At 70.6% G+C, this 56,052-nt stretch carries 53 protein-coding genes and 1 pseudogene (2 of these 54 only partly in view); 25 read left to right on the top strand and 29 right to left on the bottom strand.

The window, feature by feature from the left end; translation table 11 throughout:
- On the bottom strand, positions 1-472 hold the beginning of the coding sequence (locus ACOWU6_RS13145) for a M20/M25/M40 family metallo-hydrolase (RefSeq protein WP_421075966.1). It extends 881 nt beyond the left edge of the window; only the first 472 of its 1,353 coding nucleotides appear in the window; it begins with the start codon at positions 470-472; its stop codon lies beyond the left edge, outside the window.
- Between the two features lie 229 nt (positions 473-701).
- On the opposite strand from ACOWU6_RS13145, the gene ACOWU6_RS13140 reads away from it, so the two are divergent.
- Genes ACOWU6_RS13140 through ACOWU6_RS13125 form a run of 4 tightly spaced genes read left to right on the top strand, consistent with a single transcriptional unit; the run spans position 702 to position 4,637 of the window.
- Positions 702-1,985: an adenylosuccinate synthase gene (locus tag ACOWU6_RS13140; protein ID WP_421075965.1), complete on the top strand. Its 1,284-nt coding sequence runs from the start codon at positions 702-704 to the stop codon at positions 1,983-1,985.
- Between the two features lie 4 nt (positions 1,986-1,989).
- The gene (locus ACOWU6_RS13135) at positions 1,990-2,829 is read left to right on the top strand and encodes an SMP-30/gluconolactonase/LRE family protein (RefSeq protein WP_421075964.1); all 840 of its coding nucleotides are present in this window, start codon (positions 1,990-1,992) and stop codon (positions 2,827-2,829) included.
- A gap of 54 nt (positions 2,830-2,883) precedes the next feature.
- Positions 2,884-4,308, top strand: a complete 1,425-nt coding sequence (locus ACOWU6_RS13130; protein WP_421075963.1) for a lactonase family protein — start codon at positions 2,884-2,886, stop codon at positions 4,306-4,308.
- A 20-nt stretch (positions 4,309-4,328) separates the two neighbouring features.
- Positions 4,329-4,637: a chorismate mutase gene (locus ACOWU6_RS13125; RefSeq protein WP_282980542.1), complete on the top strand. Its 309-nt coding sequence runs from the start codon at positions 4,329-4,331 to the stop codon at positions 4,635-4,637.
- Here the strand turns inward: ACOWU6_RS13125 and ACOWU6_RS13120 are convergent.
- The 6 genes from ACOWU6_RS13120 to ACOWU6_RS13095 form a co-directional block, all read right to left on the bottom strand.
- Entirely contained in the window at positions 4,634-5,515 is an 882-nt protein-coding gene (locus ACOWU6_RS13120) for an RNA polymerase sigma-70 factor (RefSeq protein WP_421075962.1), read from the bottom strand. The genes ACOWU6_RS13125 and ACOWU6_RS13120 overlap by 4 nt on opposite strands.
- Positions 5,512-6,738: an NAD(P)/FAD-dependent oxidoreductase gene (locus tag ACOWU6_RS13115; RefSeq protein WP_421075961.1), complete on the bottom strand. Its 1,227-nt coding sequence runs from the start codon at positions 6,736-6,738 to the stop codon at positions 5,512-5,514. The genes ACOWU6_RS13120 and ACOWU6_RS13115 overlap by 4 nt, the downstream gene beginning before the upstream one ends.
- Positions 6,739-6,846: 108 nt before the next feature.
- Positions 6,847-7,578: a hypothetical protein gene (locus ACOWU6_RS13110; protein WP_271174190.1), complete on the bottom strand. Its 732-nt coding sequence runs from the start codon at positions 7,576-7,578 to the stop codon at positions 6,847-6,849.
- A complete protein-coding gene (locus tag ACOWU6_RS13105) occupies positions 7,575-8,486 on the bottom strand; it encodes an ABC transporter ATP-binding protein (protein WP_282979952.1) in 912 nt (303 codons plus the stop codon). Before ACOWU6_RS13105 ends, ACOWU6_RS13110 begins: the two co-directional genes overlap by 4 nt.
- A 14-nt stretch (positions 8,487-8,500) precedes the next feature.
- The gene (locus ACOWU6_RS13100) at positions 8,501-8,872 is read right to left on the bottom strand and encodes a GntR family transcriptional regulator (RefSeq protein WP_271174188.1); all 372 of its coding nucleotides are present in this window, start codon (positions 8,870-8,872) and stop codon (positions 8,501-8,503) included.
- A 97-nt stretch (positions 8,873-8,969) separates the two neighbouring features.
- Positions 8,970-9,986, bottom strand: a complete 1,017-nt coding sequence (locus tag ACOWU6_RS13095) for a LacI family DNA-binding transcriptional regulator (protein WP_271174187.1) — start codon at positions 9,984-9,986, stop codon at positions 8,970-8,972.
- 160 nt (positions 9,987-10,146) lie between these two features.
- Between ACOWU6_RS13095 and ACOWU6_RS13090 the strand changes: the two genes are divergently transcribed.
- The 5 genes from ACOWU6_RS13090 to ACOWU6_RS13070 all read left to right on the top strand — a co-directional run bounded on the left by ACOWU6_RS13090 (position 10,147) and on the right by ACOWU6_RS13070 (position 15,115).
- Complete coding sequence (locus ACOWU6_RS13090) at positions 10,147-11,370, top strand: sugar ABC transporter substrate-binding protein (RefSeq protein ID WP_421075960.1); 1,224 nt, start codon at positions 10,147-10,149, stop codon at positions 11,368-11,370.
- A gap of 62 nt (positions 11,371-11,432) precedes the next feature.
- The gene (locus ACOWU6_RS13085; protein ID WP_271174185.1) at positions 11,433-12,350 is read left to right on the top strand and encodes a carbohydrate ABC transporter permease; all 918 of its coding nucleotides are present in this window, start codon (positions 11,433-11,435) and stop codon (positions 12,348-12,350) included.
- Between the two features lie 10 nt (positions 12,351-12,360).
- Positions 12,361-13,215 (top strand): carbohydrate ABC transporter permease, encoded by an 855-nt coding sequence (locus ACOWU6_RS13080; RefSeq protein WP_421075959.1) that lies wholly within the window; start codon positions 12,361-12,363, stop codon positions 13,213-13,215.
- A 29-nt stretch (positions 13,216-13,244) separates the two neighbouring features.
- Entirely contained in the window at positions 13,245-14,018 is a 774-nt protein-coding gene (locus ACOWU6_RS13075; RefSeq protein ID WP_271174183.1) for a ThuA domain-containing protein, read from the top strand.
- Complete coding sequence (locus tag ACOWU6_RS13070; RefSeq protein WP_282979949.1) at positions 14,015-15,115, top strand: Gfo/Idh/MocA family protein; 1,101 nt, start codon at positions 14,015-14,017, stop codon at positions 15,113-15,115. Before ACOWU6_RS13075 ends, ACOWU6_RS13070 begins: the two co-directional genes overlap by 4 nt.
- 114 nt (positions 15,116-15,229) lie before the next feature.
- Here ACOWU6_RS13070 and ACOWU6_RS13065 read toward each other — a convergent pair whose 3' ends face one another.
- Both ACOWU6_RS13065 and ACOWU6_RS13060 read right to left on the bottom strand, forming a co-directional pair.
- Complete coding sequence (locus tag ACOWU6_RS13065) at positions 15,230-16,000, bottom strand: hypothetical protein (RefSeq protein WP_421075958.1); 771 nt, start codon at positions 15,998-16,000, stop codon at positions 15,230-15,232.
- A gap of 107 nt (positions 16,001-16,107) precedes the next feature.
- Complete coding sequence (locus ACOWU6_RS13060) at positions 16,108-16,797, bottom strand: fasciclin domain-containing protein (protein WP_421075957.1); 690 nt, start codon at positions 16,795-16,797, stop codon at positions 16,108-16,110.
- A 147-nt stretch (positions 16,798-16,944) separates the two neighbouring features.
- Between ACOWU6_RS13060 and sigK the strand changes: the two genes are divergently transcribed.
- Together sigK and ACOWU6_RS13050 are read left to right on the top strand one after the other, a co-directional pair.
- Entirely contained in the window at positions 16,945-17,547 is a 603-nt protein-coding gene (gene sigK, locus ACOWU6_RS13055) for an ECF RNA polymerase sigma factor SigK (protein ID WP_271174179.1), read from the top strand.
- The gene (locus tag ACOWU6_RS13050) at positions 17,544-18,332 is read left to right on the top strand and encodes an anti-sigma factor (protein ID WP_421075956.1); all 789 of its coding nucleotides are present in this window, start codon (positions 17,544-17,546) and stop codon (positions 18,330-18,332) included. Before sigK ends, ACOWU6_RS13050 begins: the two co-directional genes overlap by 4 nt.
- 58 nt (positions 18,333-18,390) lie before the next feature.
- Here the strand turns inward: ACOWU6_RS13050 and ACOWU6_RS13045 are convergent, their stop codons facing one another.
- From ACOWU6_RS13045 to ACOWU6_RS13025, 5 genes are all read right to left on the bottom strand, one after another.
- The gene (locus ACOWU6_RS13045) at positions 18,391-20,100 is read right to left on the bottom strand and encodes a cytochrome c biogenesis protein DipZ (protein ID WP_421075955.1); all 1,710 of its coding nucleotides are present in this window, start codon (positions 20,098-20,100) and stop codon (positions 18,391-18,393) included.
- A 237-nt stretch (positions 20,101-20,337) separates the two neighbouring features.
- The gene (locus tag ACOWU6_RS13040; protein WP_421075954.1) at positions 20,338-21,126 is read right to left on the bottom strand and encodes an ABC transporter permease subunit; all 789 of its coding nucleotides are present in this window, start codon (positions 21,124-21,126) and stop codon (positions 20,338-20,340) included.
- Positions 21,123-22,274, bottom strand: a complete 1,152-nt coding sequence (locus ACOWU6_RS13035; protein WP_421075953.1) for an ABC transporter ATP-binding protein — start codon at positions 22,272-22,274, stop codon at positions 21,123-21,125. The genes ACOWU6_RS13040 and ACOWU6_RS13035 overlap by 4 nt, the downstream gene beginning before the upstream one ends.
- Before the next feature lie 135 nt (positions 22,275-22,409).
- On the bottom strand, positions 22,410-23,270 hold the full coding sequence (locus tag ACOWU6_RS13030; protein ID WP_421075952.1) for a hypothetical protein: 861 nt from the start codon (positions 23,268-23,270) through the stop codon (positions 22,410-22,412).
- An 85-nt stretch (positions 23,271-23,355) separates the two neighbouring features.
- The gene (locus tag ACOWU6_RS13025) at positions 23,356-24,543 is read right to left on the bottom strand and encodes an MFS transporter (protein ID WP_421075951.1); all 1,188 of its coding nucleotides are present in this window, start codon (positions 24,541-24,543) and stop codon (positions 23,356-23,358) included.
- A 95-nt stretch (positions 24,544-24,638) separates the two neighbouring features.
- On the opposite strand from ACOWU6_RS13025, the gene ACOWU6_RS13020 reads away from it, so the two are divergent.
- Positions 24,639-25,217: a TetR family transcriptional regulator gene (locus tag ACOWU6_RS13020; RefSeq protein WP_421075950.1), complete on the top strand. Its 579-nt coding sequence runs from the start codon at positions 24,639-24,641 to the stop codon at positions 25,215-25,217.
- A gap of 19 nt (positions 25,218-25,236) precedes the next feature.
- On the opposite strand, the gene ACOWU6_RS13015 is transcribed toward ACOWU6_RS13020, so the two are convergent.
- From ACOWU6_RS13015 to ACOWU6_RS13000, 4 genes are all read right to left on the bottom strand, one after another.
- Positions 25,237-26,106 (bottom strand): serine hydrolase domain-containing protein, encoded by an 870-nt coding sequence (locus ACOWU6_RS13015; protein ID WP_421075949.1) that lies wholly within the window; start codon positions 26,104-26,106, stop codon positions 25,237-25,239.
- Positions 26,107-26,369: 263 nt separating this feature from the next.
- Positions 26,370-27,245: a serine hydrolase domain-containing protein gene (locus tag ACOWU6_RS13010; RefSeq protein ID WP_421075948.1), complete on the bottom strand. Its 876-nt coding sequence runs from the start codon at positions 27,243-27,245 to the stop codon at positions 26,370-26,372.
- Between the two features lie 182 nt (positions 27,246-27,427).
- On the bottom strand, positions 27,428-28,291 hold the full coding sequence (locus ACOWU6_RS13005) for a serine hydrolase domain-containing protein (protein WP_421075947.1): 864 nt from the start codon (positions 28,289-28,291) through the stop codon (positions 27,428-27,430).
- Between the two features lie 182 nt (positions 28,292-28,473).
- Entirely contained in the window at positions 28,474-29,316 is an 843-nt protein-coding gene (locus ACOWU6_RS13000; RefSeq protein WP_282979927.1) for a helix-turn-helix transcriptional regulator, read from the bottom strand.
- Between the two features lie 143 nt (positions 29,317-29,459).
- Between ACOWU6_RS13000 and ACOWU6_RS12995 the strand changes: the two genes are divergently transcribed.
- Positions 29,460-30,401 carry an SDR family oxidoreductase gene (locus ACOWU6_RS12995; protein ID WP_421075946.1) on the top strand — a complete coding sequence of 314 codons (942 nt, stop codon included), beginning with the start codon at positions 29,460-29,462 and terminating at the stop codon, positions 30,399-30,401.
- A gap of 77 nt (positions 30,402-30,478) precedes the next feature.
- On the opposite strand, the gene ACOWU6_RS12990 is transcribed toward ACOWU6_RS12995, so the two are convergent.
- The 3 genes from ACOWU6_RS12990 to purL form a co-directional block, all read right to left on the bottom strand.
- Positions 30,479-31,327 (bottom strand): cation-transporting ATPase, encoded by an 849-nt coding sequence (locus ACOWU6_RS12990; RefSeq protein ID WP_421075945.1) that lies wholly within the window; start codon positions 31,325-31,327, stop codon positions 30,479-30,481.
- A gap of 358 nt (positions 31,328-31,685) precedes the next feature.
- On the bottom strand, positions 31,686-31,829 hold the full coding sequence (locus ACOWU6_RS12985) for a hypothetical protein (protein ID WP_282979923.1): 144 nt from the start codon (positions 31,827-31,829) through the stop codon (positions 31,686-31,688).
- Positions 31,829-34,162: a phosphoribosylformylglycinamidine synthase subunit PurL gene (gene purL / locus ACOWU6_RS12980; protein ID WP_421075944.1), complete on the bottom strand. Its 2,334-nt coding sequence runs from the start codon at positions 34,160-34,162 to the stop codon at positions 31,829-31,831. The genes ACOWU6_RS12985 and purL overlap by 1 nt, the downstream gene beginning before the upstream one ends.
- Before the next feature lie 402 nt (positions 34,163-34,564).
- On the opposite strand from purL, the gene ACOWU6_RS12975 reads away from it, so the two are divergent.
- Positions 34,565-34,885 carry a nucleotide pyrophosphohydrolase gene (locus tag ACOWU6_RS12975; protein ID WP_421075943.1) on the top strand — a complete coding sequence of 107 codons (321 nt, stop codon included), beginning with the start codon at positions 34,565-34,567 and terminating at the stop codon, positions 34,883-34,885.
- Between the two features lie 157 nt (positions 34,886-35,042).
- A complete protein-coding gene (locus ACOWU6_RS12970) occupies positions 35,043-36,650 on the top strand; it encodes a DNA/RNA helicase domain-containing protein (protein ID WP_421075942.1) in 1,608 nt (535 codons plus the stop codon).
- On the opposite strand, the gene ACOWU6_RS12965 is transcribed toward ACOWU6_RS12970, so the two are convergent.
- From ACOWU6_RS12965 to ACOWU6_RS12950, 4 genes and pseudogenes are all read right to left on the bottom strand, one after another.
- Positions 36,629-37,420: a G5 domain-containing protein gene (locus ACOWU6_RS12965; RefSeq protein ID WP_421075967.1), complete on the bottom strand. Its 792-nt coding sequence runs from the start codon at positions 37,418-37,420 to the stop codon at positions 36,629-36,631. The two genes, ACOWU6_RS12970 and ACOWU6_RS12965, sit on opposite strands and share 22 nt — an antisense overlap.
- Before the next feature lie 69 nt (positions 37,421-37,489).
- Positions 37,490-37,579: pseudogene (locus ACOWU6_RS12960) on the bottom strand (DUF2510 domain-containing protein); the annotation flags it as partial.
- A gap of 145 nt (positions 37,580-37,724) precedes the next feature.
- Positions 37,725-39,149: a rifampin monooxygenase gene (gene rox, locus ACOWU6_RS12955; RefSeq protein ID WP_421075941.1), complete on the bottom strand. Its 1,425-nt coding sequence runs from the start codon at positions 39,147-39,149 to the stop codon at positions 37,725-37,727.
- Between the two features lie 138 nt (positions 39,150-39,287).
- The gene (locus tag ACOWU6_RS12950) at positions 39,288-40,094 is read right to left on the bottom strand and encodes a DeoR/GlpR family DNA-binding transcription regulator (RefSeq protein WP_421075940.1); all 807 of its coding nucleotides are present in this window, start codon (positions 40,092-40,094) and stop codon (positions 39,288-39,290) included.
- A 228-nt stretch (positions 40,095-40,322) separates the two neighbouring features.
- Between ACOWU6_RS12950 and ACOWU6_RS12945 the strand changes: the two genes are divergently transcribed.
- From ACOWU6_RS12945 to ACOWU6_RS12915, 7 genes are all read left to right on the top strand, one after another.
- Complete coding sequence (locus ACOWU6_RS12945; RefSeq protein WP_271174149.1) at positions 40,323-41,615, top strand: ABC transporter substrate-binding protein; 1,293 nt, start codon at positions 40,323-40,325, stop codon at positions 41,613-41,615.
- Between the two features lie 70 nt (positions 41,616-41,685).
- Entirely contained in the window at positions 41,686-42,615 is a 930-nt protein-coding gene (locus ACOWU6_RS12940; protein ID WP_421075939.1) for a carbohydrate ABC transporter permease, read from the top strand.
- Position 42,616: 1 nt separating this feature from the next.
- Positions 42,617-43,462, top strand: a complete 846-nt coding sequence (locus tag ACOWU6_RS12935) for a carbohydrate ABC transporter permease (protein ID WP_271174147.1) — start codon at positions 42,617-42,619, stop codon at positions 43,460-43,462.
- A gap of 34 nt (positions 43,463-43,496) precedes the next feature.
- Complete coding sequence (locus ACOWU6_RS12930) at positions 43,497-44,360, top strand: ketose-bisphosphate aldolase (protein ID WP_421075938.1); 864 nt, start codon at positions 43,497-43,499, stop codon at positions 44,358-44,360.
- A 27-nt stretch (positions 44,361-44,387) separates the two neighbouring features.
- Positions 44,388-45,587, top strand: coding sequence for an ADP-dependent glucokinase/phosphofructokinase (locus tag ACOWU6_RS12925; RefSeq protein WP_421075937.1), 1,200 nt, complete (start codon positions 44,388-44,390; stop codon positions 45,585-45,587).
- Positions 45,584-46,558: a class I mannose-6-phosphate isomerase gene (locus tag ACOWU6_RS12920; RefSeq protein WP_421075936.1), complete on the top strand. Its 975-nt coding sequence runs from the start codon at positions 45,584-45,586 to the stop codon at positions 46,556-46,558. The genes ACOWU6_RS12925 and ACOWU6_RS12920 overlap by 4 nt, the downstream gene beginning before the upstream one ends.
- 103 nt (positions 46,559-46,661) lie before the next feature.
- Positions 46,662-47,231 (top strand): hypothetical protein, encoded by a 570-nt coding sequence (locus tag ACOWU6_RS12915; RefSeq protein WP_421075935.1) that lies wholly within the window; start codon positions 46,662-46,664, stop codon positions 47,229-47,231.
- A gap of 31 nt (positions 47,232-47,262) precedes the next feature.
- Here the strand turns inward: ACOWU6_RS12915 and ACOWU6_RS12910 are convergent, their stop codons facing one another.
- From ACOWU6_RS12910 to ACOWU6_RS12900, 3 genes are read right to left on the bottom strand one after another with little or no spacing between them, the layout of a single operon-like run.
- Positions 47,263-47,658 carry a type II toxin-antitoxin system VapC family toxin gene (locus ACOWU6_RS12910; RefSeq protein WP_421075934.1) on the bottom strand — a complete coding sequence of 132 codons (396 nt, stop codon included), beginning with the start codon at positions 47,656-47,658 and terminating at the stop codon, positions 47,263-47,265.
- Positions 47,655-47,918, bottom strand: a complete 264-nt coding sequence (locus ACOWU6_RS12905) for a hypothetical protein (RefSeq protein ID WP_271174141.1) — start codon at positions 47,916-47,918, stop codon at positions 47,655-47,657. The genes ACOWU6_RS12910 and ACOWU6_RS12905 overlap by 4 nt, the downstream gene beginning before the upstream one ends.
- Before the next feature lie 51 nt (positions 47,919-47,969).
- The gene (locus ACOWU6_RS12900; RefSeq protein ID WP_421075933.1) at positions 47,970-48,503 is read right to left on the bottom strand and encodes a DUF6630 family protein; all 534 of its coding nucleotides are present in this window, start codon (positions 48,501-48,503) and stop codon (positions 47,970-47,972) included.
- A gap of 212 nt (positions 48,504-48,715) precedes the next feature.
- On the opposite strand from ACOWU6_RS12900, the gene ACOWU6_RS12895 reads away from it, so the two are divergent.
- Positions 48,716-50,524 (top strand): phosphatase PAP2 family protein, encoded by a 1,809-nt coding sequence (locus ACOWU6_RS12895; protein WP_421075932.1) that lies wholly within the window; start codon positions 48,716-48,718, stop codon positions 50,522-50,524.
- 81 nt (positions 50,525-50,605) lie between these two features.
- On the opposite strand, the gene ACOWU6_RS12890 is transcribed toward ACOWU6_RS12895, so the two are convergent.
- Positions 50,606-53,287, bottom strand: coding sequence for a carbohydrate-binding protein (locus ACOWU6_RS12890; RefSeq protein WP_421075931.1), 2,682 nt, complete (start codon positions 53,285-53,287; stop codon positions 50,606-50,608).
- 184 nt (positions 53,288-53,471) lie between these two features.
- Here ACOWU6_RS12890 and ACOWU6_RS12885 point away from each other — a divergent pair, with 184 nt between their 5' ends.
- Positions 53,472-55,568, top strand: a complete 2,097-nt coding sequence (locus ACOWU6_RS12885) for a glycoside hydrolase family 36 protein (protein ID WP_421075930.1) — start codon at positions 53,472-53,474, stop codon at positions 55,566-55,568.
- 53 nt (positions 55,569-55,621) lie between these two features.
- On the top strand, positions 55,622-56,052 hold the 5' portion of the coding sequence (locus ACOWU6_RS12880; protein WP_324013490.1) for an ABC transporter substrate-binding protein. Its footprint extends 886 nt past the window's final position; only the first 431 of its 1,317 coding nucleotides appear in the window; the start codon lies at positions 55,622-55,624; its stop codon lies beyond the right edge, outside the window.

Genomic DNA, 56,052 nt, shown 5'->3' with positions numbered 1-56,052 from the left:
GCCAGCCGGCGCCGTAGTGGCCGCCGTTCTCCTCATCGGCGACGGCGGCGAAGACGAGGTCGCCGCGCGGGCGGAACCGCTGCCGTGCGATCTCCCGCGTGACGACGGCGTAGGCCGCCGTGAGGTTGAGCATGTCGATCGCGCCGCGGCCCCACAGCACGCCGTCGACGATCTCGCCGCCGAACGGATCGCGCTCCCATCCGGCCTCCTCGACGGGCACGACGTCGGTGTGCCCGAGGAGGGCGAGGGACGGCGCGTGCGGGTCGGTGCCCGGGATGCGGATGATGAGGCTCCCGCGGCCCGGGTGCGGCTCGACGACGACGCCGTCGAGCCCGGATCCCTCGAAGAAGCTCTGCAGGGTGCGCACCTGGCGGATCTCGTGGCCGGAGTCCGGACGGCCGTCGTTCACCGCCGCGTTGCGGATCATCTCCTGCAGAAGCTGAGCCGTCTGCAGCCCGAGGCGCGCGCTCATCGCGCCGCCGCCATCCGCGCCGGCTGGAGAGGGAGGTTCCACATGCGCATCCCCTCGACGGTATCGGAGAACGCTGGCAATCCCGAGGCCGATGACGCCCCGTGGCAGCTCAGCGGGCGCCGCGGACCGCCCCCGATAGGATGGCCAGGGAGAGCGCCGCGGCACACGCACGCCTCCGCCGGGAGCCGTTCCGGGCATCCGGGCACAACGACCCATCAGGGGGTATTCCATGCCGGGCATCGTGATCGTGGGCGTCCAGTGGGGCGACGAGGGCAAGGGCAAGGCGACCGATCTGCTCGGCGAGCGGACCGACTGGGTCGTCAAGTTCAATGGCGGCAACAACGCCGGGCACACCGTCGTCATCGGCGACGAGAAGTACGCTCTGCACCTCCTGCCCTCCGGCATCCTGAGCCCCGGCGTGAACCCCGTCATCGGCAACGGCGTCGTCATCGACCTCGAGGTGCTCTTCGCCGAGCTCGACGCCCTCTCGGCGCGCGGCATCGACGTCTCGAAGCTCCGCGTGAGCGCGAACGCGCACATCATCACGCAGTACCACCGCACGCTCGACAAGGTCACCGAGCGCTTCCTCGGCAAGCGCCAGATCGGCACGACCGGGCGCGGGATCGGCCCCGCCTACGCCGACAAGATCAACCGCGTCGGCATCCGCGTGCAGGACCTGTTCGACGAGAGCATCCTCCGCCAGAAGGTCGAGGGCGCGCTCGAGCAGAAGAACCACCTGCTCGTGAAGGTCTTCAATCGGCGCGGCATCACGTGCGACGAGATCGTCGAGGACCTCCTGTCGTACGCCGAGCGCCTCCGCCCGATGGTGTGCGACACCGGCCTCCTCCTCAACCAGGCGCTCGACGCCGGCGAGGTCGTGGTGTTCGAGGGCGGCCAGGCCACCATGCTCGACATCGACCACGGCACCTACCCGTTCGTGACGTCGTCGTCGGCGACCGCGGGCGGCGCCGCGACCGGATCAGGTGTCGGCCCCGGCCGCCTCGACCGCATCGTCGGCATCGTCAAGGCCTACACGACGCGCGTCGGGTCGGGCCCGTTCCCGACCGAGCTCTTCGACGAGCAGGGCGACTGGCTGCGTGCGGCCGGCTTCGAGTTCGGCACGACGACCGGGCGTCCGCGCCGGGTCGGCTGGTACGACGCCCCCATCACGCGCTACGCGACCCGCATCAACGGCATCACCGACCTCGTCCTCACGAAGCTCGACATCCTCACCGGACTCGAGAAGATCCCCGTGTGCGTCGCATACGACGTGAACGGCGAGCGCTTCGACGAGGTGCCGGTCAACCAGAGCGACTTCCACCACGCGACGCCGATCCTCGAGCACTACGCGGGCTGGAGCGAGGACATCTCGTCGGCGCGCACGTTCGAGGACCTGCCGCAGACCGCGCAGGACTACGTGCTCGCGCTCGAGGAGATGAGCGGCACGCGCATCTCGGTCATCGGCGTCGGCCCCGGCCGCGACCAGGTGATCGTGCGCCAGGACCTCATCTGAGCGCGTGATCGCCGCGGGCGCCGCGCTCGAGCGGCTCTGGACGGGCGGAACCTGGTGCGAGGGGCCGCTGTGGATCCCCGCCGAGGGCTGCGTGCGCTGGAGCGACATCCCGGGCGACCGCATCCTCCGGTGGGATGCGGCGACCGGCGACGCGACCGAGCACCGCACGGGCGTCGAGTTCACGAACGGGCGCGCGCTCGATCGGGACGGCAGCGTCGTGCAGTGCTCGCACGGCCGTCGGCGGCTCGAGCGAGAGCGAGCGGATGGCACGGTGTCGGCTCTCGCGGACGGGTACGACGGCGTGCGGCTCAACTCCCCGAACGACGTCGCCATCGCCGCGGACGGCGCGTACTGGTTCACGGACCCCGACTACGGCATCACGCAGCCGCTCGAGGGTCACCCGGGCGAGCGCGAGTACGGGGCGTGCTGGGTGTTCCGGCTCGGTCCCGACGGCACGCTCGCGCCCGTCGTCCGCGACCTCGACCGCCCCAACGGCATCGCGTTCTCGCCCGACGGCACGATCCTCTACGTGACCGACACGGGGGCCGCTCCCGCGATCCATGCCTACGACGTGCAGGGCGTCGCGGTGGGGAGCGGCCGTCGCTTCGCGGCACCGGCCGTGGGCCACTCCGACGGCATCGCGATCGACGTCGACGGCCGCGTGTGGTCGTCGGCCGGCGACGGCGTGCACGTGTACGAGCGCGACGGCCGCGAGGCGGCCTTCATCGCCGTGCCTGAGGTCGTGTCGAATGTCTGCTTCGGCGGCGCCGACGGCGACGAGCTCTTCATCACGGCGACGACGAGCCTCTACCGCATCCGCACGGCGACCCGCGGGGCGGCGTAGCCCGCGTCACCCGTCCGGCAGCGGGGAGGCGCCCCGGCGCGAGAGGATGGCCACATGAAGTTCTGGATCGGCGGCTGGGGCCCTGCGCAGGGCGGGGAGTCCGAGGGCATCTCGCTCATCACGGCGGGGGAGGCGGAGTCGCCGCTCGCCGGAGGCATGCTCGCCGACCGCGGCCTGGCCGCGCGCGCCGAATCGGCGTCGTGGCTCGCCGCCCACCCGACCCGCGAGGTCTTCTACGCCGCACTCGAGGCGGACGGCCGGATCGCCGCGTTCGCGCGGACGGGGGAGGTCTCGCTCGCACCGCACGGCGACGCCGTCGAGGCGGGCGCAGCCGTGTGCCATCTCGCGGTCGCGGCCAACGGCTCGCACCTCATCGCGTCGTGCTGGGGCGATGGACGGGTCGTGCACGTCCCGCTGCGTCCGGATGGGACGCTCGCTGCGCCGGCGCTCGGCGCAGCGGCCGCCGACCCGTATGCCGCGGCACCCGAGCCCGACCTCGGCGCCGCGCTCGAGGGCGAGGGCACGGTGGACGTGAAGGATCTCCTGGCGCAGGGCGCCGAGCCGACCGACATCGCCGCCCTCCTCGCGGGCGAGCAGAGCGCGCAGCCGTCATGGGAGGGCGCGATGGACCTGCGCGCCCTCGTCGAGGGCGACGCCGACCCGAGCCGGATCGCCTCGATGCTCGCGGGGAACACGGAGGACGACGGTCTGGCAGGCCTCCTCGCCGCGCTCGGCCAGGGCGCGTCCGACCCGTTCGACGATCCCGCCGTGCGCGACCTCCTCGCGAAGCGCGACGACGACGGCGACCTCGAGACGCTTCTCCGAGACGCGCGCGCCGCAGATCGCGACGTGCAGGCGGGCGGCCGCGCGCCATCCGAGCCCCGGCCGTCCCGCGCGCATTCGGCGCTCTTCCTGCCCGGCGGGCTCGTCGCGACGACCGACCTCGGCTACGACCTCGTGCGCTTCTGGCGGCACTCGGGGCGCGGGCTCGCGCCGCACCACGAGGTCGTGCTCCCGTTCGGCACCGGGCCGCGGCACATGGTGCTGCACCCGAGCGGATACCTCTACGTGCTCACCGAGTTCTCGGGCGAGGTCTTCGTGCTCGGGCGCGATCGGGATGGCCGCTGGGCGCTGCGCGGCGGATCGCCGGCGTCGGGCGCATCGCTCGCCGGCGACACCGGCGCCGAGCTGGCGCGCTCGCGCGACGGCGAGTTCCTCTACGCGGGTCTGCGCGGCAGCGACACGATCGCCGTGCTGAGGGTGCGAGGCGACGGCGGCTCGCTCGATCAGGTCGCGCTCGTCGAGGCGGGCGTCGCGACGCCGCGACACCACTTCGTCGGGCGCGACGCGCTGCTCGTCGCGGGCCAGGGGTCGAGCGAGATCGTCTCGCTCCCGCTCGACACGCGCACGGGCGTGCCCTCCCGACCGCGGCACCGCCTGCCGCTGGCGACCCCGACGCACCTCCTGCCCACGCGCTGAGGGCCGGTACCCTCGATGGCATGAGCCTGAACGACGAGGAAGCCCGCGCCGAGCTGCTGCGCCTGCGCGCCAGCATCGACAACATCGACGCCGCGCTCGTCTACATGCTCGCCGAGCGCTTCCGCTGCACGCAGCAGGTCGGCCGCCTCAAGGCCGAGCACGCCCTCCCGGCGTCCGACCCGAAGCGCGAGGAGCAGCAGGTCGCGCGGCTGCGCGCACTCGCCGAGGCCGCGCACCTCGACCCCGAGTTCGCCGAGAAGTGGTTCAACTTCGTCGTCGCCGAGGTCATCCGCCACCACGAGGCCGCGGCCGAGGAGCGCCAGAGCTAGCGCGAGAGCGCCGTCTCGGTCGCGATGCGCGAGAGCTTCTCGGGGTTCCGCACGTAGTAGAGCCCCGTGACGAGCCCGTCCTCGACGCGCAGCGCCAGGGCTCCGTCGACCTCCCCGTCGACCGACAGCAGCAGCGCCGGCGTGCCGTTGAGGTCGGCGGGCGCCGAGGTCAGCACCCCGCCGTGCTTCGCCATGCCGCCCGTGAGCAGGCGGACGACGCGGTCGGCGCCCACGATCGGGCGCACCGCGGCCCGCTTCCGGCCGCCGCCGTCGGCGATCATGACGACGTCGGGCGCGAGCACGTCGAGCAGCGCCTGGAAGTCGCCGGCCTCGATCGCCCGCTGCATCGCCGCGACGGCGACGCGCGCCTCGCGCGTCGACACGGTCTGCCGGGGGCGACGGGCCTCCACGTGCGCCCGCGCGCGATGCGCGATCTGGCGGATGGCCGCGGGCGACTTGTCGAGCGACTCCGCGATCTCGGCGTAGTCGAACCCGAACGCCTCCCTCAGCACGAACACGGCCCGCTCGGTGGGTGCGAGCGTCTCGAGCACGACCATGAGCGCCATCGACACGCTCTCGGCGAGCTCGACGTCCTCGGCGACGTCGGGGGTCGTCCGCAGCGGCTCGGGCAGCCACTCGCCGACGTAGGTCTCCTTGCGGCGGCTCAGCGTCCGGATCTGATCGAGAGACAGGCGCGTGACGATCCGAACGAGGTACGCGCGCTCGTCGCGGACCTCGTCCCGGTCCACACCCGACCAGCGCAGCCAGGCCTCCTGCAGCACGTCCTCGGCGTCGGCGGCCGAGCCGAGCATCTCGTACGCGACGGTGAAGAGCAGGTTGCGGTGGCGGACTAACGCCTCGGTCGCGGCGGTGCTCATGCCGCGCTCGCCGCCGGGCGCTCGCCGCTCTCGCGGAGCCGGCCCCTGCCATCCGCCGCCGCGCGCACGCGCTCGGCGCGCCGGCCGTCCTTGACCGGCCAGCGATGCGTGCCGGGTCGGCGCGCCTCGGCCCTGATCTGCGAGATCGGGCTCTTGCACGCCTCCTCCTTGAGGAGCGCGCCGAGTCGGCCGGGCACGTGCAGCCGGATGGCGGTGTCGTCGAAGCGCGCGAACTGGAACACGCCGAAGCGGCGCCCGAGGCTCACGCACATCGCCGCGATGCCGCGGTCGAAGCCGGCGGGTGCGCCTCCCGCGATCCGCTGCAGCACCGTGTCGGCGGCGTGCGACCCGAGCGGCAGCGCGGCCTGGCAGCTCATCCGCAGCGGCACGCCCTGCGGCGACGCCGCGTCGCCGGTCGCGACGATGCGGTCGTCGTCGATGCTCGTGAGCGTCTCGTCGGCGAGCAGTCGGCCGTCCGCGTCGGTCGAGAGGCCGCTGCGGCGCGCGAGATCCGCGGCCGCGAAGCCCGCGGTCCAGATCGTGACCGCGCTCGGCGTCGAGCGCCCGTCGGCGAGCTCGACGGATGCGCGCGTGACGCGCACGGCGGTCGTCCCCTCGAGCAGCCGCACCCCGAGGCTCTCGAGACGGCGGCGGATGGTCCGGCGCGCGCTCTCGTGGCTGTGCGGGCTGAGAACGCGCCCGCACACGAGCGTCACGCGGCGGCCGAGCTCGGCGAGCTCCGCGGCGGTCTCGATGCCGAGCGGACCCGAGCCCACGACGACGAGGGGCGCGTCGACGGGAGCGCTCCCGAGTGCCGCGCGCACCCGCTCGGCCTCCTCGAGCGTCGCGAGCGGGAGCGCGTGCTCCGCGGCGCCGGGCACCTCGAGCGGCCCGCTCGTGCTGCCCACGGCGTAGACGAGGTAGTCGTACGCGAGCGGCTCGCCCTTCTCGAGCACGAACCGCCGGCGGGGCGCGTCGATCTCGGTCACGGTGTCGACGACGAGGCGGACGCGCTTCGCGAGCAGGTCGCCGAAGTCGACGACGGCGTCATCCGATCCGCCCACGAGCTGGTGGAGGCGCACCCGCTCGACGAAGCGATCGCGCGCGTTCACGAGCGTCACCGCCACGTCGTCGCGGCGCGTGAGGCGGTTCGCCGCCAGCACTCCCGCGTAGCCGCCGCCGATGACGACGACCTCGGTCCTGCGTCCCGTCACGTTCCCCATGATGCCTCCTCTGTCGAGCCTTCGACATGGAGACGCCGGCCGAGGCGGATGTGTGACAGGACGCGGCGATGGCCGCCTCCCTCGGGAAGCGGCCATCGCCATCCGCGGTCAGGCGGGCATCCGCCGCAGCGTCGCGTACGACCCGGCCGCGAGCACCGCGCCGAGCAGCAGGCCCCACAGCGACAGCCCGACGGCGCCGCTCTGGATGACCCAGGCCCCGACCTCGGGCCAGGCCTGCTGCCACGTGATGAGCGCGGCGACACCCACGAGCAGGAGCACCGAGGCGAGGATCGCGACCGTCAGCATGGCGGGCCCGAACCGCTTGTAGATCGTCGCGAACCAGAAGCCGACCGTGAAGAACAGCATGGTGAGCACGAAGAACGTGAAGCCGGCGCCGAGGGCGCCCGCCTCCCACACCCAGTCGAGGTACGCGAAGTAGCCGTTGATCCCGTATCCGCCGGTCGCCTGCTCGAAGAGGCCGATGGCGACGAACACCGCCGAGAGGCCGAGCGCGCTCACGGCCGCGGCGATCATCGAGCCGAGGAAGAACTCGCGCCGCGTGAGGCTCATCGCCTGCGAGAACGGGAAGGTGAGCGTCATGGCATACGCGCCCACCACCGCGAAGTACCACATCGGGGCCTGCGATCCGCCGCCGTACTTGGGGCCGTCGACGCCGGCGCCCTCGAGGATCAGGTACACGAGCAGGGTCACGAGCCACGCACCGCCGAGCACGATCAGCGGCACCCAGATGAAGGTCTGCGTGTTGATGAACTGCAGGCGCACGACCTTGAGCGTGCGGCCGTGCGGCGTGACGTGCTCGGGGGTCGAGAGGGCGGTCATCGGAGTGCTCCTTCCTGGGTGCCGGCGCCGGTGTGCGCGGAGGTGCGCTGCGTGCGCCGGACGATGAGCTGCTGCAGGGAGACGGGGGCGAGGTCGAGGCCCGCCGCCGCGAGTTCGGCCCGCTCGGCGTCGTCGATCGGGCCGAGGAAGGTGACCGAGGTCACGCGGCCGAGGCTCTCGCGGTGGATGACCTCCCGGCCGCGGATGGCCGCCTCCACGGCGGCGGCGTCGCCGACCACGTTGGTGGCCTGCGCGCGCGCGTCGTCGGTCGACTCGTCCATGATGATGCGGCCGTCGTCGATCACGAGCACGCGCTCGATGAGGTTCGCGACCTCGTCGATGAGGTGGCTCGAGAGGAGGATCGTCCGCGGGTGCTCGGCGTAGTCGGCGATCAGCCGGTCGTAGAAGATCTGCCGCGCGACCGCGTCGAGCCCGAGATAGGGCTCGTCGAAGAACGTGATCTCGGCGCGCGAGGCGAGCCCGATGATCACGCCCACGGCCGAGAGCTGACCGCGGGAGAGCTTCTTGATCGTGCGCTTGAGGGGCAGCTGGAAGTCGTCGACGAGGGCGTCGGCGAAGTCCTGATCCCAGTGCGGGAAGAACAGCCGCGCGGCGGCCAGCGCGTGACGCGGGGTCGCGTCGTCGGGGTACTTCTGGCTCTCCCGCACGAAGCACATGCGGCTGAGCACGTGCGCGTTCTCGTAGGGGCGCTCGCCGAAGACGCGCACCTCGCCGCTCGTGGCGAAGTTCTGGGCCGTGAGGATCGACATGGCGGTCGTCTTGCCGGCGCCGTTGCGGCCGAGGAAGCCGTAGATCGTGTCCTTCTCGATGTCGAAGCTGACATCGTCGAGGGCGAGCTTGTCCTTGTAGCGCTTGGTGAGGTTCCGGACCTCGATGACGGGGTTCATGGTGTCCTTCTCGATCACGAAGAGGCGGTCTGGGCGGCGTGCTCGCGCACGAGGTCGGCGACGTCGTCGGGCCCGAGCCCGAGCTTGCGGGCTTCGACGAGCAGGGGCTGCACGTAGCGGTCGGCGAACGCGCTGCGCCGCTCGCCGAGCAGCAGCTCGCGCGCCCCCGGGGAGACGAACATGCCGATGCCGCGGCGCTTGTAGAGAACTCCCTTGTCGACGAGCATGTTCACTCCCTTCGCGGCGGTCGCCGGGTTGATCCGGTAGAAGGCGGCGAGCTCGTTCGTGGACGGCGCCTGCGCCTCTTCGGCGAGGCTCCCGTCGACGATCGAGTCCTCGACCTGCTCGGCGATCTGCACGAACAGGGGCTTGCCTTCTTCGATCACGGCGACCTCCGGTTGGTCGGTTAGTTACTCGACTAATGAACCATGGAAGCGGGTGCGCGTCAACCCCCTCTTCGAGAGGGATCTCGGATGGCTGCGGTCAGCGTCGGGGAGCGCGCGCGACGGAGGCGCCCTCGCCGGGCGTGCAGGGGATGAGCGTCTGCGGCAGCGGGCGGTCGGGCTCGTTGATGCGCTCGATGATCGCGTCGACACCGAGTCGGCCCAGCTCGGCGGCGGGGGAGTCCATGTGGGTGAGGACGGGCTCGGCCATCGACGCCATGTGCGCCGATGTGCCGATCGAGATGATCGACAGGTCGTCGGGCACCCGCACGCCGTGCTGCGCGAGCCCGATGGCGAGCCCCGGCGCGGCATGCTCGTTCATGAGGATGATCGCGGTCGCATCGGGGTGGTGCTCCACGAGCTCGGCGGCGAGGAGGCGACCGGCCGCCGAGTTCTCCCCGCAGGTCAGCGTCGTCGCGGTGAGCCCCGACTGCGCCATGGTCTGGAGATACGACTCGCGGGCGCGGGCGACGCCTCCGTGCGCCACGAAGCGCTTCTCGGTCGCGCCGGAGATGTAGAGGATCGACGTGTGGCCGAGCGCGACGAGCTCCTCGATCGCGGTCTCGACCGAGGAGGCGAAGTCGACGTCGACCCAGGCCATCCCCTCCGGATCCTGCGTGCGCCCGATGAGGGCGAACGGCGTGCGTCCCTCCTTGAGGCGGTCGACTCGCCCGTCCTCGAGCTGGACCTCCATGAGGAGGACGCCGTCGACGAGGCCGCTCGCGGTGAGCTCGGTGATCTCCGCGGCCTCGTTGTGCGCGGGCCAGAGCACGAGCGTGTACCCGCGCTCGCGCGCGCGGTCAGCCGCGCTCGTGAAGAACGTCATGGCGGTTCCGCTGAGGTTCCGCTCGAAGGCCGGGTAGAGGAGCGCGATGATGTCGGTCCGCCCGCGGGCGAGGGCGCTGCCGGCGTGGTTCCGCGAGTAGCCGAGCTCGCGCATGGCCGCCTCGACGCGCTCGCGGGTGTGGGGGAGCACCTTCTTCGAGCCGTTCACGACGAAGGAGACCGTCGCGATCGACACGCCCGCGCGCTCCGCGACCTGCTGCATCGTGGCCATCCGATCATCCTCCTCTCCCGAGATCGAGCCGTGACAAACCGTGGGGTTGACAACTTACCGCTCCCGAACCCATACTCTTTCACACAGCATCTAAGCGCTTAACCGCCCGAAGGGGAAGCGCTGGATCCGCACCCGCCACCGCGTACGAAGGAGTATCGCCATGCGCACCAGGACCCGCGCTCTCACCGCCACCGCGGCCCTCGCCGCCGTCCCCCTCGCTCTTGCCGCGTGCAGCGGCGGAGGCGGCGGCGGCCAGGGCTCCGGCGACGCCGGCACGCTCACCGTGCTCGACTACTACAACAACGAGCCCGACAAGACCCTCGTGCAGGAGGCCCTCGACACGTGCGCCGCCGAGGTCGGCGTCGAGCTGGACCGCGAGACCGTCCCCGGCGCCGACCTCATCCAGACCGTGCTCCAGCGCTCGTCGTCGCGCACGCTGCCCGATGTGCTCATGCTCGACAACCCCGACGTGCAGGAGATCGCCGCGACCGGCGGACTCGCGCCGCTCAGCGACTTCGACGTCGACACCTCGGGCTTCGCGCAGGGGATCCTCGACGCCGCGACGTACGAGGGCGAGGTCTACGGCATCGGGCCTGCCGTCAACACGCTCGGCCTGTTCTACAACGTGACCGCGCTCGAGGAGGCCGGCATCGAGCCGCCGAAGACGTGGGACGAGCTCAAGGACGCCGCCGCCAAGCTCACGCAGGGCGACCAGTACGGCATCGCGTTCTCGGCCATCGCGAACTACGAGGGCAGCTGGCAGTTCCTGCCGTTCATGTGGACGAACGGCGGCGACGAGACCGACCTCACGAGCCCCGAGGTCGCCGAGGCGCTCCAGCTGTGGGTCGACCTCGTCGAGTCGGGATCCGCCTCGCCGAGCGTCGTCAACTGGAAGCAGGGCGACGTCAAGGACCAGTTCGTCGCGGGCAAGGCGGCGATGATGATCAACGGCCCGTGGCAGATCCCCGCGCTCGCCGAGACCGACGTCGAGTGGGACTCGGTGCAGGTGCCCGTGAACGAGGAGGGCCAGACGCCCGTGGCCCCGCTCGGCGGCGAGGTGTGGACCGTCCCGCAGACCGGCGACGAGGCGAAGCAGGCCAAGGCGGCCGAGTTCGTCGAGTGCATGTCGAGCCCCGACATCTCGATGTCGCTCGCCGAGAGCCGCTACCTCGTGCCGACGCGCACCGACCTCATCGACGCGTACGTCGAGCAGGTGCCCGAGATGGCGGCCTTCGCGGAGCAGATCAAGGACGCCCGCGCCCGCACGGGCAAGCTCGGCGAGGACTGGCCGGAGGCCGCCACCGTGATCTACGACGCGATCCAGCTCGCGATCACCGGCAAGGCGACGCCGGCCGAGGCCTTCGAGCAGGCCTCGCAGGGCTGATCCACCATCCGTCGTCCGGCCGGGCGCGCGAGCGCCCGGCCGGCCCGAGGAAGAGGACGCTGATGACCTCGATCCCGTCCACCGCGCGACGTCCGCGCCGACGGCTGCAGCGCGACGACTTCGTCAAGGCGCTCTTCGTGATCCCCGCGGGGGTCTACATCCTGCTGTACTTCGGCTATCCCATCGTCAAGAACCTCATGATGAGCTTCCAGGAGTACACGACCAAGACCTTCTTCACGGGCGAGGCGCCCTGGGTCGGCCTCCAGAACTACGTCACGGCGGTCACGAGCAACCTCTTCTGGCCGGCCATCGTCAACACCCTGCTGTTCACGCTCGGATCGCTCGCGGGCCAGTTCGTCATCGGCCTCGCGCTCGCCGTGTTCTTCCAGAAGCGCTTCCCGCTGAGCGGCTTCATGCGCGCGATGCTCCTGCTGCCCTGGCTGCTCCCGCTCATCGTCGCGAGCGCGACGTGGCGCTCGATCCTCGATCAGGACAGCGGCATCCTCAACCAGTTCCTCACGGCGATCGGGCTGAACGCCGTGCCGTGGCTCACGAGCCCCGACGTCGCGCTCATCGCGGTCATCCTCGTGAACATCTGGGTCGGCATCCCGTTCAACGTGACGCTGCTCTACGGAGGGCTGCAGGACATCCCGGGCGAGCTCTACGAGGCCGCGTCGCTCGACGGCGCCACGGGGTGGAAGGCGTTCTGGCACATCACGCTGCCGAACCTGCGCGCCGTCATCGGCGTCGTGCTCGTGCTCGGCGTCGTCTACACGCTCAAGGTGCTCGACGTGATCCTCGGCCTCACGGGCGGCGGGCCTGCGAACGCGACGCAGACGATCGCCATCCGCTCGTACCAGACCTCGTTCATCGACTTCGAGTTCGGCGTGGGCGCGGCCTTCAGCAACATCCTCATCCTCATCTCGCTCGTGTTCGCGTTCGTGTACCTGCGCGGCACCCGCAAGGCCGTGGACGAGTAAGGAGACGACCATGACCACCGCACTCATCACGGTCGACCCCCGTGCCGCTCGGCGGGCCGGCGGCCGGCGTCCGCTCGTCTACACCGCGCTCGGGCTGCTGTTCCTCGGCATCATGCTGTTCCCCGTCTACTGGATGGTGAACGCGTCGCTGCAGCCGTCCGGCAACACGCTTAACGCCGCGCTCATCCCGCTCGAGCCGAGCTTCGCCGGGTACGAGCGCGCGATCTCCGACCAGGGCCGCAACCTCCTCACGAGCCTCATCGTGTCGGTCGGCGCGGTCGTCGTGAGTCTCGGCATCGCGGCACCGGCGGCGTACGCGCTCGCGCAGTTCCGGTACCGCTGGATCAACATCGCGCTGCTCGTCATCCTCATCGCGCAGATGATCCCCGGCATCGTCATCGCCAACGCGCTCTACGCGGCGTACAACGACCTCGGGCTGCTCAACACCGTCGCGGGGCTCATCCTCGCCGACGCCTCGCACGCGATCCCGTTCGCGATCCTCGTGCTGCGCGCGTTCATGATGAACGTGCACCCCTCGATCATCGAGGCCGCGCGCGTGGATGGCGCCGGCCAGTTCCGCGCGTTCTGGTCGATCGTGCTGCCGGTCTCGAAGAACGCGCTCATCACGGCGGGCCTGTTCGCGTTCCTCTTCGCGTGGAGCGACTTCCTCTTCGCCCTGACGCTCACGACGACGCCCGACATCCGCCCGGTCACCCTCGGCATCTACCAGTACCTCGGCACGCAGGTGTCGAACTGGAGCGCCGTGATGGCGACGGCGGTGCTGTCGTCGCTGCCCGCGATCCTCCTCCTGCTGCTCGCGCAGCGCTACATCGCCGCCGGGGCGATGGGCGGCGCGGTCAAGTAAGCCTCCGGAACCTCTGAAAGGACACATCGATGACGAACAACCCGATCCGCGTGATCGTCTGGGGCGAGAACCGCCACGAGCAGGTGCAGCAGAACGTGCGCGACATCTACCCCGACGGCATGCACACGACGATCAAGGAGGGCATCGAGGAGAACCTCGGCGACCGCGTGTCGGTGCGCACCGTGACCCTCGACGACCCCGAGCACGGCCTCACCGAGGAGGTGCTCGCCGAGACCGACGTGCTCGTGTGGTGGGGGCACGCGGCCCACGGCGAGGTGGCGGACGAGGTCGTCGAGCGCGTGCATCAGCACGTCCTGGCGGGGATGGGCCTGCTCGTGCTTCACTCGGGGCACTGGTCGAAGATCTTCGGGAAGCTCATGGGCACGACGTGCACGCTGCGGTGGCGGTCGAAGGACGACCGCGAGATCGTGTGGACGGTCGACCCGACGCACCCGATCGCGCAGGGCGTGCCGCATCCGTTCATCATCCCCGCGCAGGAGATGTACGGGGAGTTCTTCGACGTGCCGGCCCCCGACGAGCTCGTGTTCCTCTCGACGTTCTCGGGCGGCGAGGTGTTCCGCAGCGGCATGACGTACCGCCGCGGCTACGGCAAGATCTTCTACTTCAGCCCGGGCGACCAGGACTACCCCGTGTACCACCAGGCCGAGGTGCGCAAGGTCATCGCGAACGGCGTCGCGTGGGCGCAGACTCTTCGTCCGGAGCGCTCGGTGCCGACGCTGCTGCGGTACGAGACCGAGGACTTCTACAACGGACGCGGCTACGAAGGGGCGATGCACAATTGACCGGACAATCGGATGGCCGCCTGCGCGTCGTGCAGGTCGGGGCCGGCGGGATGGGCCGGGCCTGGATCGGGGCGATCACCGCCTCGGATGAGACGGAGCTCGTCGGCCTCGTCGACCTCAACATGACGACCGCGCACGACGCGCTCGCCGACGCGGGCCTGACCGACGTCGCCGTGGGCACGTCGGCGGCCGAGGTCGCGCGCGCGGTCGGCGCCGACGTCGTCGTGAACGTCACGGTGCCCGTCGCCCACCTGCCCGTGAACGTCGAGGCGCTCGCCGCGGGCTACCCCGTGCTGTGCGAGAAGCCGGCGGCGCCGACCGTCTCGGACGCCCTCCGCCAGGCGGCCGCCGCCGAGGTGCACGGCCGCCTGCTCATGATCAGCCAGTCGCGCCGGTACTTCGACGGGCTGCGCGCCCTCAAGCGGCAGACCGAGCGGCTCGGCGAGATCGGCGCCGTGACGACCGACTTCTTCCGGGCACCGCACTTCGGCGGCTTCCGCGAGGAGATGGAGCACGTGCTCCTCGTCGACATGGCCATCCACCAGTTCGACGCCGCGCGGTATCTCATCGGCCGCGACCCGGTCGCGGTGTACGCCGAGGAGTACAATCCGAGCTGGAGCTGGTACCGCGGCGACGCGAACGCGGTCGCGGTCTTCGAGTTCGAGGGCGGGGCGCGCTACACCTACAGCGGGAGCTGGTGCGCGCCGGGCCTGGAGACCTCCTGGAACGGCCGGTGGCGCATCAGCGGCGAGGCCGGATCGGCCGAGTGGGATGGCGACGGCGCGCCGCGCGCGGAGATCGGCGTCGGGTCGGTGGAGCAGGAGCTCGACACGGCTCCCGAGCAGATCGAGGGCTCGCTCGCCGAGTTCGTGGCCGCCGTGCGCGCGGGGGAGACGCCCTCGACCGACGCCCGGTCGAACGTCGCGAGCCTCGCGATGGTGGAGGCGGCGGTGCGCTCGGCCTCGACGGGCCGCCGCGTGCGCATCGCGACGGTGATCGAGGAGGCGTACGAGGCCGCGCTCGTCGACGAGAAGGACGACGCGGTGCGCGAGGTCCTCGAGCGCTGGCGCGCCGAGGTGCTCCTTCCCCGTCGGTGAGCGATGTTTCGACGCGGTCGTTGAGCGCGAATTCGCCTTTCTCGGTCGTTGAGGGAGCTCGCCTTTCTCGGTCGTTGAGCGAGCGGAGCGAGTCGAAACGCCGCTGTGCCCGGCTCAGCCCGTCGGGGCCGTGATCTCGACGGGCTGACCGAGCCGCTCGAAGGTCTGCGTCACGGTTCCGGCGAAGCCGTGCACGGTGAGGGCGGCCTCGGCGCTCAGCGGCGTCGCATCGGACGCCAGGCGGAGGACGAACGTGTCGACGTCGACCTCGTTCCAGCGGAACGGCGCGGTGCTCGCGATGCGGTAGACGCCCGAGGCGGCCGGCTCTGCGGCCACCTCCCACGCGGGGCTCGCCGCGATGAGCTCGGCGATCGCCCGCGGATCCGAGAACGGGGCCGCGTACTCGGCGGCCTCGGCGGCGATCTGCTGGTCGCGGTCGTCGGATGACGCGTCGGCCTCGACGGCGCCGTCGCCGCGGTCGAGCCAGTGCGCGCCGTCGACGAACCAGAGGTCGAACGGGATGTCCGTGCCTCCCGTGCCGTCGAGGTGGAAGGCATAGTCGGGCTCGAAGGTGAAGTCCACCGTCCCGCGGAGCATCGGGCCGCTGAGGCTGATCCGCCCGGACCCCTGCGCGACGAGCACGTCCTGCACGCAGGCACCGAGGTCCGCGCCGTCGACGGTCGCGCCCGCCTCGATCCCCGCGCACGAGTCGGGTGCGGTCCATCCGCTCGGCGTGGGCGTCGGCGTGACCGTGGCCGGTGCCGTCTCCGTCGGCCTGGGCGCGGCGGTCTCCTCGGACGCCGTCTCGTCGGGCGGCGTCTGCGCCGCGCAGCCCGCGATCGCGGCGGCGAGAGCGAGAGCGGCGGCTGCGCGTGCGACCTTCATGGTCGGAGGATACTCGGCGCACTCGGGCGCAGACGCAGAGGCTCCTGGGTGCACGGCGGGCGGCCGGGCTCGCGCCCGACCGCCCGCCGTCCCTCCCCCCTCGGACGTCACTGCGCGGGCATGAGCACCGTGTCGACGAGGTAGACCGTCGCGTTGGCGGTCTGGACGCCGCCGCAGATGACGGTCGCGTCGTTCACCATGAGTGCGTCGCCCGATCCGGTCACCTCGAGGTCGGAGCCCTGAACGGTCGTGTGGGTGCCGGCGATCGCGTCGGGAGCGATCTGGCCGGGGACGACGTGGTAGGTGAGGATCGACGTCAGCAGGTCGGCGTCGGTGCTGAGCGTCTCGATCGTGGCCTCGTCGATCTGCGCGAACGCGTCGTCGACGGGGGCGAAGACCGTGAACTCGTCGCCGTTGAGCGTGTCGACGAGGTTCACGTCGGGGTTCAGCTCTCCCGACACGGCCGAGACGAGCGTCGTCAGCAGCGGGTTGTTCGACGCCGCGACCGCGACGGGGTCGGCGGACATCCCCTCGATCGAGCCCGCGCCATCCGGCACCGCCTCGGCGTAGTCGGCGCAGCCGGGCCCGACGAGGTTCGCGGCCGGGTCGGCCATCGTCTCGGGGCTCTCCTCGGGCGTCGTCTCCTCGGGCGCGGCCGACTCCTCGACCATGCCGGAATCGCCCGACGTCGGCTCCTCCTCCGTCGTGGTCGCGCCGCTGCTGCAGGCGGCGAGGCCGAAGACGGCGACGAGCGACAGGACGGCGGCGCCGGCGAACGTGGACTTCTTCGTGGACATGGCGTTCTCCTCTTCAAACGGTGGGTGCCCCGAGGGGCGGTGCCTCTCGGCTTTCACGACGTATTCGGGGTGGTCGGCGGATCGGATGGGTCGATCTCGAAATCGCGTCGGGATGGCCCGCGGACCGCCCCGTGACGGGGATGCGGCATGCTTGTGGGCATGGTGATCGACGGCGTCGAGGTGGGCGAGCACGCCGACGGACCCGTCGACCACGTCGCGGACCTCCTCGTGCGCATCGCGGACGGCGATCAGGGCGCCTTCGCGTCGCTCTACGACATGCTCTCGGGCCGGGTCTTCGGCCTCATCCTGCGGGTGCTCGTGGATCGCGCGCAGAGCGAGGAGGTGCTGCAGGAGGTCTTCCTGGAGATCTGGCAATCCGCCGCGCGCTTCTCTCCGAACAGAGGTCAGGGGAGGACATGGGTCCTCACCATCGCGCACGGCCGAGCGGTCGACCGCGTGCGATCCGCGCAGGCGAGCACCGACCGGGATGTTCGCGTGGGCTTCCGGGACCTCGGAGTGCCGTTCGACGGGGTCGCCGAGGATGTGGAGCTCCGGATGGAGGGACGACGCGTCGTCGAGGCGCTCCAGAGCCTGCCGGAGGCGCAGCGCGAGGCGCTCACCCTCGCGTACTACGGGGGATACTCGCAGAGCGAGATCGCGGCCATGACCGCGACGCCGCTCGGAACGGTGAAGACGAGGATGCGCGACGGGCTGTCGCGCCTGAGGACCTGGATGGGGGTGCCGGCATGACCGAGAAGGATCTCGACGAGCTGCTCGCCGGCCGCGCCCTCCACGCGCTGTCGCCCGAGGACGCCGCCCGGCTCGAGCAGGCGCTCGCCGCGGATCCCGCGCTGCGCGCCCGTGCGCAGCGCGACGAGGAGACCGCCGCGCTGCTCGCCGATGCGACGCCCGAGGTCGCGCCGCCCGCCGCCATCCGGGACCAGCTGCTCGCGCGGATCGCCGGGGCCGCGGCTCCCGCTGACGTAGCCCCCGAGCAGAGCGCCGACGCGCCTGCCGAGCCCGCGGCATCCGAGCCCGCGGCATCTGAGCCTGCGGGGCCCGCGCCATCCGGGCTGGCGCGCCCGAGCCGCCGCCGCTGGTTCGCGCTCGCGGCCTCCGTCGCGGTCGTCGCGGCGGTCGGCCTCTCCGCGCTCACGATCGGGCGCCTGCTCGATCGGCCCGACGCCGTCGTGGCCCTCGAGCAGATCGCGCAGGCCGAGGACGGACAGGTGCTCGAGGGCGAGCTGCCGGGCGGGGGCGCGATCGAGATGCACTGGTCGCACTCGGTCGGCGAGGTCGTGGTGCTCGCCGACGAGGCGCCGGCGCTCGACGAGGGCCGGCAGTACGAGCTCTGGCTTGTGCGCGGAGACGAGCCGATCCCGGCAGGGGTGTTCGATGGCGGCGTCGACGAGCCGCTCCTGCTCGACGGAGAGCTGGCGCCCGGCGACGTCGTCGCCGTCACGATCGAGCAGGAGGGCGGGTCGCCGACCGGCGTCCCGACGACCGAGCCGATCGCCGTGATGCCGACCGACTGAGTGACGCGACGGGAGCGGCGGACGGCCCGGGACCATCCGCCGCTCTCGTGCGTGCGGCTCAGCCGAACGTGAAGGAGTAGACCTCCACGCCCGGATCGACCGTCACCTCGATCTCGCCCTCGCCCGCGTCGCCGCTGCGCAGCTCGTATGAGCGCGGCGTGCCCGAGACCGCGATCTCCTCGGGCGCTCCGCCGTCGACGCGCGCGGTGATGCTCCCCTCGCCCGCGAGGACGATGCGCACCTCGCTCGCGGAGTAGGCGAGGCGGATGGTCGCGGGCGCCTCGGCCGGGGTCGCGAACTGGGTCTCGATGGTCCAGGTGCCCTCGAGCGCGAACGTGTCGCGGGGCTGGTCCTCAGGGAGGGCGAAGCGGGCCGTGCCGCCCGTGTACGGTGTGGCGCCCGCGTAGTTGACGTCCTTCGTCCAGCCGAGGAACGTCTCGGGCGTGCGATCGGGATCGACGGGGGTGCGGTCGTCGACGGCGGTCGGATCGGGGAGTGCGACCGCGGGGTCGGCATCGACGAGGAGCTCGCGGATCATCCGCTCGGTCGCGGCGTAGTTGCCCTCGCCGAACGAGATGTGCCGGACCGTCCCGTCGGCGTCGATGAGGTAGTGGGCCGGCCAGTACCGATTGCGGTAGTTCGTCCACGTCGCGAGGTCGTTGTCGAGGGCGACCGGGTAGGAGATGCCGAAGGCGTCGGCGCCCGCCTGCACGTTGGCCACGTCCTTCTCGAATGCGTACTCGGGCGAGTGCACGCCGATGACCCGCAGCCCGGCGTCGCGGTACGCCGCGTCCCACGCGACGACGTGCGGGATGCTGCGCTGGCAGTTGATGCACGAGTAGGCCCAGAAGTCGATGAGCACGACCTCGCCGCGGAGGCTCTCGAGGTCGACGGGCGCGCCGCCCGGGGTGTTCAGCCACTGCTCGATCCCGCGGATCGAGGGCGCCGTGCCGCAGGACTCGAGCTCGTCGGCTCCGTTGGTGCACTGATCGAGATCGCGGTTCTCGTCGGTGACGATGCCGCCCAGGTTGAGCGCGTCCTGCACGCCCTCATCCTCGGCGAGCTGCTGCTGAAGCGTCGAGGTGTAGTCGGGCACGAGCCGCTGGAGCGCGGCCGGGACATCGAGCACGAGACCCACCGCGAGGGCGAGCATCGCGATGCCGGCCGCGATCCGCAGTCCCCGCTCGCGGCGGCGGAAGGCGCGGATGCGCTCGATGACGCCGCGCCCCGCGAGCGCGAACAGCAGGAGCGGGATGGCCACGCCGACCGCGAACGCGATCGTCAGGACGACGGTCTCGGGGCCGATGCGGCCGGTCGACCCCGCGACGATGATCGCCGCGAGCACCGGGCCCGCGCAGGGCACGAAGACCGTGCCGAGCGCGAGCCCGACGGCGAACCCGTTGCGGCGGTTCGAGACCTCGCGCTGGGGCAGCCACGTGAACGGCTTCTCGAGGAGCCGCTCGAACGCGGGCACGAGCAGCCCGAGGCCGATCAGCGCGAGGAGCGCGATGCCGACCCAGCGGATGACACCCTGGGGCAGGCCGAGCGCGCCGAGCGCGAGGGATCCGAGCAGCGTCACGAGCGTGAAGCTCGTCATCAGGCCGAGGACGACGAGGTAGGGGCGCCAGCGTGAGACGCTGCCGTCGTCGGCGCCGCTCCGGGCGGACTGCGCCCCGCCCGTGAGGAAGATGACGGGCAGGACGGGGAGGATGCACGGCGAGATCCCCGTGATCAGTCCGCCGAGGAACCCGATGATGGCCAGTGACATGTGCGCTTCCCTTCTCCGCTGACTCCTCTTCGTGGCGGGAGGTCGAGCGGATTGGGGCGGGGCGGGACACAGTGCAGGAGATCTGCGAGCGCGCGCTGAGGGGAGCCGCGAGATTACGCACGATCTGGGCGCGGGCGGCCCGGTTTCTCCTGCGTTGTGTCCCGCTTCCAGCGGGGTCGGCTGTGCGTGTCCCGCTTCCGGCGGGTGTCGGTTGTGCGTGTCTCGCTTCCGGCGGGGTCAGCCGCGCAGGTCGCGGCGTGTGAGAGCGACCACGCTCCCCGCGAGGAGCAGCACGACACCGATCCACAGCGGCCAGAGGCCATCCGTCCATCCCTCGCGGAGCGGGCTCTCGTGATAGGCCCACGAGTACGGGGAGAGGGCGCGGAGCGCGTCGAAGTCGTCGTTCTGGTTGGCGACGCCGTTGAAGAGGAACGCCGCCGCCGCGACGAGTGCGCCCGCACCCGTCGCCCACGCGCGACGGCCGAAGAGGGAGCCGACGAGCAGCGCGACCCCGCCGCTGAAGAGCCACAGCCCGATCGCCGCGAGCGTCTGCGGGATGACGTTCTCGCGCGCGAGGTCGAGCTCGAACGGCGTGTTCACGGCGAGCAGCAGGCACCCCGAGTAGACGCCGAGCCACGCGAGCCGTGCGACGAGGGCGAGCACCTGGCCGGCGACGTAGCCCGTGCGTGAGATGCCGTGGGCGAGGTCGAGCTCGAGGCGACCCTGCTCCTCGGCGCCCGCGACCGCGGCGGAGCCCCAGCCGATCGCGGCGACCGTCGGCAGGACGAATCCGAGGATGCCGTAGAACGTCGCCTGCGCGTAGCCCGCGCCCGACGTGATCTGGTCGAAGCCGAGGGTGTTGACGAGCGAGGGCGGCAGGGTCTCGAGCATCTGCATCATCTGCCCGTCGATGCCGATGCTCGGGTAGAGCGAGAGGTAGAGCATCATCACGGCGGTGAGCGCGAGCGTCCAGACGAGGAGGCCGCGCCACGACTCGGCGAGCGTGCGGATGAACACGGGGATCATCGCGCGCCTCCCTCGTGCTGGACCGGCCCGGCGGAGGGCAGGTCTCCGGATGAGGCGGCTCCGGATGGCTGTCGCCGGCGGTCGCGTCGGAGGCGCGGCGGATCGGATGGTGCGGGTGCGGGCGGGGACGAGGGCGAGGATGGCGGCAGGTCCGCGGGCGAGGATGGCGGCGGGTCCGCGGGCGCGGATGAGGGCGGCGTCGCCTCCCGGCGGGGCGGGGCGGCTTCTGCGCCCGCTCCCTCGCCGTACAGCCGCAGCACGGATTCCTCGAGGTCGGGCTCCTCGAGGGTGAGGTCGACGACGCGGAACCGAGCGAGCGCCTTCACGATCGGGTCGACGTCGCCTTCGATCGTGACCGCCACGCGGACATGGCCCGTGCCATCCGTCACCTCGAGGTCATGCAGGGTCGTCTCCGCGCCGGTCCGGCCGAGCGCGTCGCGCACCGACGCGACCGGGGCGTCTGCGATGCCCGCCCGCATGCGGCGCACGGCGCCGAGGCGCAGCGAGGCGACGTCGCCCGCCGCGACGACGTGGCCCGCACTCAGGACGGCGACCTCATCGGCCGCCTGCTGGATCTCGCTCAGCACGTGCGAGCTCAGCAGGATCGTCTGCCCGCGGTCGCGCGCCTCGCGCACGAGCTGCAGGAACGCCCGCTGCACGAGGGGGTCGAGGCCGCTCGTCGGCTCGTCGAGGATGAGCAGCTCGGGCTCGTGCATGAACGCCTGCACGAGCCCGAGCTTCTGCTTGTTGCCCTTCGAGAGGGTGCGCACGCGGCGGTCGAGGTCGAGCCCGAGCCGGTCGGCCAGCTCATCGATCCGCCCGTCCGGCACGGGGCCGGAGACCTTCGCGTAGAAGTCGAGCATCCCGCGCCCGGTCGTGCGGCCATCCAGCCGCAGCTCGCCGGGGACGTAGCCGATGCGGCGGCGCAGCGCGGGGCCGCCGTGCTGCGGGTCCTCGCCGAGCACGCGGACCTCGCCTCCGGATGGTCGGATGACGTCGAGCAGGATGCGCAGCGTCGTCGTCTTGCCGGCGCCGTTCGGGCCGATGAGCCCGAACACGGTGCCCGGCTCGACCCGCAGGTCGAGGGAGTGCAGGGCCGTGTGCTGCCCGTACCGCTTGTGGAGCGCCTTCGTCTCGATCGCCGCCATGAGCCTCAACGTAGCGTCGTGCGGGCCGCAGCCAAAGGGTCGCGAGCGCGCGTCCGCTCAATGCCACACCACTGCGACCGCGATCTCGACGTGCGCGGGCTCGCGGTCGTCGTCGAGGTGGTGCCGCAGGAGGGCTCAGGCCTCGGGCGCCGGCGGGCGCAGGGGCGTCCGCTCGGGCTGCGCCGGGGTCTCCGGGGTCTCCGGGGTCTCTCGGGGCTTCGGCGTCGCTCGGGGGTTCGGGGTCGCGGCGGGGCGACCGGCCTCGAGTTCGGGGGCGACCTGCTTCTCGAGCACCTCGACCGCGTCGTCGGAGAGGACGATCAGCCCGTCGAGCTCCTCGCGCACGCGCTTGTACGCGATCTGGCGCTCGGCCGCTGTGGCCGACTGGTCGACCGCGGTGCGGAGGAGCTGCTGTGCGCGGTCGAGGCGTCGGCGCTCGTCCTCGGTGAAGCCGCTGTCGCGCACGCGTCGGGCATCCTGCTCGGCGATGTCGAACGCGACCTCGAAGTCGTGCACGGCGTCGCGGTACTCCGCGAGCGTCGCCGCATCGATCTTGACGTCCGCGGAGGCCGGGCGGAGGCCATCCGCCACCTTCTTCGCCCGCAGGAACGCGGCCGTCAGCGGCTGGCGGCCGTCGCTCATCGTCGGGAACGCGATGAGCTTCGCGACGTCGAGCTCGTAGTCGAGCCAGCGGTGCATGACCTCGTCGTGCGTCGCCATGAGGCGCGCGAGCCTGGCCTGCCGGCTCGCCGCGTCGTCGGCCTCGATGTCTTCGGCGGGGCCATCCTGCGCCTTCGACGCCTTAAGCTGCGCCCGCGCCTGCATCTCGACCGCGCGGGCTTCGCTCTGTGCCTTCAGGAGTTCGAGCCGACGCTTGTGGCGGAGCTTGGATTGCTTCGACCACCAGCTGGCGGCGCTGCTCACTCCGGCGACGATGGGGCCGCCGAAGATGAACCACAGCCACCAGTTGTTGCCGATGAACTCCAAGAATCCCACGGGGCCATGCTAGGCGCGGGGCTCCCTCGTGGGGAGCGGCCCTCGAGCCCCGAGCCTCCGGGGGACATGCCCAAGAGGCGTCGGGTCAGAGGGCGAGCGAGCGTCGGCGCTGGAGGGTCCAGACGACCAGCGCGAACGCGAGGATGGCCGCGGCGGCGACCATGACGAGCGGCCACCCGCCGAGATCCCACAGTGCGACCGCGAGCGTCGAGCCGACCGAGCCGCCGAGGAAGTTGCCGACCACGAACACCGTGTTCAGCCGGCTGCGCGCCGACGGATCGATGGCGAGCATGCGGGTCTGGGTGAGGACCATGACCGACTGCACGCCGATCGAGTACAGGGCGATCGACGCCGTCACCGCGACGAGCGAGTGCGGCGCGACACCCGACACGGCGAAGGCGAGGATGGCCAGCACGAGACCCGCGCCGATCGCCGGCACCCCGAGTCCGCGGTCGTAGAGGCGCCCCACGAGCTGCGCTGCGACTGCGCCGCCGATCCCGACGAGGTTGACGAGGCCGATCTGGGTCGCGGAGAAGCCGAAGGGCTCGGCCGAGAGGAGGAGGGTGAGCGCGGTCCAGAAGAGCGTGAAGCTCGCCATCGCCGCCGCTCCGATGAGCCCCACCGACCGCGCGGTCGCGCTCACGAGGTGCGTGCGCAGCACCGATGCCAGGAGCGCGGGGTACGACACCCGCGCTCGCGGCTCGAGCCGGGGCAGCGAGCGCCACATGACGAACGCGAGCACGACCATGACGAGTGCGATGAGGGCGTAGAGCGCGCGCCATCCGATGAGGTCGGTCGCGATGCCGCTCACGGCGCGCGCGATCATGATGCCGAGCAGCAGCCCCGAGGCGACGGTGCCGAGCACGCGCCCTCGCTGCGCGTCCGTCGCGAGGTCGCCTGCGAGCGGCGCGAGGAACTGCCCCGACACCGTGCTCACGCCCACGAGCCCGAGCGTCGCGAGCAGGATCGGGAAGGTCGGCGCGAGGGCACTCAAGCCGAGCATGGCCGCGGCGAGCAGCATGAAGAGCGGGATGGCGCGCCGGCGGTCGACGACGTCGCCGAGCGGGACGAGGAAGAACACGCCGACGGCGTAGCCGAGCTGTGTGACCGTGATGATGAGGCCCGCGGTGCTCGCGGAGACGCCGACGTCCGCGCCGATCGCGTCGAGGATCGGCTGCGCCCAGTAGAGGTTGCCGACGGCGGCGCCCGCCGCGACGGCGAACAGGAGCGTCGCGCCCGCGGACATCCCGCGGGGGCTGGCTGACTCGGTCATGGTGCCTTCTTCACTAAATCCAACGTTCACGTTGGAAATCACTGTAGTACCGTGGAGGGCAATAAGCAACGCTGGCGTTGGAAATGGGGAAGCGGATGGCCTGGGACGTCGAGGGCACGAAGCGCAAGATCATCGAGGCGGCGACGGAGGAGTTCGTCGCGCACGGCCAGCACGGCACGACGATCGAGCGGATCGCGAAGCGCGCGGGCGTGAACAAGGAGCGGGTCTACAACTACTTCGGCGGCAAGCCCGAGCTGTTCGCGCTCGTGCTTCGCGAGAAGGTCGCGGAGGGGGCGGTGTCGGTTCCGTACGTCGCCACGGGCATCGACGATGTCGGCGGATTCGAGTCGCGACTGGTCGACTTCAATCAGGCGCATCCCGAGCTCATCCGCCTGCTCGCGTGGGAGGCGCTGGCCTACACCGACGCCGTGCCGGATGAGGAGAAGCGCGTCGAGCGGTACGCGCGCCGCACCGATGAGATCCGGGTGGCGCAGGACGCAGGCGCGCTCACGACCTCCCTCGATGCCGACATGCTGCACGTGCTCCTGCTCGCGCTCGCGGGATACGGCGCCCTGGTGCCGCAGGTGGTCCGGATGATCACGGGCGTCGGGACCGACGACGAGCGCTATCGCGCGGCGGTCGTCGAGGCCGCGCGTCGCCTCGCGGCCCCGTGACGCGGGGGGCGATCACGGGTCACCCGCGCAGCGCCTCCACGGCGAGCTCGCCGAGGCGGGCATCGCGGGTCTCCTCGTGCGCGGTGATCGTGAAGACCGCGTTCCGCGTCGGGTCGATGATCGCGTACTGGCCGTAGCGTCCGTCGAGTCGCCAGGTGCCATCCGGCCCGCCCCAGGCCGCGAGTCCGTACCGCGCGGATGGCTCGGGCGCTCCGGTGTCGACCCAATCGGAGTGCATCGCGTCGATCCACTCCGCGGAGACGAGCTGCCGGCCATCCCACGCTCCGCGGTCTCGGAGGAGCCGCCCGATGCGCGCGACCTCCTCGGTGCGGAGCTGGAGACCGCTGCCGCCGACGATCCATCCGGCAGGGCAGCGATGCCACTGGGGGTTGTGGATGCCGAGCGGATCGAACAGGCGCGGCAGGAGCCAGTCGCGCACATCGCCGACGACCGCGCCGAGCACGCGCATCGCGACGTACGTGCTGGCGGTGGAGTACTGGAAGACGCGGCCGCGGGATGGCCGGCGCAGCATCTCCTGCGCGAGGTCGGGCCAGGGCACGGGGTCGAGCGCGAACCACTCGAAGTCGATGCCGCTCGTCATGGTGAGGAGGTGTCGGAGGGTCACCTCCTCGACGCCCTCGCCGAGGCGCATGCCGGGGAGGGAGGAGTGGATGGGCTCATCCAGGCTCACGAGGCCCTCGTCGATCGCGATGCCGACCGCGAGGGCCGAGACGCCCTTGGAGATCGAGTAGACGTTCTCGCGGTCGTCGCTGCGCCACCGGTGCTCGGCGGTGTCGTCGTCGATGAGCACATGCGCGCCGTAGACACCGAGATTCTCTGCATCGACGGCCCGGACGAATCGGTCGAGGATGGCCTGTGCCGACGTCATCGGTTCAGTCTGCCAGGCGCCTGCGGGGTTCCGTCGAGGGCCCGTGCGGCGCACTGTCCCGCGCCGTGGCAGGTCTGCATGTCTCGGTTGCCGTGGGTAAGCGGGGCGCAAAGCCGCGGCGGGTGAGACATCGGTCAGGGGGTGGCGGAGCGGGTGGACCCGTTGAGCCCGGCTGACCCGGGGGAACCGGCGCCGTGGGGCGTCTGCATGTCTCGATTGCCGCGGGTAAGCGGGGTGGAAACCCGCGGCGAGTGAGACATGGGTCAGGGGATGGACCCGTCGAGCGCCTCGACGGCCAGCTCGGCCAGACGGTGGTCGCGGGACTCCTCGTGCGCGGTGATCGTCTGGACGGCGTCGCGTCGCTCGTGCACGATGACGTACTGGCCGTAGCGTCCGTCGAGGCGCCAGGCGTCACCGGGGCCCTCCCACACGGCTATGCCGTATCGGGCATATGGGGGCTCTCCGACGTCGACCCAGGCGCCGTGCATCGCGTCGATCCACTCGGCGGAGACGAGCTGCTGGCCATCCCACGCTCCGCGGTCGCGAAGGAGTCTCCCGATTCGGGCGAGTTCAGATGTGCGGAGCTCGAGTCCCGAGCCGCCGACGATCCATCCGAGCGGGCACCGATGCCACTGCGGATTGTGGATGCCGAGCGGATCGAACAGCCGCGGCAGCAGCCAGTCGCGGACGTCGCCGACGCGGGCGCCGAGAACCCGCATCGCGACATACGTGCTCGCGTCGGAGTACTGGAAGACGCGCCCGCGGGATGGCCGACGCAGCATCTCCTGAGCGAGGTCGTCCCAGCGGACCGGCTCGTCGCCGAACCACGCGAAGTCGATGCCGCTCGTCATCGTGAGCAGGTGCCGGAGGGTGACCTCCTCGGCACCCGCGCCGAACTCCAGCTCGGGGAGGTACGAGCGGATGGGCTCATCCAGGCTCACGAGGCCCTCGTCGATCGCGATGCCGACCGCGAGGGCCGAGACGCCCTTGGAGATCGAGTAGACGTTCTCGCGGTCGTCGCTGCGCCACCGGTGCTCGGCGGTGTCGTCGTCGATGAGCACGTGCGCGCCGTAGGCACCCAGATTCTCTGCATCGACGGCTCGGACGAATCGGTCGAGGATGGCCTGTGCCGACGTCATCGGTTCAGTCTGCCAGGCGCCTGCGGGGTTCCGTCGAGGGCCCGTGCGGCGCACTGCCTCGCGCCGTGTCTGCATGTCTCGGTTGCCGTGGGTAAGCGGGGCGGAAACCGGCGGCGAGTGAGACATGGGTCGTCCGTCGACCGCCGCGGCGGAGACGCAGGAGTGAGACACCCACAGGAGGGTCACCGCAAAAGCGCCGCGACCGCCTTCGCCGCCATCTCGTCCGCGCCGAAGTGATCGTCGGCCGTGATCGTCACGACGGCATCGTCGAGGAAGATGAGCAGCTGACCATACGCCCCGTGAAGCCGCCACGCCTCGCCGGGCCCGCCCCAGCCGGCGAGGGCGTAGCGCTCGTACCCCGGATTCGCGTCGCGCTCGATCCAGTCGCCGTGCATCGCGTCGATCCATCCGCGCGAGACGAGCTGTCGGCCATCCCACCGCCCGCCATCGCGGATGAGGCGACCGATCCGGGCGAACTCGTCGAGCGTGAGTGAGAGGCCGCCGCCCGCGACGATGCACCCGTTCGGGCAGCGCTCCCACGCCGAGCCGACGATGCCGAGCGGCGCGAACAGCCGCGGCTCGAGCCATCCGTGCACGTCGCCGACGACCGCGCCCAGCGCCCGCATGGCCGTGTACGTGCTCGCGTTCGAGTACTGGAAGACGCGGCCCCGCGACGGGCGCCCGAGGAACTCCCGCGCCAGATCGGGCCAGTCGGTCATCATCGTCTCCGACCACGGGAAGTCGATGCCGCTCGTCATCGTCAGCAGGTGCCGCGTCGTGACGGCGTCGACGCCCTCGCCGAGCGCGATGCCGGGAAGGTACGCCGTGAGAGGGGCGTCGAGATCGAACAGGCCCTCGTCGGAGGCGATGCCCGCCGCGATCACGCACACGCCTTTCGCGGCGGAGTGGATGTCGCGGCGGATGTCCTCGGCCCAGAGGTGCGCGGCCGCGTCGTCGCCGATGCGGACGTGCACGCCGTGGGCGACGAAGCCCTGCTCCTCGGCGTTGCGGACGATGCGGTCGAGAACGGTCTGCGCGCGGGCCACGTCCTCAGTCTCCCAGGGTCGGCGTCACCCCCCCCCGTCGGCATGTCTCACTTGCGCAGGCTCTGACCGCGTTTTGGGGTGAAGAAGTGAGACATGCAGATCGGGGCTCGACGGACGGCCGGGGCGGCCGGACGCCGGGACGGATGGCCCCGCCCCGGCGCCCCGGCGGACGCCCCCGCGCGTCACGCCAGCGACTGCGCGCCGATCACCGACAGCAGGCGCAGCTTCTCGGCGCTCTCCGAGCCCGGCGTCGCGGTGTACACGAGCAGGCAGTGCGACTGCTCCGGGTCGATGAGCCGCTGGCACTGCAGCTCGAGGGCGCCGACCTCCGGATGGACGAAGTGCTTCACGTCGCGCGGCCGGATGCCGATCTCGTGGCGCTCCCACAGCTCGCGGAACTCCGCGCTCTCGGCCAGGAGCAGCTCGGCGTACCGCGCCGCCCGCGACGACGGACCGCGCAGCGTGGCGAGCTCGCGCAGCCCCGACACGTACATCCGCGACAGGAATGCGTGCTCGTCGGGGGCGTAGAGCCGCCGAGCGTCGGGATCCGCGAACCACCGGTACCCGATGCTCCGGAACGGGCCTTCGTGCGCCGTGAGATCTCCCGTGAGCGCGACGCCGGCGGGCGTCTGCCGCAGGGTCTCGCCGAGCTCCGTGACGATCTCGGCGGGGGTGTCCGTCAGGCGATCGAGGATGCGGATGAGCCCGGGGCTGACGTGCTCGGATGACCCGCGATCGGGCGGCTGCTGCCCCGCGAGCCGGAACAGGTGGTCGCGCTCCGCGAGCGAGAGGCGCAGCCCCTGCGCGATCGCGGCGAGCATCTGAGCGGATGGCTGCGGCCCGCGCTCGCGTTCGAGACGCGCGTAGTAGTCGGTCGACATGTGGCAGAGCGCGGCGACCTCCTCGCGGCGCAGCCCGGCCGTGCGGCGTCGGCTTCCGCGGGCGAGGCCCACGTCCTCGGGCTGGAGTGCCTCGCGGCGCCGCCGCAGGAACTCCGCGAGCGCGGGTCGGTCGATCGTGGTCACGTCCCCATCTCACACGACCCGGGCCCCGCGTGCCACGGATCGCGGATCCCCCTCTCGCGAGGGGCGGATCGGCAGTCCCTGGATGCGCCTGCCGCACCCGACGAGCATCGATGCGACAGCCATCCGAGCCGAGGAGCACGCCGATGCCACGCCATCCGATCGACATCACCATCCCCGACCTGCGCGGCAAGCGCGCGATCGTCACGGGCGCGAGCGACGGCATGGGACTCGTCATCGCCGAGCGCCTCGCCGCGGCTGGCGCCGAGGTCGTGATGCCCGTCCGCAACGCGGCGAAGGGCGAGGCCGCGACCGCGGCCATCCGCTCGCGCCGCCCCGACGCGCGGCTCGTGCTGCGCGCGCTCGACCTGTCGTCGCTCGACTCCGTCGCGGCGCTCGGCGACACGCTCCTCGAGGAGGGCCGCCCCGTGCACCTCCTCGTGAACAACGCCGGGGTGATGACGCCGCCATCCAGGCAGACGACGGCGGATGGCTTCGAGCTGCAGTTCGGGACGAATCACCTCGGGCACGTGGCGCTCGTCGCGCGGATCCTGCCGCTGCTGCGCGCGGGGCGGGCGCGGGTCACGTCGCAGGTGAGCATCGCGGCGCGGCGCGGACGGATCAACTGGGACGACCTGCAGTGGGAGCGCCGCTATGACGGGCAGCGCGCGTACAGCCAGTCGAAGATCGCCTTCGGGCTGTTCGGCCTCGAGCTCGAGCGCCGCAGCCGCGCGCACGGGTGGGGCATCACGAGCAACCTGTCGCATCCGGGGGTGGCTCCGACGAGTCTGCTCGCCGCGCGACCCGAGATCGGGCGCAGCGGCGACACGACGGGAGTGCGGATCATCCGCTGGCTGTCGGCGCGGGGCATCCTTCTCGGCACGCTGGAGAGCGCGGGGCTCCCGGCGCTCATGGCGGCGACGGACCCGACGGCGAACCCCGGTGCGCTCTATGGCCCGAGCGGGCTCGGCCACCTCGGGGGAGCTCCCGCCGAGCACGCGCTGTACCGTCCGCTGCGCAGCGCCGAGGACGCCCGCCGCGTGTGGGAGGTGTCGGAGCAGCTGACCGGCGTGCGCTTCGGGGCGTAGGCGCTCAACGGCATGTCTCGCTTATGCACCCTTCCGCTGCCGTTTGGGGTGAAGAAGTGAGACATGCGGGCGGGGGCTCAGCGCCCGAAGAAGTCGCCGAGCCCGAACTCCGACGCGAGGTCGCCCAGACCGCTGCCGGCCTCCGAGACCTGGTCGCCGAGGCCCTGCGTGAACGCGCCGGCCTCCGAGACGAAGCCGCCGGCGCCCTCGGCGATCGCCGACACGTCGACACCTTCTGCGAGGGCGTCGAAGTCGACGCCGGCCCCGAGAGCGTGGCCGATGATCTCCGAGCCGATGCTCGTGAGGATGGCCCCGCCCGCGACCGCCGCGAGGATTCCGCCGACCGCGAGGCCGCCCGCGACGGCGCCGCCGGCGATGCCGACCGTCCGCGTGCGGGCGAGGAGCCCGCGGAGTCGGCCCGGTTGCGACGCCTCCGCACGGGCGGCGACCCGGGCGAGCTCGGGAGCATCGTACGAGCGCGGGTGCTCGTACGGAGGCAGCTCCGACCGCATCCGCTCGGCGACCTGCGCGCGCTGCTCGGGCGTGAGCCGCGCGAAGGCCTCGCGGTGCACCTGCTCGATCTGATCGGGGCGCGCGGTCTGCAGGAGGTAGTCGTAGCGGGCGATCGCGGCGCGGTCCTGCGCGGATCCGGATGGCGCGGTGCGCGCCGAGCGCGACGCCGACGGATGCGAGGCGGGGTACGGAGGAGGGGTGAGCCCAGTCGAGCGCCGGGCGTCCGGCGCCGGGTCTTGGCGGTGGGCCGGCTGATGGCTCGCCGACCGCTCGTCCCCGAGGAGCGAGTCGACGGCGCCGCGCGCCTTGGCCATCCAGTCGGTGCTCGACGAGCCGCGCTGCGACGAGGACGAGGAGGAGCTCGCGTCCATGGCCTTCTTCGCGAGCTTGATGAACTGGTTGAGCTTGCTCATAGGGTCCTTCCGGAAGGGTCGGCGCAGCCGACGTCTGCCAAAGTCTCCTTCGCTCCGGATGCGGAGCCGGCCGCCCGGGACTCGATGGCGAGTCCGTACTGACGGGTCGACCGCGGTGGAAGTACTCCCTCTGTGCGACCGAAGCTATCCGCCGACCTTATGCGCGGGGTGTGAGCGGCTCGCCGCCCCTCGCATGTCTCGCTTATGCAGGCCAAACCACCCCGGAAGCCTGACCGAGTGAGACATGCCGGGAGAAGAAGCCCGGCGAGTGAGACATGCCGGAGGGAGGACGCCCCCACAACGACACAGCGGCCATCCGAGGAGATCCGGATGGCCGCTGCGCGTCGAAGACGATGGCTTACGGGAAGAGCAGCGCGAACAGCGCGGAGCCGCCGCCCGTCGCGATGAGCGCGACGATGGCGATCCACGCCGTGATGCGGATGCGTCGCGTGCGCTGCGTCGAGTACGCGGCGAACTCGTCGTCCTCTTCCGGAGTCGTCATCAGGCGGTGGGCTCGACCACGGTCGGGCCGAAGTGCTTCGGCAGCGTCGAGGTCGACAGCTCGCGGAGCTCGGCGGCCGACACGGTGAAGACGTCCTGCACCTCGAGGTCGGCGACGGTGTCGGTGACGCCGATGCGGAGCACGGGGTAGCCGCGGCCCTCGCAGAGTCCGCGGAACTTCACGTCCTCCTCGCGGGGCACCGTCACGATGACGCGGCCCGTCGATTCGCTGAACAGGGCGGTCGCGGCGTCGACGCCGTCGCGCTCCATGATCTCGGTGAGCCAGACGCGCGCGCCCACGCCGAAGCGCAGCACGCCCTCGGCGAGGGCCTGGCCGAGGCCGCCCTCCGAGAGGTCGTGCGCCGACGAGATGAGCCACTCGTCGCGTGCGGCGGCGATGAGGCCCGCGAGGCGCTTCTCGCCTTCGAGGTCGACGGCCGGCGGGCGTCCGCCGAGGTGGCCGTGCACGACGTCGGCCCAGGCCGAGCCGTCGAGCTCCTCGCGCGTGATGCCGAGGAGGTAGATGTTCTCGCCCGCGTCCTGCCATCCGCTCGGGATGCGGCGCGCGACGTCGTCGATGATGCCGAGCACGCCGACGACGGGGGTCGGGTGGATCGGGGTGTCGCCGGTCTGGTTGTAGAACGAGACGTTGCCGCCCGTGACCGGAACGCCGAGGGCGAGGCACGCGTCAGACAGGCCGTCGACGGCCTGCGAGAACTGCCACATGACCTCTGGGTTCTCGGGCGAGCCGAAGTTCAGGCAGTCGGTGACGGCCGTCGGCGTCGCGCCCGTGACGGCGACGTTGCGGTACGCCTCGGCGAGGGCGAGCTGCGCGCCCGCGTACGGGTCGAGCTGGCAGTACCGGCCGTTGGCGTCGGTCGCGATCGAGAAGCCGAGGCCCGACTCCTCGTCGACGCGGATCATGCCGGCGTCGTCGGGGAACGACAGGGCCGTGTTGCCGAGCACGTAGTAGTCGTACTGGTTCGTGATCCACGAGGTGTCGGCGAGGTTCGGGCTCGCGACGAGCCGGGTGAACTGCTCGCGGATGGCCTCGGGCTCGGTCGGGCGGGCGAGGGCCGACGCCGAGTCCTCCTGGAGGGCGTCGATCCACGTCGGGTAGGCGACGGGGCGCTCGTAGACGGGGCCGTCGACCGCGACGGTCGAGGGGTCGACGTCGACGATCGTCTCGCCGTCCCACGTGATGACGAGTCGGCCATCCCCGGTGACCTCGCCGAGAACGCTCGTCTCGACATCCCACTTCGAGGTGACGGCGAGGAAGGCGTCGAGCTTCTCGGGAGCGACGATCGCCATCATGCGCTCCTGCGACTCGCTCATGAGGATCTCCTCGGGCGTGAGCGAGGGGTCGCGCAGCAGCACGTTCGTGAGCTCGACCTTCATGCCCGAGCCGCCGTTCGCGGCCAGCTCGCTCGTCGCGCACGAGATGCCCGCGGCGCCGAGGTCCTGGATGGCCTCGACGAGGTCGCCCTTGTAGAGCTCGAGGCAGCACTCGATGAGCACCTTCTCGGCGAAGGGGTCGCCGACCTGCACCGCGGGGCGCTTGGTCGGGCCGCCGTCGGCGAAGGTGTCCGACGCGAGGATCGAGGCGCCGCCGATGCCGTCGCCGCCCGTGCGCGCGCCGAAGAGCACGACCTTGTTGCCGGCTCCGGTCGCGTTCGCGAGGCGGATGTCCTCATGGCGCATGACGCCGACCGCGAGCGCGTTGACGAGGGGGTTGGCCTGGTAGACGGAGTCGAAGACCGTCTCGCCGCCGATGTTCGGCAGGCCGAGGCAGTTGCCGTACGACGAGATGCCCGAGACGACGCCGTGCACGACGCGCGCGGTGTCGGGGTGGTCGATCGCGCCGAAGCGCAGCTGGTCCATGACGGCGACCGGTCGCGCGCCCATCGAGATGATGTCGCGGACGATGCCGCCGACACCGGTCGCGGCGCCCTGGAACGGCTCGATGTACGACGGGTGGTTGTGCGACTCGACCTTGAAGGTCACCGCCCAGCCCTCGCCGACGTCGACGACGCCCGCGTTCTGACCCATGCCGACCATGAGGCGCTCGCGCATCTCGTCGCTGACCTTCTGGCCGAAGCGGCGCAGGTAGATCTTCGAGCTCTTGTAGGAGCAGTGCTCGCTCCACATCACGGAGTACATGGCCAGCTCGCCCGACGTGGGGCGGCGGCCGAGGATGGCCTTGATCTGCTCGTATTCGTCGGGCTTCAGGCCCAGCGCGTCGTACGGCTGCTCCTTCTCGGGAGTGGCCACGGCGTTCTCGACGGTGTCGGCGACGTGGGCGTGCGGGGCAGCGGATGATGCGGGCGTGGTCACGCGGAAGCTCCTGAGGGGCGAGGGGGAGCGGACGAGGAGAGTCTACCGGGCGGGGCGTGGCGCGGTTGAGAGGGGGGGATGGCGGAGGCGGTTCGGACTTCCGGGGCCGGCTTGTCACTGCCTCGCTGATATGTCAGAGCTCAGAGCTACGGTGCGGAAACGAGTCGAAACGGCTCATGCACCGAGAGGAGAATCATGCGAGTGTCCCCTTACCACTCAATCAATCAGGCGGACCCCGACGTCCACCACGTCCATAGCGACTGTCCGACGGGGCAGCAGATCCCGGCTTACAACAAGCGGTCCGGGACGAATGGGTGGCCGCTCTGCAAGCAGTGCCGAGACAAGTAGAGCCAAAGCGGGGTGCGCGACACGGCGCACCCCGCTGCCTGCTAATTTCGGCGCATGCCCAGTGACACCGTGATCGCCGAGCTCCGCGCGTTCGTCCGCGAGCGGGACTGGGCTCAGTTCCACACGACCGAGAACCTCGCGAAGAGCATCGCCATCGAGGCGGCGGAGCTGCTCGAGTGCTTCCAGTGGAACGCCGACGGTAACCCGGCCGACATCCGCGACGAGCTCGCCGATGTCCTCACGTACTGTCTTCTTCTCGCGGACAAGCTCGGCGTCGACGCTGACGAGATCGTTCTGAGCAAGCTCGCGAAGACGCGGGAGAAGTACCCGGTGGAGCGTGCGAAGGGGCGGAGCACGAAATATGACGCCCTCTAGGATCGAGCGCCTCCCGTTCGATGGGGAGGAGATCCGCAGCTGGGGGCGGCGAGATCGCGCGCATACGGATTGGCCGGTCGTCTACGTTCTCGACGGCGACCAGCGGCAGGCGCGTCCGGCGGTCTACGTCGGCGAGACCCTGAACGCCGCGGCGCGGATGAAGCAGCACCTCGCGAACGCGAGCAAGCGGGAGGCCGGACTCACGACCATCCGCGTCGTCATCGACGATCGATTCAACAAGTCCGTGTGCCTCGATCTCGAGTCGCATCTGATCCGCTGGCTCGCGGGCGACGGCCGGTTCACGGTTCTCAACGGGAATGAGGGCATCACCGACGCGGCGTATTTCGACAGGGACCTGTATCGCGAATCTTTCCGCGACATCTTCGAGCAGCTGCGTGCCGATGGGGTCTTCGAGCGCTCGATCCCGCAGATCGAGAACAGCGACCTCTTCAAGCTGTCGCCCTTCAAGGCCCTGACGAATGATCAAGCTGCGGCTGTCGAGGACATCCTCGACGGGCTCTTCGCCGACCTCGAGACGGGTGTCGATTCGACCGCCGTGGTTCAGGGCCAGCCCGGCACCGGCAAGACCATCGTCGCGATCTTCCTCATGAAGCTGATCGCCGACATCCGCGATCACGACGAGAACGACGAGGTGCAGCCTGACTCGATCTTCGCGGATCTGTTCGTCCCGGAGCATCGAGCCCGGTTGCAGGACTTCCGGATGGCGCTGGTGGTTCCGCAGCAGTCGCTTCGGCTGTCCATCCGGAAGGTGTTCAAGAAGACTCCGAAGCTCGATCCGTCGATGGTCCTCTCGCCGTATGACGTGGGAAAGGCCGAGGAGCCGTTTGACCTGCTGATCGTCGACGAGACGCATCGGCTCAACCAGCGAGCGAATCAGTCGTCTGGCATGCTCAATCGCGACTTCATCGAGATCAACAAGCGGCTGTTCGGCGCGGATGATCTCTCGAAGACGCAGCTCGATTGGATCAAGGCGCGCAGTTCGCACCGAATCCTTCTCGTGGACGGCGAGCAGAGCGTCCGGCCGGCCGACCTGCCCGCGGCGACGCTCGCCGCGGAGGTGCGCGCGGCGTCGGCTCTCAGTCGCCGGTATCCGCTGCTCACCCAGATGCGGGTGAAGGCAGGAGCGGACTATGTCGAGGCCATCCGTCGGCTGCTGCGGGGCGAGGAGGGCGCTGCCGTGTCGGGGGAGATGCTCGGCGAGTACGACCTGCGGTTCTTCGATGACCTGGCTGACATGCGCATGGCGATCCTTCGCAAGGACGAGGAGCACGGGCTTGCGCGACTCGTCGCTGGCTACGCCTGGGAGTGGCGAAGCCGTCGCGACTCCAGCGCCTTCGACATCGAGCTCGACGGCGTCAGGCTCCGCTGGAACAGCACCGACAAGGACTGGATCAACGCGCCGCGTTCCCTCGACGAGGTCGGTTCGATCCATACGGTGCAGGGATACGACCTCAACTATGCAGGCGTGATCATCGGTCCTGATCTGCGATACGACCCCCTTGCTCGGCGTCTGTTCGTCGATCGTGAGTCGTACCGTGACAAGAAGGGCAAGGAGAACAACCCGGCTCTCGGCATCTTCTACTCAGACGATGACCTGCTCCAGTACATCCGGAACATCTACGGGGTGCTGCTGACGCGGGGTATCCGCGGGACGTACGTGTACGTGTGCGACCCGGCATTGCGCGAGTGGTTGCGTGAGCGGCTTCCGATGGGCGTCGAGCGTCACGAAGGCTCGCACGCGTAGCCGTCGCCGTCTCGATCGAGTTCGTAGATATCCGAGCCGACAATTCGCGCCACTCCGTCGAAGTAAGCGGGTCCATTCCCTCCGCCCCCTGCGCAGTCGACGTCGGTTGCGACAGGGACGCATGCGTCAGCGTAGTTAGGATCGCAGCCCGTCCCCGGCTCAGGTGCGGCAGGCGGGGCGGGTTCTGGAGCGACATAGGTGCCGACGGAGGTGACTTCGGTCACCGGCTCGACGGTCACCACGTCGGAGAGCAGCTCTCTCTGCAGCTCCTTCCCTTCGAGCTCAGTGACGCGGTAAGTCAGAGTGCGCTCTCCTGGTTGTCCCGGTGTAGATACGAGCGTCTGTCCCTGCGGCAGATTGATGTCGTCCTGCGTGACTCTCTCGAACGCAATCTGCTCAGTGACGACTTCCTCGCGAACCGTTGGCGTTGGCGTGGGGCTGGGTGTCGCGCCGCTCGTCGGAGTCGAAACGGGGTCCGGCGATTCACGGCCCGCGTCATCGCGCGGCGCCGTATCGCGGTCGGAGGTGCGCACATCCGCGAATGAGGCGCGCTCGCCCTCTGCTGGTGGGCGGATCGACGCCGTCACGCTTCCCGTGACGAGCAGCGCGATGGTGGCAGCGACGGTGACCACGGCCGCGGCCTTCTTCGATCGGAAGCGCATCCAGGTGCGGGTGCCTCTGCTCCAGCCCACGATCCCTGTTATGACGACGATCAGCGCGATCGGCGCGATGACCGGCGACAGCAGTATCAAGGGCACCAGCGCGACCAAGCCGATGAGAAGCCATCCCCAAACGGGCAGGCGGCGTCGCGCGGGCCTATCTACTGCCGAGGCGGATGCTGCAGACGCCCACGCTCGACCGTCCCACCAGCGCCATTCCGCGGGGTTCTCGGGATCTGGGTACCAGCCGGGGGGAGGAGTGCTTGCCAAGGGAGTCTCCAGGGGAACGCAGGAAAGTGAAACGTGTCGCGTTGCCCCCGGCCGACCAGCCGAGCGGATTCGCAGCTCAGGTCACACCCTGCCCATCAGTGCCCGGGCAGTCAAGCGGGGAAATATGCGGTCCTCGTGGGCTGGTTCATCTCCCAGGACGGATCCACTCTTCGAGCGCCCTCTCCAGCCCCTTCTGATCCTCGCCGACCCACGCCACGTGCCCATCCGGCCGCAGCAGCACAGCCTCCTGACCCAGGTGCTCGCCGACGTCCGTGATCCGGTCGATGATCCCCGGCCATCCGCCGACCGACAGCCCGCCGGTCGGGTCGAGCAGCAGCCATCGTCCGTCGCGCATGCGCTCGTACAGGCGCCCCTCCGCCAGCGGCATGTCGCGAAGCCTCCGCCCGACGAGCGGGTTGTCTGAGCCGAGGTCGTAGCGGATCCCGATCGACGCCACGCGCTCCGCGAGGAAGCGGTTGACGTCGTCGAAGTCCATCAGTTCGGCGAAGAGCCGACGCGCCGCCTGCGGGCCAGGAGCCGCGTCGATCAGCACGCTCTGCGCACGCGTGAGCGTGAGGACATCCGACGCCACCGGATGCCGTTCCGCAAAGTAGGTGTCGAGCAGGCCGGGCGCGGCCCATCCGCGAATCTCCGCCGCGAGCTTCCACCCGAGGTTGAACGCGTCTTGGATGCCGAGGTTCAGGCCCTGCCCGCCGAGCGGCGGATGCACGTGCGCGGCATCGCCCGCGAGGAAGACGCGGCCGACGCGATACCGATCGGCCAGACGCGTCGCGTCGGTGAAGCGGGTGAGCGAGATGGGGGAGTGGGCGCCGAAGTCCGTCCCGGCGAAGGCGCGGAGCTGTGATCGGAACTCGTCGAGCGTCGGGGGCACGGTGCGGTCCTCCGAGACGGATGCCGCGGGCACGACCGCGCGGAAGTGGCCATCCGGCGTCGGACCGATGCCGAACCCGCGATGCGTCTTGCGCACCTCGTCCGAGATCGCGGCCACCTCATCCGCCGGTGCCGTGATCTCGATCTCGCCGAGCAACCACTCCGTCGTCGCGGCCTCACCGGGGAACCCGATGCCGAGCGCACGGCGCACGAGGCTGCGACCGCCGTCGCAGCCGACCATCCACCGGGAGCGCACCCTCGTGCCATCCGCGAGCTCGACCGTGACGCCATCCTCATCCTGTGTGAAGCCGACGACCTCGATGCCGCGGCGGATGTCGGCGCCGAGTTCGGCGGCGCGCTCGGCGAGCAGGCGGTCGGTGATCGGCTGCGGGATGCCGAGGATGTACCCGTGCGCGGTGTCGAGGTCGGCGGGCTGCGGCTTGTCGATCCCCGCGAAGCGCCCGACCCCGGGGTACCTCGTGCCGTGCTCGAGGAAGCGCTCGAGAAGGCCGCGCTGATCGAGGATCTCGATGCTGCGCGCGTGCAGCCCGAGTGACCGCACGAGCCGGGTTGGCTCCGCGTCGCGCTCGAGGACGAGCACGCTGACGTCGTGGAGGCGCAGCTCGCTCGCGAGCATCATGCCCGTCGGGCCGCCGCCGATGATGGTCACGTCGTACATGTGCCGCCCCCTTCTCGCGCCGGAACCTCCGGTGCGGCGGACCATTCTGCTCCGTGCCGGGGGCCTTGCGGCAAGCCCCTGGGCCGGCGATATCCTGAAGGTGGCAGGAGGCGTTCGAGCTTCCTGCCTTTGTCGTCTCTACGGCGTCAGCACCTCGACGCCCGCGGCGGCGAGGGCGGCGCTGAGCTCGGGGCTCGGCTGCTCGTCGGTGATGAGGTAGTCGGCCTGCTCGAGCGGGACCACCTGCGCGAAGAGGCGGCGACCGAGCTTGGTCGAGTCGGCGAGGATGGCCGTGCGGTCGGCGCGGCGCACCATCTCTGCCATCATCGTCGCGTCGCCGAGGTTCGAGGTCGAGTAGCCCGTCTCGTCGACCGCGCCGACGGCGACGAGCGCCAGGTCGCATCGGATGTCGACATCCGGCGTGCTCGAGTTCAGCGCGAGGGAGACCGGACCGGTCGTCGCCTGCGTCAGGGTGCGCACGGCGCCGCCGAACACGTAGAGGTCGCGGAACGCGTTCGGCGAGATCTCCGCCGGGATCCGCAGGTTGTTCGTCGCGATCGTCAGGTTGCGGTGGTTGCGCAGAGCCCGTGCCACGGCGAGCGTCGTCGTGCCGGCGTTCAGCATGATGACCGACCCGTCCTCGACGAGCTCGGCCGCGATGCGGGCGATCTTCTCCTTCTCGGCGACCTGCATCCGCAGGCGGACGTCGAGCCCGCGATCCCGGCCGGGGCTCTCGGCGGTGCTGACCGCGCCCCCGTGCGTCCGCACGACCACGCCCTCGCGGTCGAGTTGATCGAGATCGCGGCGGATGGTGTCGATCGAGACGCCGAAGTGCGCCGCGAGGTCGGCGACGGTCACCCGGCCGACCTCGTCGACGTAGGCGGCGAGATCGGCTTTGCGGCCGGCCGGGAGGCGCCGACCGCGTGCGGGTGAGGGAGCTTCCATGCGGTCATATCTAGCACAGAGCGCCCAGATCACTGAAGAAACAGCAGGAAACTGCACGATCGGCGGCAGTCAGTCGGGTCGGCTGATGTCGCGCCAGCGGCGGAAAGCCATGGAAGAGACCCGGAGAAGGGCTTGACGAGACCGCGCTGCTCGCCGCATACTCGTCCTAAACCGGCATTAAAACGCAGAAGAGCGCGGAATGCCGCAGGATCTCGAAGAGGAGAGACCATGGCAATTGATCGGAGTGCGGCCCGGCGGGCGCGAGTCGTCGCCGGCATCGCGACGGCTGCAGCGTCGGTCCTGGCGCTGTCCGGCTGCGGCGCGAACGGCGACTCGGGGGCGTCTGGGGGAGACGTCACGATCGAGTTCGCCCAGTGGTGGGAGCCGGAGCTGCCCGACGGCGAGTTCCGCGCCCTCATCGACAGGTTCGAGGAGGAGAACCCCGGCATCACGGTGGAGCTCGTCAGCGGTCCCTACGCCTCGACGAAGGAGCAGCTCTTCGCCGGCGCCGCCTCGGGCACGATGCCCGATGTCGTGGGCCTCGACGGCGCCTGGGTCAACGACTTCGCCTCCAAGGGAGTGATCGCCGATCTCACGGCCCTGATGGCGGAGTACGACTACGACGACAGCGAGCTCGCGAGCCAGATCAAGGTCGACGACAAGACCTACATGATCCCGGTGGTCAACTTCGTGTACCCGATGTTCACGAACGACGGCCTGCTCGCGGAGGCCGGCGTCTCCGAGCCGCCGTCGACCCGCGAGGAGTTCGCTGACGCGGCCGAGAAGGTCTCAGCTCTCGACGGAGACGCGTCGGGATGGGTCCTGCCGCTGTCGCTCGAGGCGCCGAACGGCGTGCAGAACGACGTGATGTCGTGGGTGTGGGCCTCGGGCGGCTCGATGCTCGACGGCGGTCAGCCGGATCTCACGAATGACGACGTCGCCTCCGCGATGGAGTTCATCGAGGGGATGTGGGACGCCGGCTCCATCGCATCCGGCAGTTTCACGATGAAGGAGCAGGACAAGGTCGAGGAGTTCACGAACGGCCGCGTCGGGATGATGATCGACTCGCTTGCGCACATCAACCTCATCCGCGAGACGAACCCCGACCTCGAGTTCTCCATCTCGGCTATCCCCGCGGAGGAGGGCTACGAAGGCGAGCGCGGCATCCCCTACGCCTCGTGGGGAATCGGCGTCGCTGAGAACTCCGAGAACAAGGAGGCGGCGTTCAAGCTCGTCTCGTTCCTGATGGAGTCGGAGACGAACTCGGAGCTGTCGACGATGGCGAACGCGTTCCCCGGCAACACGGAGTCGGTGCCCGACTTCGTCGCGGATGACGAGCTCTTCGCGAAGGCCTTCGAGATCTACCAGGCCGGCTATCCCGCGAACGAGTTCACCGGTCTGCCTGTCGCGGAGGAGCTCATGCGGCTCCTCGGCGAGCAGCTCCAGTCGGCTCTCGACGGTCAGCAGTCGATGCAGGACGCGCTCGAGAAGGCGCAGGAGTCCTGGGAAGCCGAATTCTGATCCCGTTCCCGTTCGGTCGGATGGCGCGCGGCGGCGCGCGCCATCCGATCCCGACAGAGGTCGACGCCACATGAGCATGCAGACATCCTTCGCTCCCGACACGGAGACGCTCGTCACGGGTGCCCCGCTGTCGCGGAAGCGCCGCCAGCTGCGGAAGGCCGGCGAGTCCTACGGCTTCCTCGCCCCGACTCTCATCCTGCTCTTCGTCCTGATGATCGTGCCGATCGTCATGGTGATCGGGTACTCGTTCCAGGACGAGGCCGTGATGGGGTCGTCCTCCGGGCTCGTCGGGCTCGAGAACTACATCGCCGTCCTCTCCGACGCGGGGTTCTGGAAGGCGACGGGCAACACCGTCTTCTTCACGGTGGTCAGCGTCGCGGCGCACCTCATCCTCGGGCTGGCGTTCGCGATGCTGCTCAACAGCCCCCTGATCGGAGCGGTGCCGCGTGCGATCTTCCGCGCGCTCTACGTTCTTCCGTGGCTCTTCACGGCCGCGGTGATCGCGGTCCTCTGGCGGATGCTGCTGGCTCCGAACGGCATCATCAACTTCCTCCTCAGCACCGACGTCGAGTGGCTCGCCTCTCCGCAGCTCGCGCTGGGCACCGTCACCTTCATCAACATCTGGGCCGGCTACCCGTTCTTCATGGTGAGCCTGCTCGCGGGCCTGCAGGGCATCCCGAACGAGCTCAACGAAGCGGCGACGGTCGACGGCGCCAACGCACCCCAGCGGTTCTGGAACGTGACCATCCCGCAGCTGCGCCCCATCATCGTGAGCCTCGTGCTGCTCGATCTCATCTGGACGTCGCAGCAGTTCGCGCTGATCTGGATGACCACGGGCGGCGGGCCCATCGACGTCACCGAGGTGCTCAGCACATTCACCTACAAGCTCGCGTTCGCCGAATACGACTTCTCGCTCGCCGCGACCTCCGCCGTCCTCGTGCTCCTCATGTCGATGGTGCTCGCGGTGTTCTACGTCCGCCATCAGAAGGCGAGGGACTGACATGGCGCTCTCCGTCACCGCCCGCACGCGCACGGCGCGCACCGGCGTCATCATCGGGCTCCTCCTCGGCGCGGTCTTCGCCGCCGGGCCGGTGCTCTGGATGCTCTCGAGCTCGTTCAAGTCGAACACCGAGATCTTCGAGCTGCCCCCGCGGCTCATCACGGATTCGTTCTCGCTCGACGCCTACGTCGCGATCCTCACGACGCCCGAGACGGTCCGCTTCTTCCTCAACAGCTACATCGTCGCGGGAGCCGTCACGCTGCTCACGCTGGTCGTGGCCATCCAGGCGGCGTACGCCTTCAGCCGATTCGAGTTCCGCGGCAAGCGCGTGCTGAACGTCGTGATCATCAGCGTGCAGGCGGTGCCGCCGATCACGCTGCTCATCCCGTACTTCGGCCTGGTCGTCGCGCTCAAGCTCTACAACACGTACCCCGGGCTCATCCTCACCTACATGGTGTTCACGCTGCCCTACGCGATCATCATGATGACCGGGTACTTCAACACCCTGCCGCGCGAGCTCGACGAGGCCGTCCGGATGGACGGCGCCGGCTCCCTCACGGCGCTCTGGCGGATCCTCGTGCCGATCTCGGTGCCCGGCATCGTCTCGGTGGGGATCTACACCTTCATGATCGCGTGGAACGAGTACCTCTTCGCGCTCACCCTCACCCGCACCACCGACATGCGCACGGTGCCCATCGGCATCCAGCTGCTCATGGGGCAGCACTCGTACGAGTGGAACCAGATCATGGCGATGAGCATTCTCGGCTCGATCCCCGTGCTGATCCTCTTCCTGGTGCTGCAGCGCTTCTTCATCAGCGGTCTCACGGCCGGCTCCGTGAAGAGCTGACCGACCTCGCCATCCATCAACAAGGAGAATCACATTGCTTTACACCGGTAGGTCCATCCTCGACGTCGCCAACGAGCACGCCTTCGCCATCCCCGCCTTCAACATCAGCGACTGGGCGATGTTCAAGGGGATCATGGACATCAGCGAGGAGAAGGACGCGCCCGTCATCATCGCCATCCACCCCGACGAGGTCTCCCACATCACGACCGACCTCATCCCGGCCATGCACGCGCGTGCCCATCGCTCGAGCGTTCCGGTCGCCATCCACTGGGACCACGGCGGCACCTTCGAGCAGATGATCACGGCCATCCAGGCCGGCTTCACGTCGGTCATGATCGACGCCTCCCTGCAGCCGTTCGACGACAACGTCGCCCTCACGCGCAAGGTCGTCGAGGCAGCGCATGCCGTGGGCGTGCAGGTCGAGGGCGAGCTCGGGACGATCGGGGCGAACGACAGCTACGGCGAGGCAGGCGCGGCCGAGATCATCTACACGAACGTCGACGACGCGATCCGGTTCGTGGAGGAGACCGGCGTCGACAGCCTCGCGATCGCGATCGGGACCTCCCACGGTCTCTACCCCGCCGACAAGAACCCCGAGCTGCGGCACGACCTGCTCCAGGAGATCAAGGCGGCCGTGGGCATCCCTCTCGTCCTGCACGGCGGGTCCGGCAATCCGGACAGCGAGCTGGCGCGCGCGGTCTCGCTCGGCATCAACAAGATCAACATCTCCAGCGACATCAAGGTCTCGTACCACAACCGCATGCGCGAGGTCCTCGGCACCGACGTGCGCCTGCGCGAGCCGAACGCCATCCAGCCGGAGCCGCTCGAGGCGATGAAGGTCACGGCGGCCGAGAAGATCGACCTGTTCGGAGCCGCGGGCAAGGCCAACCTGTACTGATCGTCACAGAAGACGGAAGGAGCCGGCGTGGGAGCCGATCTGGTGCTGGGGCTGGGCGGGACGGTCGACTACGAGATCCGCTGGGACACCGACGTGGTCAACGCGCTGGTCGCCGAGCTCGGCATCGTCCGCGCGGAGCTGACGGCCGACGAGCCGATCGTCGATGAGCGCACGCTCGTCGCGGCGATCCTCGCCTTCGCCGCCGTGGGAAGGGGCGGGGAGCGCTTCGTCGCCTCTTCGGAGGTCGTCGGGCGGTTCGCCGCGCGGTTCTCGACCTCGGTCACCCTGGGCGGAACGGGGGTGCGGGCGGGTCTCGCGCTCGACCGACTCGGTGTCCCGAGCACCCAGCACCTCGTGAGCATCGACGACACCGTGCGCCGGCTCCTCCCGTCGTCGATGCGCGTCGTCAGCTCCGCGACGCGCGACACCCTCGATCCGCACCTCATCGTGCAGTACCCGGCCGGCGCGCGAATCCGGCTGGCGGATGGCGAGGTCGTCACGCCGAGCGCCAATCGGCTGATCTTCGCGAACGATCCGCCGAACCGCGAGATGGCGATCGCGGACGGCCTGGGCGACGCCCTCGCGACGGCGGCGGTGTTCCTCGTCTCGGGTTTCAACACGATGCAGGACGACCGGCTGCTCGTGCGGCGCCTCGATGAGCTGCGGTCCGCCATGCGGCGACTGCCGAGCGACGCCGTCGTGTACTACGAGGACGCGGGCTTCTACCGGCGCGAGTTCTCGCGGGAGATCCGAGCACGGCTGCTCGATCGCATCGACGTCTACGGCATGAACGAGGACGAGCTGCAGGAGTACCTCGGTCGGAGCGTGGATCTCCACGACGGGGACGATGTCGTCGTCGCGCTCCGCGACATCCATCGGCTCATCCCCGCCCCGGCGCTCGCCGTGCACACCCGCACGTGGGCTGTCGCCGTCGGTCCCGAGGCAGAGCGCTACCGCGACGCTCTCGAGAGCGCGGTTCGGATCGCCGCGACCCGATATCGACTCGGAGACGGCTTCTCGCCATCCGATCTCGACGCGACCGACCGGTGCCCGCGGCATCAGAGCGGCGCCCTCGTCGTCGATCAAGTGCGTGCGGCGATTCCGGGTTCCACCGGGATCGCCGGATTCGACATCGACACGTCGTCGCCGACGACGATCGGCCTCGGGGACACGTTCGTCGGCGGCTTCCTGTCGGCGTTCGCGCCCGCGCGGAGGGCGGCGGCATGATCCACGAGCTCGGCCCCAATCGACCGCCGGAGAGGTTCTATCGGGGAGGTCGGGCCATCGCGGCGTTCCGCGGCGAGGCGTCGGCCGCCGAGCGGGAGCCGGAGGACTGGATCGGATCCGTCACGACCGTCCGCGGGGAGGCGGAGCTCGGGCTGACGCGCCTGCCCGATGGCAGGCTGCTTCGCGACGCGGTGGCGGAGGACCCGGTCTCCTGGCTCGGAGCGGAACACGCGGCCCGCTGGGGCGCCGACGTGCGGCTCCTCGTGAAGCTGCTCGATGCGGGCCAGAGGCTGCCTGTCCACGCGCACCCCGATGACGGGTTCGCCGAGCGCCATCTCGGCTGCCGGCACGGCAAGGCCGAGGCGTGGTACATCCTCGAGGGCGGCACCGTGCACGTCGGGCTCACGCGGGAGGTGTCTGCCGACGAGCTGGCCGATCTCGTCCGCTCCCAGGATGTCGACGCGCTCCTGGGCCTCCTGCACACGGTGCGCGTGGAGCCGGGGGACGTCGTCTGGGTGCCGCCGGGTGAGCTGCACGCCATCGGCGAGGGCGTCTTCCTCCTCGAGCTGCAGCAGCCCGAGGACCTGTCGATCCTGCTCGAGTGGGAGGGATTCGCAATCGACGGCGCGGCGGAGGGGCACCTGGGTCTCGGCTTCGACACGGCGCTCGCCGCGGTGAATCGTGGCGCCCGTCGCGTCGAGGAGCTCGCGGAGCTCGTGCGTCCGGCACCCGTCCGGGGGCCGGTCTTCCCGCAAGCGGCGGACCCGTACTTCCGGCTCGAGAGGCTGCCGGTGGACGGGCAGGCGACCGTCGCCGCGGGCTTCTCCCTCCTCGTCCTCGTGGAGGGCTCTCTCGTGATCGATGGCGCGCGGGCCGCTGTCGGCTCGACCTTCCTCGTGCCCGCAAGCCACGGACCGGTCGATGTCCACGGCGTCGGCGAGCTGCTCGTGGCTCGCCCGCCTGCCCCCTGACGGGGACGGCCGACCCCGCTGGACCCGTGGGAGTGGGACGGCCGAGCCTGACGTTCGGCGTCCCGCGCGCGTGCACCGGGCCATCCACTTCTCTCCTGGCAGGATGACCCGGATGATCGCCGTCGAGATCGCACCCGTGACGCTGCCGGACGCCGTCGACGCGCGCGATGCGCAGGATTTCCTCGACTACCTCGAGATCGCCGCGACCGTCATGCGGGAGCAGAGCGGCGCCGGCGTCGGCGCGCAGAAGCCTGCCGACGCACTCGAGCGGCTGCGCGGCGCGACGTGCGTGCCGCTGCTCGCGCGGATCGCCGGGCGGGCCGCGGGAGCAGCGCAGTTCATGGCGCCGGCCGACGGGGGAGCGCTCGCGAGCATCAGCGTGTTCGTGCCGCGTCGCGACGCCGGCATCCTCGAGGCGATGCTCATCAAGGCCGTTGAGGAGCAGGCGCGGGCGCACTGGTTCGCGGCGGTCCGCGCGGTGAGCCTGCATCGTCCGGATACGGAGGGCGACGTCATCCCGGCGGCGGATGGCGGCGAGGCGGCTCCGCGCGACCCCCAGGCGCGGGCGCTCGCGGAGTCGGGCTATGCGCTCGAGACCGTCACGCGCCATCCGACGGGCTGGGGCGACCTGGAGTACCTCGCGGCCGAGTGGCGGAAGGACCTCGCGGGGTAAGAGCATCCGGTCGGGGATGTCGCGTGCCGTTTCACGGGGTGGCGGATCCGCGCACGAGGCGGACCTGTTGTGCCTCTGCGGCAGCGGCGAGCCTGTCGTCGAACGTCGCCAGCGCCGCGCCCAGCTGAGCCGCGGCGTCGAGCACGAAGGCGTCAGGCAGCTTCAAACCTGTCTCCACGCGCAGCGACGCCACCCGAAGCGGCGCGTTCTCATCGAGGTCGACGCGAGAGATCTCCATGGCTTCGAGGAGGGCGAGCATGTCCTCCGCTCGACCGATTCGGGCTGGGCCGACGAGGCACTCGGTGATCGTCACGTCGTGCATGGCGAAGGTGTCGTCGCTCTCTTCGACGACTCTCCGGGCGCGCTCGTGTGCAGTGTCGTGTCCCGCCGCGTATGCGATCACGACACTCGCGTCCAGGACGATCATTCGCGCCAGTCCTCGCGCAGATCATCGAGATGGCCGGCTGGATACGCCTCGTCGAACGTGCCGCGAAGTCGCGCGAGCGCCTGGCGGCGTCGTTGCCGCGACGTCTCCCGCTGCGACTCGATCTCCTGTGCGCGCTCGACGGCGAGCCGCGCGATCAGCTCACTGCGAGACGCGGTGGGCCAGCTCCGTCGAGCTGTCTCAAGGGCGTGCGCGACCGCATCGGTGACGGTCACCTGGATGCGCGGGAGCGAGGTCGGCATGACGGAAGTGTACCTCCAGCGAGCGTGGTGCACCACCCGCAGCGAAAGCCGTCAGGCCCCGCCCGCTGATCGCAACGTGAACCCGTCTCCCTCGCCCCCGACCACGCGGGCGAACAGATCGGCGTTCACGGGCGCGAGCTGGTAGCTGTCGGAGTCGATGTCGATGAGCAGCAGACGCATGCCCCGTGCCGCGAGCTGCTCGTCGATCGACACCAGAAGCGGCGGCAGCAAGCCGCCGCGTTCGAGCCGGTCGCCGAGATGATCGAGGATCCGACTCTCGGTCTCGTCGTCCCACGCGGGTGCCGCCAACCCGAGGCGCGCGCACGCGCGTGTCAGAGCAGCGCGGGTCGCGCCGAGATACTCCTCGCCGGACCAGTCGAGCCACACGATCGTGCCGGCCTCCTGCCCCACGCTGAGGAGCAGCTGGATGGCGCTCGGTCCGTCGTCCTCGAACGGATCGTCGAGATCGGGGTACTTCTCGCCGAACGCCTCCGGACCGAGCTCCGCGAGCTCGGCCGTCACTTCGCGCCACCGGGCGCGGCTCTCGTCGTCGAGCACGATCTCGGCCAACTCGTCGATGGTCACAGCGTGCTCCTGCTCATGCGGGCCATGGTAGCCCTGCCCCGGTCTTGGCGGTTGGGGCGGGAGGCCCGCTCAGGGGTGAGAGCGCCGGCCCGAGATCGGGAAGGCGTTTCCCGACCGTTCACCGCCGTCCGCGAGCCTTCCGGCATCCCCTCCGCGGCCATCCGACCGCGCCCGCCGCGAGTCCGACCCGACGGACTCAGGAAGGAAGATCCGTGCCCTCCGCATTCCCTCGTCGCAAGGCCGTCGCCTGCGCTGTGCTCCTCCCGCTCCTCGTCGGCCCCGCCTTCGCGCAGCCGGCCTTCGCCGCGAAGGACGACGACCTCGTCGACGCGTCGGCCATCGAGCCCCGCGCGGCGGCGTACGGCGCGTTCGTCGACACCTACCGCCAGAACACGACCGACTTCACGACGCCCGAGACGAACCCGGCCATCGGCGTGCTCTCCGAGATGCTCGAGTACTGGACGCCCGGCACCACCTGGAACGACGGCACGGTCCTGAACGCCCGGGTGCATGAGCAGAACATCGCCGCGATCGAGCGGATCACGCAGAACCGCACCGGCGAGGAAGCCGATGCCGCCTACCTCGCCGACCGCCGCCACCAGAGCTACTCGATGTTCGAGGGCCTCGATGAGGACGCGCAGGAGTTCCGCGACCTCGCGAACGCGGGCACGACCATCCCCGATGAGATCCCCGCCGACGCGCTCACGACCAAGTACGACGACCGCGGCAACGAGAACGGCGCCTGGGCCGATGTCGACTCCGAGCTCGGCAGCGTCGTTCAGCTCGTGAACACCGTGCGCGGGCCGTGGGCGACCTCCAACCGCGCCAAGGAGTACTACCAGTACATGCGCCCGTTCCGCTGGAGCGACGACGTCGTGCTCGTGCCCGAGCTCGAGCCGGTCAAGAAGCCCGAGTCGGAGGCGGCGTCGGACGGCGGATTCCCGAGCGGGCATACGAATGCCGCCTTCCTCGCGGGCATCGCGCTCGCCACGGCCGTGCCCGAGCACTATGACGACCTCCTGCTGCAGGCGTCGGACCTCGGCTACAGCCGTGCCGAGGCCGGAATGCACTCGGCGCTCGACATCATCGGCGGCCGCATCCTCGCGACCGGCCTCGCCGCGGCGACCCTCGCCGACGACGAGAACGCCGAGCTGATCGCAGAGGCGACGGCGGATGCCGACACCGCGCTCGAGGCCGAGCTCGATCTCGACACCGACCGCGACGCATACCAGGCGCGCCTCGCGGAGTACCTCGCGAACACCACGTTCGGACTCGACCCCGTCGGCGAGGCGGGCGTCGCGCCCGTCGTGCCGGAGGGCGCCGAGGAGCTCATCCGCACGCGCTATCCCTACCTCGACGACGCGCAGCTGCGCTGGGTGCTCTACTCGACCGCGCTCGAGTCGGGTCTCCCCGTCGCGGATGACGCCGAGGGCTGGGGCCGGCTCAACCTCTTCGCCGCCGCGAACGGCTTCGGAGCGTTCGACCGCGACGTCGCGGTCTCGCTCGACGCGACGGCGGACGGCTACGGTGCGGTGGACGTGTGGCGGAACGACATCGACGGCGCGGGGTCGCTCACGCTCGACGGCACGGGCACGCTCATCCTCGCGGGCGAGAACTCCTTCACGGGCGGTGTGCGCGTGAAGGGCGGCGAGCTCGTCGCGACGACCGCGACCGCGCTCGGCACGGCCGACGTCGAGCTGCAGCGCGGCGTCGTCCGCGAGCAGGCGGATGGCACGCTCGAGGTCGGCGGGGAGCTCACGCAGAAGAAGGGCGCGACGCTCGCGCTCACGATCGAGGACGCGTCCGCTCCCGCCCTCTCGGTCGATGGCAAGGCGAAGCTGCGCGGCACGCTCGCGGTCGACGTGTCGGCGCTGGCCGAGGTGCCGGCAGAGCTGCCGCTCATCGAGGCCGCGAAGTTCCCGGGCGCGCTTCCGTCGCTCGAGGTCACGGGGCTGCCGGAGGGCTACCACCCGGAGCTGCGCGTCGAGGGCGGCGTGCTCACGCTGGTCGACGCGCGCTGACGCGGCGGGCGGGCGGGGAGAACCCCGCCCGCCCGCCGGCTGGGTGGGTGAGAGGACGCGACCCCTCACCCACCCGGATGCTCAGCCGAGCGGCTGCGTCGTCGGCGAACCGAGCACCATCGGCGCGACGATCAGCTTGTCGACGCGCGGGGCCTCGTCGTCGGCGCTGAACACGCGGAGCGGCTCGCCGTCGCTCGACAGGGTCACCTGCATGCTGCGCTCCAGGAAGCTGTTCCAGCTGAAGGTGTGGCGGTGGTAGCCGTGCCCCACCTCCTGGTCGCCATCGGCGATGTCGAGGCGGAGGTCGACCACCTGCGGGTTGTACGGGTGGGGCGAGGCGAGGCTCGCGTTGGAGTACCAGACCGACACGGCGTAGTCGCCGGCGCTGTCGAAGCCCGCGGAGCGCGCGAACTCGATCGCGTTCCCCTCGCCGCCGCCCAGACCGTCGACGTAGCCGCCGCCCGTCGCGTTCGTGCCCGTGGCGGGGGCGAGCGTTCCGGCCTGCGCGGTGCCCGTGAGCTGCCCGTCCTCTGCCTCCAGGACGACGCGCGCGTCGTCGGCGGCGCGGACCCGCGTCGTCGTGACGCTCTCGATCGCGACATCGCCCGACGAGCGCAGCTCGATCTCGTTGATGCCCTCAGCGAGGTGCACTCGGGCCGTCGACTCCCAGCTGCCCTTTCGCTCGCTTGCGAGTTCGACAGGCGAGCCGCCGTTGATCGTGACCTCGATCGCGCCCGCGCGGCCGCTCTCGTAGGCGACCGACAGGTCGTAGTAGCCCGAGTCCATCGCCGTGACGTAGAGGTCGGCGCGCCCGCTGTCCGACAGGCTCGCGAATCCGGACGCCTTCTTGCCCTTGTACGCGATCTTCGCCCCGTCGTACAGACGGAACGTCGAGGCCGGGTGCACCGTCGGCTCGCCGTCGGTCACATCCGTGAGCAGGAAGCGGTCGAGCGTGACGTCGGGGTAGGGGAGAAGGTTCTCCCCATCCGCGGTGGTGCGGAGCGTGAGCTCGTGCGTGCCCGCGGTGAGCTCGACCAGGGTCTCGCCGCTGCCGCGGTAGTCCCAGTGCAGGTCGGCCCGGTACTGCACCGTGCTCGCGTATGCGCCGTCGACCCACAGGGCGTGCTGGCCGGGGTTCTTGTTGGAGGCGCCGATCGCCTGGAACCGGTAGAGACCGTCGCGCGGCACCTCGACCGTCCAGGTCGCGGTCGAGTCGAGCGTCTTGAACGCGCGCACGTCCTGGTTGCCGGAGGCGAGCCACGTCCAGCCGCCATTCGCCTTCGGGTCGTGGCTCTGCACGTACGAGCCGGTGATCGCGGTGCTCTCGGCCTCGACCGTCGCGCTCCAGGGCTGCGCCGCGAGATCCTGCTCGACATCGTGCGTGCCGGCCGGAGTGATCAGCACCTGGTAGGCCGCGTAGCGATTGAACGTGTCGACCGGGATCGTGAGCTTGCCGCCCGCGAGCGCTGCGCCATCCGCCGCCCAGACGAGAGCCGGGGTGTCGGCGAGCCCCTGCGCGCCGACCGTCGCGATCTCGCGTACCTCGACGTCGACCCGGTTGCCGAACACCTTTCGATCGAGCCCTTCGAGCGACACCTCGACGTCGGCGTCCGTCCCGCCGAGAAGCACGGTCGCGCGCCGGTTCTCGTCGTCGACGGCCGCGATGCCCTGCAGAGTGTCGGCGGTGTCGGGACGCGGCGGCGTCACACGCACGGTCTCCGACCCCTCGAGGTCGCCGTACCACTTGAACATCCACCACCCGGCGTTCGCGCCGTTCGGCCGCGAGGAGTTGTCGGAGAAGTTGCCCGAGTAGCCCCAGTACGCGGTCTGGGCGTCGACCTTCGTGTCCTCGAACATCGAGAACCACTGGATGAGCTGACCGGGCTGCCCCATGTCGCGCAGCATCCCGTACTCCGTGATGTTGACGGGGATCGGATCGATGCCCTTCGATGACTCGATCGCGCGGAACTCCGCGAGATGACCGCGATAGGTCGCGAGATTGTCGATGCCGAGCTCGTGCCAGATCCACACATCGGGGACGGATCCGTCGGCGATCGCGTAGTCGAGGAACTCCGTGCTCGGCGTCTTCCGCCAGTGACTGTCGCCCGGGCCGCCGATGCGCGGCCGGTCGAGACCGTGGCGCGCGTAGACCTCCTCGATCTTCTCGTGCACCGCGGTCCAGTCGGCGAAGAACTGCTCCTTGTCGGCCGCCCAGTCCGAGTACCAGATCCAGTCCGGCTCGTTGAACGGGATGAAGGTGTACTCCTCGGGGTGGTCGGATTGCGTCGCGACCGCCTCGGTGACGAACTCGATCACCTCGAGGTAGTCCCAGACGCCGTTGCCGCCCTCGGTGTAGGAGCCGGTCGCGACGTCGTAGGTGCGGTCGTCGCCCGGGCGGACGCCGCTGTTGTACGGCCACTCGGGGTAGTAGTCCTGCTGGTAGATGTACAGGTCCTCGCCGTGCTTGTCGAAGAACCCGTCCTCGATCTTCAGCGTGTCGCCGCCGGGGTGCTGCGTGCCGTACGGCGGCTTCTGGGACGTGTTCGTGATGTGCGCGCCGTTGATCAGCGCCTGAGTCGGAGCGCCGTCGTCGCCGAACCCGTACAGCGTTCCGCTCGCGCCTCCGCGGAACTCTCCGGTGCGATCGGAGAAGTCGACGGTCAGGCGCTCCGCGTCGGCCGCGACCGCGGGTGGAGCGGCGAAGCCGCTCGTGACCAGCGCAGCGGCAGCGAGCGTCGTCGCCGCGCCCAGTGTTCTCTTCATGGGAAGGGATCTCCTCTTCATCGAGTCGGGTGCTTCGGCTCACCACTGGGAGGCGACACTAGCAACGCGTGATAACGATTACAAGACAGACTTGATAGCGATTTCAGAATCCGCTACGTTCGCCTCTTGAAATCGCTATCAGCGACTCGACCGGGTCGCGTGGACCGCAATGACGAGGAGTGACGTGACCGAACAGCTGGCGTGGGGAGACGGCGACCTGACCCTCACCTTCGGATGGGCCGACGACGCCCCCGTCCATCTCGCGGCTCTCCGGATGGGCGAGCGCGCGCTGCCGCTGTACCGCGTCCCGCTCGTCGAGATCCTCACGGCCACGGCCGGGCACCTGCCTGCGTCGGGCCGCCTCTCGCACACCGAGCTCGGTGCGCGCCTTCGCCACATCGATCATGAGGTCGATGAAGACGGGCGCCTCATCATCCGCCAGCAGGCCGACGGCGTCGAGGCGGTGACCCAGCTCGAAAGGCTCGAGGGCGCTCCTCGGGCCGTCCGCGCGCAGACGAGTGTGCGCGCGGTCGGAACCGACCCTGTCGTCCTGCGGTCGGTGACGTCATGGGCGGGCGGCTTCACGGCGCGCGACGCGAGCGGGCCCGAGAAGCTCGACGGGTGGGTGCGCGTGTCGGGCGTGAGCGACTGGCTCGGGGAGGGGCGCTGGTGCCGCACGCCGCTGCGCGGGCCGGACTTCCCGCACCTCGCCGAGCACCTCACGGGGCACAACCCGCGCGGCGCCTGGGCGGTGAGCTCGGACGGCACCTGGTCGACGGGCGCGGACCTGCCCGTCGGGGGGCTGGAGAGCGCAGCGCTCGGGCTGGCGCTCGTGTGGCAGATCGAGCACAACGGAGCCTGGCGCAGCGAGATCGGCGAGGACACGGACGGCGGGTACCTGAGCCTCTCGGGGCCGACGGACACCGACTCGTCGTGGACGCGTCGGCTCGCACCGGGGGAGGCCTTCGAGACGGTTCCGGTCGAGCTCGCCTACGGTCGGGACTTCGAGGACGCGCTGGGCGCTCTCACGGACTTCCGCCGCTCCGCGCGCCGCGCCCACCCGGACAACGTCGCGATGCCGGTCGTCTTCAACGACTACATGAACACGCTCAACGGAGATCCGACGACCGAGCGGCTGCTCCCGCTCATCTCCGCGGCGGCCGAGGTGGGGGCCGAGGTCTTCTGCATCGATGCGGGCTGGTACGACGACAGCGGTCACTGGTGGGACACGGTCGGAGAATGGCGGCCCTCCCGCACCCGCTTCCCGGGAGGTCTCTCGGAGGTGGTCGACGCCATCCGCGACGCCGGGATGGTGCCAGGGCTCTGGCTCGAGCCCGAGGTCGTCGGCGTGCGCAGCGCCGTCGCAGAGACGCTTCCGCGGGAGGCCTTCCTCCAGCGTCACGGACAGCGGATCGTCGAGCACCACCGGTACCACCTCGACCTGCGGCACCCGGCGGCGGTCGCTCACCTCGATGCGGTCGTCGACCGTCTTGTCGCCGACTTCGGCGTCGGGTTCTTCAAATTCGACTACAACGTGAACCCCGGTGCGGGAACCGACCACGACGCCGACAGCCTGGGCGATGGGCTCCTCGCTCACAACCGCGCCCACCTCGCCTGGCTCGACGGCGTCCTCGACCGCCACCCCGGACTGGTGATCGAGAACTGCGCCTCGGGGGCGATGCGGATGGACTTCGCGATGCTCTCGCGGCTGGCCATGCAGTCGACCTCCGACCAGCAGGACTTCCGGAAGTACCCGCCGATCGCAGCCGCGGCTCCGATCTCGATGCTGCCCGAGCAGGCGGCGAGCTGGGCGTACCCGCAGCCCGATATGAACGCGGAGGAGCTGTCGTTCAGCCTCGTCACGGGACTTCTCGGCCGGTTCTACGTGTCGGGCTACCTCAACCGGATGACCGACGCACAGCGTGAGGTCGTCGCAGCGGCCGTCGCGCAGGCCAAGTCGCTGCGCCCGCTCATCCGCAGCGGCAAGCCCCATTGGCCCCTCGGGCTTCCGGGATGGACCGACCCGTGGGTCGCGCTGTCGATCCGCTCGGAAGGCGAGGAGGTCGTGTCGGTCTGGCGCCGGGATGGCGAGAGCTCGACCTCCCTGTCATTCCCGCACCTCATCGGCGCCGACGTGGAGGTCTCGCCGGTGTTCCCCCTCCACCTCCCGGCCTGGCGGACGACGTGGGACGCCTCCTCCGGGACCCTGACGCTGCACGCCGGCGATGCCGATCTCGCCGCGCGCACCATCCGCCTCAGCGTGGGCACCCCGACCCGCTGACCTCTCTCCGGTGCCCATCCCGAGCGCCGGAGCAACCACGAAGGAGCAATTCGATGAAGAACACGTTCCGCGCAGGCGCGGCGCTCGCCGCCGTCGCCGCGCTCACCCTCACCGGGTGCTCGGATCCCGGCGCGGGCGCCGGCGCGAGCGACCCCGCCGAGTGGCCCGCGCAGGACGCCGATCTCGCGGGAACGACCCTGACGATCTGGGCGGCGCAGAACTCGAACACCGTGCCGGACAGCGTCATCGCCGGCTTCGAGGAGCTGACCGGCGCGGAGGTCGAGGTCGTCACGATCCCGGATCCCTACGAGCAGGGCGTGCAGACGAAGGTGGCCACGGGCGACAAGCCCGATCTCGCGTTCTGGCAGCCGACGTCGTCCATGCTGACCGCGCTCAACGCCCCGACGAACCTTCAGCCGCTCGACGACGCCCCCTGGCTCGACGCGTACAAGCCCGAGCTCCGGGATATCACCGGCATCCTCGA

The sequence above is a fragment of the Microbacterium sp. SA156 genome (assembly GCF_049065455.1).
Lineage (GTDB): Bacteria > Actinomycetota > Actinomycetes > Actinomycetales > Microbacteriaceae > Microbacterium > Microbacterium barkeri.
The sequence above is the reverse complement of the archived record's forward strand: the minus strand, read 5'-3'. Positions and strand labels throughout refer to the sequence as shown.

Excerpts from the sequence above, each read along its gene's own strand:
- ACOWU6_RS13140 (WP_421075965.1), top strand. The coding sequence starts at position 702 with ATGCCGGGCATCGTGATCGTGGGCGTCCAGTGGGGCGACGAGGGCAAG.
- ACOWU6_RS13130 (WP_421075963.1), top strand. The coding sequence starts at position 2,884 with ATGAAGTTCTGGATCGGCGGCTGGGGCCCTGCGCAGGGCGGGGAGTCC.
- ACOWU6_RS13125 (WP_282980542.1), top strand. The coding sequence starts at position 4,329 with ATGAGCCTGAACGACGAGGAAGCCCGCGCCGAGCTGCTGCGCCTGCGC.
- ACOWU6_RS13120 (WP_421075962.1), bottom strand. The coding sequence starts at position 5,515 with ATGAGCACCGCCGCGACCGAGGCGTTAGTCCGCCACCGCAACCTGCTC.
- ACOWU6_RS13115 (WP_421075961.1), bottom strand. The coding sequence starts at position 6,738 with ATGGGGAACGTGACGGGACGCAGGACCGAGGTCGTCGTCATCGGCGGC.
- ACOWU6_RS13110 (WP_271174190.1), bottom strand. The coding sequence starts at position 7,578 with ATGACCGCCCTCTCGACCCCCGAGCACGTCACGCCGCACGGCCGCACG.
- ACOWU6_RS13105 (WP_282979952.1), bottom strand. The coding sequence starts at position 8,486 with ATGAACCCCGTCATCGAGGTCCGGAACCTCACCAAGCGCTACAAGGAC.
- ACOWU6_RS13095 (WP_271174187.1), bottom strand. The coding sequence starts at position 9,986 with ATGGCCACGATGCAGCAGGTCGCGGAGCGCGCGGGCGTGTCGATCGCG.
- ACOWU6_RS13090 (WP_421075960.1), top strand. The coding sequence starts at position 10,147 with ATGCGCACCAGGACCCGCGCTCTCACCGCCACCGCGGCCCTCGCCGCC.
- ACOWU6_RS13085 (WP_271174185.1), top strand. The coding sequence starts at position 11,433 with ATGACCTCGATCCCGTCCACCGCGCGACGTCCGCGCCGACGGCTGCAG.
- ACOWU6_RS13080 (WP_421075959.1), top strand. The coding sequence starts at position 12,361 with ATGACCACCGCACTCATCACGGTCGACCCCCGTGCCGCTCGGCGGGCC.
- ACOWU6_RS13075 (WP_271174183.1), top strand. The coding sequence starts at position 13,245 with ATGACGAACAACCCGATCCGCGTGATCGTCTGGGGCGAGAACCGCCAC.
- ACOWU6_RS13065 (WP_421075958.1), bottom strand. The coding sequence starts at position 16,000 with ATGAAGGTCGCACGCGCAGCCGCCGCTCTCGCTCTCGCCGCCGCGATC.
- ACOWU6_RS13060 (WP_421075957.1), bottom strand. The coding sequence starts at position 16,797 with ATGTCCACGAAGAAGTCCACGTTCGCCGGCGCCGCCGTCCTGTCGCTC.
- sigK (WP_271174179.1), top strand. The coding sequence starts at position 16,945 with ATGCTTGTGGGCATGGTGATCGACGGCGTCGAGGTGGGCGAGCACGCC.
- ACOWU6_RS13050 (WP_421075956.1), top strand. The coding sequence starts at position 17,544 with ATGACCGAGAAGGATCTCGACGAGCTGCTCGCCGGCCGCGCCCTCCAC.
- ACOWU6_RS13045 (WP_421075955.1), bottom strand. The coding sequence starts at position 20,100 with ATGTCACTGGCCATCATCGGGTTCCTCGGCGGACTGATCACGGGGATC.
- ACOWU6_RS13040 (WP_421075954.1), bottom strand. The coding sequence starts at position 21,126 with ATGATCCCCGTGTTCATCCGCACGCTCGCCGAGTCGTGGCGCGGCCTC.
- ACOWU6_RS13035 (WP_421075953.1), bottom strand. The coding sequence starts at position 22,274 with ATGGCGGCGATCGAGACGAAGGCGCTCCACAAGCGGTACGGGCAGCAC.
- ACOWU6_RS13025 (WP_421075951.1), bottom strand. The coding sequence starts at position 24,543 with ATGACCGAGTCAGCCAGCCCCCGCGGGATGTCCGCGGGCGCGACGCTC.
- ACOWU6_RS13020 (WP_421075950.1), top strand. The coding sequence starts at position 24,639 with ATGGCCTGGGACGTCGAGGGCACGAAGCGCAAGATCATCGAGGCGGCG.
- ACOWU6_RS13015 (WP_421075949.1), bottom strand. The coding sequence starts at position 26,106 with ATGACGTCGGCACAGGCCATCCTCGACCGATTCGTCCGGGCCGTCGAT.
- ACOWU6_RS13010 (WP_421075948.1), bottom strand. The coding sequence starts at position 27,245 with ATGACGTCGGCACAGGCCATCCTCGACCGATTCGTCCGAGCCGTCGAT.
- ACOWU6_RS12995 (WP_421075946.1), top strand. The coding sequence starts at position 29,460 with ATGCCACGCCATCCGATCGACATCACCATCCCCGACCTGCGCGGCAAG.
- ACOWU6_RS12990 (WP_421075945.1), bottom strand. The coding sequence starts at position 31,327 with ATGAGCAAGCTCAACCAGTTCATCAAGCTCGCGAAGAAGGCCATGGAC.
- ACOWU6_RS12985 (WP_282979923.1), bottom strand. The coding sequence starts at position 31,829 with ATGACGACTCCGGAAGAGGACGACGAGTTCGCCGCGTACTCGACGCAG.
- ACOWU6_RS12975 (WP_421075943.1), top strand. The coding sequence starts at position 34,565 with ATGCCCAGTGACACCGTGATCGCCGAGCTCCGCGCGTTCGTCCGCGAG.
- ACOWU6_RS12970 (WP_421075942.1), top strand. The coding sequence starts at position 35,043 with ATGAAGCAGCACCTCGCGAACGCGAGCAAGCGGGAGGCCGGACTCACG.
- rox (WP_421075941.1), bottom strand. The coding sequence starts at position 39,149 with ATGTACGACGTGACCATCATCGGCGGCGGCCCGACGGGCATGATGCTC.
- ACOWU6_RS12950 (WP_421075940.1), bottom strand. The coding sequence starts at position 40,094 with ATGGAAGCTCCCTCACCCGCACGCGGTCGGCGCCTCCCGGCCGGCCGC.
- ACOWU6_RS12945 (WP_271174149.1), top strand. The coding sequence starts at position 40,323 with ATGGCAATTGATCGGAGTGCGGCCCGGCGGGCGCGAGTCGTCGCCGGC.
- ACOWU6_RS12940 (WP_421075939.1), top strand. The coding sequence starts at position 41,686 with ATGAGCATGCAGACATCCTTCGCTCCCGACACGGAGACGCTCGTCACG.
- ACOWU6_RS12935 (WP_271174147.1), top strand. The coding sequence starts at position 42,617 with ATGGCGCTCTCCGTCACCGCCCGCACGCGCACGGCGCGCACCGGCGTC.
- ACOWU6_RS12920 (WP_421075936.1), top strand. The coding sequence starts at position 45,584 with ATGATCCACGAGCTCGGCCCCAATCGACCGCCGGAGAGGTTCTATCGG.
- ACOWU6_RS12915 (WP_421075935.1), top strand. The coding sequence starts at position 46,662 with ATGACCCGGATGATCGCCGTCGAGATCGCACCCGTGACGCTGCCGGAC.
- ACOWU6_RS12910 (WP_421075934.1), bottom strand. The coding sequence starts at position 47,658 with ATGATCGTCCTGGACGCGAGTGTCGTGATCGCATACGCGGCGGGACAC.
- ACOWU6_RS12905 (WP_271174141.1), bottom strand. The coding sequence starts at position 47,918 with ATGCCGACCTCGCTCCCGCGCATCCAGGTGACCGTCACCGATGCGGTC.
- ACOWU6_RS12890 (WP_421075931.1), bottom strand. The coding sequence starts at position 53,287 with ATGAAGAGAACACTGGGCGCGGCGACGACGCTCGCTGCCGCTGCGCTG.